The sequence below is a fragment of the Hydrogenophaga aromaticivorans genome, from assembly GCF_013387465.1.
Classification (GTDB): domain Bacteria; phylum Pseudomonadota; class Gammaproteobacteria; order Burkholderiales; family Burkholderiaceae_C; genus Hydrogenophaga; species Hydrogenophaga aromaticivorans.
The window spans coordinates 55007-110332 of sequence record NZ_VYGV01000011.1 but is presented as its reverse complement, the minus strand read 5'-3'; the positions used below and the strand labels follow the sequence as shown (position 1 = coordinate 110332).

The following is a 55326-nucleotide window of genomic DNA, read 5'->3' as shown; positions in this document are numbered from 1 at the left end:
TCCCGACAACAGCTGATCTGAGCCCACTCACCGCGCAAGCGGTGGGAGGCTTCCTACGAGACCCACATGGATCTTGCAGAAAGCCTCAACAGGTGATGCCTTTCATTAACACCCGATCTTCGGGGATAGAAAGGACGAAATGAAAGGCGATAGCAGCAAACAAGAATTGGAGGTGATCGTCGCATTGCGTACTGCGGTCGACAGAGCACCACTGTTGAGCGATGAGCACCTGGCAGCGATCCGTGAGCTGAAGCTGGAGGTCATTCGTCAGGCGCAGTCATCACTGGATGCGGGGCAGCCGCCTGTGTACGTCCACAAGATTGGCATGACAACTGTTCTGTCACCTTCAGCGCAGCGCTGTGGAATGTTCCAGATCACTCGGTTCAACAACACCGGGGTGATTGGTGACAGCCAATACCGCACCGTTGCTGAAGCGGTGGAGGACAACGACCTCGGCTACAGCGATCGCATCTGCGGTGAAGAGGCGGATGCTCATATGCGCAGTCTGCTGGAAGCAGAAGCCCTCTACCAGCATTCGCGCCGATCCTTCGCTTGAAGGTAGCGCAGTCCATCAAGCCCGCTTCGGCGGGCTCTCTACTGGGTCGACCCAGCAGAAAGCCCGTCTGCATGGCGCATTCACCCCCAAACCCAGTTTTGGATGCACAAATCGGAAATCATCGAACGTATCGCTGTGGCCTATGGCCAGAGCAATCCGCTTGAGGTCGCGCTTTCCACCCCCCCATGGATATGGGATGCGAACCAACAGGAAAGAAGGCACGCAAAACCCATGGTCCGGACGAGGGAAACCATATGAAAGGAAGGCTATGGAAAAAAACAAACAACATGAAAAAGAGTTGCTACTGCACATGCTCTTCGGGACCATCATCTTTTTGGTTCTCGCAACTGCAGCTGTTGGTCTGGACCTGGTCGCACAGTGGGCCGTCGGCATCGGCGTCTCACAGTTCACGCACCAGGCGCTGAGCTGGACCGCCCACGCCCTCTTGGTCGTGGACTTGCTACTCTTCGCGTCGTACACTGCGAAGACCTCGTGGCTTCTCATCAAGGAACTGCTCTCATGACAACCAGTGATATCCGCCGAATCTGGCGCGATAGCCTGCGGGTGTTTTTCGCCCCCCTCGTGGGAGCGATCACCGGGGCATTTCGCCAGACCAAGGCTGTGAACAAAGAGGTGCTTGAGCATCGGCATCAGCCGTAACCCAGGTACCACGCCAGACCACCAAAGCCCGCCTCGTGCGGGCTTTCTTCTGCCGCCATGTCATTGGCGATAGAAGAAAGCCCGTCAGCTTGCCGTTTCATCACTACCTCTGCATGAGGGAAGAAAAGGCAATCAAGAACAACAAAACGCAGTTGCGGCCAACGGTCGGGGATCAGCTCGATGTCGCCAGGGACCATAGGAAGCTGCCCGCGAAAAAACGATCCCGCCTAGACCCCTTCCGGGGTCTTGCCACGCAGGAACTGGGTATGCGAAAGCTCCCTGTGACCAAGCGTCATTCGCACGTACCAGCCTTGCTTGGCATCCGAAAATGAACGTCTCCCGAATGGGGTTTCCTTCTGTGGCCACCGGCGACAGAAGAAAGCCTCAAGGCTTGCTCCTTCATCAACACCGCAATTGCGGATAAGGAGAGTTGCGATGGAGCGTTGTTCCTTCCTCAAAGCCGTGGTCAGCCGACACGGATTCAGCATCCGAAAATCTGACCACAGCGTTCGGTTCACGATCACGAGAACTGACCTGATGGCCATTCGAGAAGCCATGACAAGCACCACATCGAATGGAGAGATACCGGTCATTGCCTTGGGTTCTGCAGACTGGCGCGACGGCGATTTGCGCATGTGCCGTGGCGTCCAGGATCAGTGGATGGAGTTGCGAGGTGCCGAGTTGTGGATCGTCGCATCCCTAGGGGGCGACCGCTTCCTGTACTCGTACCCGGTGCTTCTTGATCGGGTTTTCGAATCGCTCGATGTTGCCGTTGCACACGGTGCAGCCGATGCGCAAGCTGGGTATACCCAATGGCTGCTCTGATGCTCACCAAAGAACGGGTCGATTCGATCCAAAAAGGCTACTGGCTGGTGCGTGAGTCGGATAAGCAGCGGTACTTCATTGGCCGAGAAATCTCGGTGCCGGCATTGGAGAGGGTCTGTGAAGTCGTCCTTGGTGAGAAACACGGATGGGACTACTGGATCGACTACTGCTACGGCCGGGATACCGCCGGCCGCACAGCATGGGCGAATGTAGACCTCACCGATTTCTTCTTCTAAAAAGCCTCATCAACTGGACCCGTGACCGGTCCAGCAAAACCACAAGTCCTTCGAAAGAAGGCTTGCCGATGCACGTCGTATTCGACCTTCATCGGCAAGTCCTTTTTCAAACGCCCAGCTTTGGGCAATACAAAGAAAGGACCTCGAAGTGAAAAATTGCTTTTTCAAATGGGCTTGGGACGGAGAAGCGCCCAGACCTGACCCAGCCATGTCACGCCAGAAGGCTGTCGTTCTGCTGAGAGCTTGGCGCAAGAAGGCAGCTGCCGCCAAGGCAGGAAAGGAGGCCTTCGAACTGCGGCGCATCGCACCGGGTACCTTCAGGGCCACGGCAGACAATGGGCAGTCGGGAACGATGTTCGTCTGTCGCCATGAAGGAAGTGGCGTCCATGGCTGATCAACTCATCGACCTGTTTTCGATACCGGAAGCGTCGGGTGAAGCCAGCGCTCCGGTGCCATGCTCAGATCCTGTTGCCAATGCGCACGAATGTATGACGGCAATGCTCCTGGCCGGGCATCCCGTTCAACTGCAGTTCAGTGGTGGCAAGGACTCAAGCTGCTGCGCGAACCTTCTGCTCAACGCAGCCAGGGAGGTTGTGCTCAGTGGGAAGACCTGCCCCAGCATCTACATTTGTTCGGCAGACACCGGGGTCGAAAACCCAGTGGTTCGGACGCTTGCGGATCACGAACTTCAGAAGATGAAGACGTTCGCCTCGGAACACAAAATTCCTGTTGAGGTGCACGTGGGCCGGCCAACGCTGGCCGCCAGCTACGCGCCGAGAGTCATCGGTGGACGGGCGCTACCGCCTTTTCCGGTGGGCAAGCGTGATTGCACGACCGATTGGAAGATCGTGGTCAGTCAGCGCGTGAGTCGAACGATCAGGGCAGCAGCAGGGGGGTTCACAAAGCCTCTCGTGACAGTCATCGGTACTCGGTCATCCGAATCCGCGGCTCGCCTGATCAACACAGCACGTCGCGGTGAGTCGGCCACGAGTCTTTGGTATGGGCCTGATGGGGAAGCTCGGCTGAGCCCGATCCTGAACTGGACGACTGATGACGTCTGGACCTACCTGGGTGAGTGCGCAAGCGGCCTTCGGGTGAGCTATTCGGACTTTGCCGATCTGATCGAGTTCTACTCTGCGGCCGCCGGCGGCGAATGCGTCGTGGTCGCTGACATGCGCCAGAGCCAGTCTGCGGCCTGCGGCGCTCGATCTGGGTGCTGGGTCTGTGGAGCTGTGCAAAACGATAAGAGTGTGGAGAACATGATTGCCAGCCATCCAGCGCGCTACGCGTATCTGGTGCCGCTGCTTCGTTTTCGCAATTTTGTTGTCGATTCGCAGTGGGACTGGAGCTTGAGGAACTACCTCGGGCGCTCAATCGATGCGGATGGCTGCATGGCGGTGAAGGCGGACCAGTTCAGCCCTCAGATGTGCGAACGCCTCCTGCGCTACCTGTTGACGGCGCAGGACCGTGCAAACAGTCTGGGTTCTCCCGTTCCGGTTCGGGCGGTTGGTCTGCGAGAGCTGTTTGCCATCGACTTCTACTGGTCGGTCAGGGCATGGCATCCACCGTTTCATGCGCTGTGGGTGTATTTCGACCACATGAGCGGCAATCACCTTGAGGCACCCATCATCGAAAGCCCTATGCGCCCGAGTCAAGTCCCTGAGATCGGAAAGATCTTTGTCGGACGAGACTGGGACGATGGCTCATCGCCGCTTCAACCAAGTGGACTGAGAGATCCGATGTGGGAGCTTCACAGCGAGAGTTGTGGGCCTTCTCTTCGGACGGGGACCAAGGGCAATGTGTTCCTGGCGCTCGATGAAATGCCTGAGTTCACGGTCGATGAAGAAGGGGCATGCATGTTCCTGGACTTCGAGGCAGAGGAAGCGATCAGGAAGTACCACACGCAGACCATTGACTGGACCATCGCAGCAAGCATCTACCTGCGCTACGGGGTGGTGACATTGGGCCGCGGCCAAAGCAGTGGAATCGACGACATGATGCGTCGGTCGCAATGGCTCCAACGAAATCAACTGCATGGGCTCCAGCAAGCGGAAGACTTGCGCCATCGTTGCGTTGAGTTGTGTGCCACCCAAGAGCACCTGTTCGCGTAAGCGGCCAGGCCTGCCAAACCCCTTCGGGGGTTTTTTCGTGTGCCCTCGACGGGCCCAGGAAAAAGCCTCACGGCAAGTCCTTTTCTCACAACACGGCGAATGCCGGAAAGGACCCGTATGACGATACGAATCGCACACATGAGTGACCTGCACTACTGTGCGGAAAACCTCGCAGAAGCCGATCGCTGCTTTTCCAGGGCGGTCACCGATGCCATCCTCGAAGGTGTCGATTGCGCGATCATCACTGGCGACAGTTCTGATCACGCGCTCGACGCACACACGCCATCGGTTCGCGCTCTTGCTGCCGAGATCAAACGGCTGGCTGATCATTGCCCTGTGCTCATGCTGCAGGGGACTTTCAGCCATGAACCGCCTGGCTTTCTGAAAATGCTGGCCATGGTCGGGGCACGCCATCCCATCACGGTGGCTGACAGGATCTCTTCCTTCGGATTGCTCACCGGGCAAACGCGATATGGCTTCGTGCCATTCAAAGGGGAGGGTGACTTTCAGGTGGTGCTCCATTGCCTGCCAACCTTGAACAAGGCGGATATCGCGTCTCTGGTGGAAGCCAAGGTAGACGAGGCCGCCTCCCAAGCGCGTGAGATCGTGTCGCAGGTACTCCATAGCTGGGGTCCTGTGAACGCGAACTTGCGCGAGCGGGGGATTCCGTCCATGGTCTTGAGTCATGGCACGGTGTTCAACAGCATCAGCGAGCACGGCGTCCCGATGGCCGGCACTGATCACGAGCTTGGGCTTGGTTCCTTGTTTGCAGCTGGTGCCCATGGCGTTGCCCTTGGGCATATCCACAAGCACCAGAGCTGGCATCAAGTCACGCCTGGGTTTCAGCAACTGGTGGCCTACGCCGGCTCCATCGGCCGGTTCCACCACGGTGAACAAGGTGACAAGTTCTGGTTGCTCTGGAGCCTGTCTGCTGAAGGGGCGCACATTCAGACCAACGTCACGCCCGCGCGCACGAACGTCGATCTGGTCTTCGAGGGTCCACCGGACCTGGAGGAGATCAGGCAACGTGCCGACTCGCTGGCTGGCGCTTTCGTGCGCATTCGGTATTGCATCGACGAAGAATTCAGGCAGAATGTGGACCGTGCTGCTATCAGACTTATTCTGGAAAAGGCAGCCGACGTACAGATTGAAGGAAGAACGCTCACGGTGCAGCGCCAACGTGCGCAAGGCATCTCATCTCAGCCGCTGAGTGAGAAGCTGGCAACCTGGGCCAATGTCACCGGTACCGACTGTGTTCTGGAGTTGCAGCAACGGCTGCAGTTGCTTCAGGATGGAGGGGATATCGAAGGCATTGTTGATGACTTTGTGCAGGGGTTGGTAACGCCCCCTGCCGAGTTGATCGCTTCCATGTGACTTCAGGCCCATCGTTTCGACGGTGGGCTTCCCAGTGGACGGGATGATGCTTGCGCATTCCAACTCGCGTCTACTGGAAAGCCGAAAGGCACCTTTCATCAACACCGCGTTTGCGGAACTGAAAGGTAGCCAACATGTACGTCGTGATCGAGCCTCGCTACGAGGACCCCATCGTTCGACAGATCCTTCCGCACGAAATCCTTGACGGTGATGCTTTCGCTGCGTCCTACGCAGCGCAGTGCGGTCAAGAGTTGAGCCACGCCGACGAAGAAATTCCGGACGGCAGTGGTGACTTTCGAATCACGATCAAGGACGAACCACCCACCCCTGGTGGCCGCGATTCAACCCGCATCTGGTTCGGAAAAGACTATCGTTTTGCCTGCGAAGACGACTGATCTCGTTCCCATGAAGTCCCACGTTCATCGTGGGTTTTCTAAAGGCAACCTCCTTCAAGGTCGCAGCCTTCAGAAAGCCCTCGGGCTGACCCTTTCATCAACACCGCAAGACTGCGGAAAACGAAAGGAAAACCGACATGGCACATCATCTGAGCCTCTTTGGCAACAACCAAGCCGAAATGGCCTACGCAGGTGAACGACCCTGGCATGGCCTCGGTCAGCAAGTGAATGCGAATGCCAGCCTCGAAGAGTGGCTGGACCAAGCGCACATGCAGTGGTCTTACAACGAATCCGTTGCCCAGTTCACCAATGGGAGCCTGCACGAGTACCCGGATTTCAAGGTCCTCTACCGCAGCGACAACAATCAGCCGCTTTCCGTGGTGAGCAATCGCTACAAGGTGGTTCAACCCAAGCAGATCGTCGAGTTCTTCCGCTCCCTCGTGGAGAAGGAAGGCTTCAAGATCGAAACCCTGGGATCGCTCAAGGAAGGTCGCCGCATCTGGGCCCTGGCCAACACCAACATCGAGAACGATGTTCTTGGCTCCGATCGTCTGAAGGCCTACTTGCTGCTCATCACGAGCTGCGACGGCTCTTTGGCGACGACGGCCAAGTTCGTCTCGACCCGTGTGGTGTGCTGGAACACCCAGGCCATTGCGCTGAACCACGAAACCGGATCGGCCGTGAAGGTGCGTCACAACACCGTGTTCAACCCGCAAGCGGTGAAGGAAGAAATGGGTTTGATCGGGGCGAAAGCTTTTGATCACTTCCTGGGCAACATGCGATCCTTGACCAAGGTGACCATGACGCAAAACGATGCCAAAGGTATCGTGGCGTCCCTGCTGCCTGTCTCGGCCGGCGGTGAAAAGGATGTCAGCGAGTCCAAGGCCTTCCGCAAGATCATGGGCCTGTTCAATGGCGAAGCCAAAGGCGCACACCTTCCCGGTGTGGCCGGCACTGCCTGGGGCCTCCTGAACGCTGTGACCGAATACACGGACCATCACGTGCGTTCGCGAAGCCAGGAAAATCGCTTTGACAGCTCGATGTTTGGCGTCGGCGCCAACATGAAAGAGGCGGCTGAGAGCACGTTGCTCGCCTTGGCCTGAGGGAGTAGCAGCTGCATTCGGCGTATGCCGATGTAGACAAAACTCCGAACAGCAAGAGGGTGGGATCGCCTGTATCAGGCGTGCACCCATCTGAGGAACAAGACCCGCTTCGGCGGGTTTTCTACTGGGTCAACCCAGCAGAAAGCCCACCGGCTCCTCCTTTTACTTTTCCCCGCATCGGGAATCCACCAAAGGAGAAACCATGAGACCCATCAGACTGACACTGAATGGCTTTACGGGTATTGCATCAGGTCGGTCCAAGAGTTCCTTGACCATCGATCTTGATGCATGCGTACCTGCAGAAGCACAGCTGGTTGCGATTTTCGGGCCCAACGGTTCCGGGAAAACGACCATCATCGACAACCTCCACCCGTACCGGCTGATGCCATCAAGGGCCAATCAGCCTGTTCCAAGCGCGTTCTCCTACTACGACCACCTGGTTGGAGGGGAGGGGGGCAAGGAACTGGTGTGGGAGCACCAAGGCGTGCGATACCTGAGCTCCTTGCGATTCAGGTCCACTGCGAAAACGAAGAAGCAAGAGGCTTTCCTGTTCGTCTACGAAGCCGATGGAAGCACGCAGCCATGGTGCGATCAGGCAACGGGCCTGAAGTCCGATGGCAAGGCCGAGAACTACGACCGCTGCATAGAAGCCGTGGTTGGAAAGCCAGAGGTGTTCTTTGCAGCACAGTTCAGTGCCCAAGGCAGAACGCCGATCGCAGCCATGACCGCAACTGAGGTCAAGAAGCTGTTGGCTGACATGCTGGGCATGGATCGTATTGCTGCCCTGGCTGGAAAGGCCTCGGAAGTTGCGAAGCTGCTCAAGCCTCGGCTGAGCAGCGTGCAAGACCAGGCAATGCGTACCCGGCAATCGGTGCCTGATGTTCGCGTGCTGCAAGGCTCGCTTGATCAGGCCCTGGCCAATCTCGAAGGCATCGAAGCGTGCATGAACCAGACGGCTGCAGAAATCACGCAGGTGACGGTTGATCGAGCCGCCCTGACCAGCTCCATGGAACGCCAGATCTCGATCAGGTCGCAACATGAGGCTGTGGATGAGCAGATCTTGATGGCGACGTCCACAGGTGCCAGTCAGATCGCAGCCATCGTTGCAAAGCAAAAGCAAGGCGCTGATGCAAAGCTCGTTGCATTGCAGGAGGCGAAGAACGCAGTGCAAGTGGCGCTCAACCTCAAGCAGCAACTGCAACAACGTTGCGAGCAGCTTGATCAACTTGTTTCCAGATCGGACCAAATCGGGAGAGCCAGGAAGGCAATGGATCAGCTGATCCAGGATCGAGCCAAGCGGTTGTGCCTCATCGAGGACAGTTCGAAAGACCTGTCGCGCATTGATGAAGTGCGTCGATTGGTTGAATCGCTCAGTGCCTCACTGGCCAAGCTGACGAGCGACGGTGCGCACTTGAAAGCTGCACTGGAGCTGGCTCAATCGACGGCAATGCTTCTGCGGGAGGTTCCTTGTGGTGGCACGGCGATGGCTGGCAGATGCAAGTTGCTGGCTCAGGCGAACGAGGCCGCAGTACGCCTTCCACAACAGGAGATGAAGCTACAGAAAGCGCGTGACCACTACCGAATCCAGAACACAAACTGTAAGGGCAGTACGAACGAGCTTGTTTCACTTCAGGAGAAGGAGGCTGTGGTCAAAGTTGCCCAAAGGGAACTCAATGACATCGAAGCCAAAATCGCTGAGTGCCGGGAAACGCTGGCTTTGCGGGAGACCATCGAAAGCGCGCAGAAGGAACTACCGGGAGTCAGGGCTGAGTTGACGAAGGCGTCGCAAAGCCATTTGCTTGCTCAGGAAACGGTCAGGCGCCGGCAAGAAGAGATCGTCGCAGGCCAACAAGCTGATGAGGCAGAGTTGTCCAAGGCCCAACACCAGGTCGAACAGGGTTTGCTGAGGTTAAGAACCTTCAAGCAGTCTTTGCCAAAACTGTTGGAGGCTTCAACGGGCGAACAGCTTGACCAGCTGCTGCAGGCAGCAAAGCGCCGGCATGAAGAGCAAGCTGGGCGTGCAGAGGAAGTGCGTAGGCGAATCGCTTCGATCAAGGCGTCCATGGAATCTGCAGCGCAGCTGACGACCATTGCCGTCGAGCATGAGGACAGAGCGCAGAAGATCGCAATGGAGATGTCTCGCTGGACCCTGCTGTCAAAAGCACTGGGTACAGATGGCGTCATTGCAATGTCGATCGATGACGCAGGTCCCATGATCGCTTCCTTCGCAAACAGTCTTCTTGAGGACTGCTACGGAGGTCGGTTCGTGCTGGCAATCCAGACGCAGACAGAGACAGCCGCTGGCATGCAAAAGGAGGCATTCAACGTGATGGTGGAAGACACCACTCGCGGTGAAAACAAGTCCCTGGACTTGATGTCAGGTGGTGAGAAGGTCTGGATCAATGAGTGTCTGGTGAGGGCAATTGCCCTGTACATGGCCAGCATCTGCGATATCCGTTACGAGACGATCTTCAGTGATGAAGCCGACGGTGCACTCGACCCTGAGCGCAAGCGTCAGTACATGGCAATGAAGCGTGCAGTGCTACAGCGTGGGGGATATTCACGTGAGTACCTGATCACACAGACCCCAGAGCTCTTGAGCCTGTGTGATGGGGTGATCGATGTGACTACCCTCTGAGGAAAGTGAAAGGCTGCTTGCAGCCTTTCCTGAAAGCTCTCAAGCGAAGAGCTTTCAGGAAAGGTGCCAGTAGGCTGGTATCTCCACTCCAAGCAAGTCGTCATCTATGGCAATGAATGGAGTCCAACATGAAGTCCGAAGTCAGCAAAGTGAAACAGGAGAACCTTGCGAATGATCTGTTCGTGATCATTTTCGCAACCTTGACGTTTGTCGTCATTGCCCCCCTTGTTGTCTTGAAGTTCATCTGGCGTTTCTCAGCTCCAGTGTTCTTCAAATTCGCGAAGGCATCAGGCGCAGGTCTGATCGGAATCTTCAAGAGTTGAAGGAACGAGACGGCTCAACACCGCCTCATCAAAGGCTGCATTTGCAGCCTTTCTTCAGGTACCTGCTGCCAGGTGGCTGAAGAAAGGCTCGCGTGCTTTGCATGCTCCCTACCGCTTCTCAACGCCGATTTTTCGGCACAACTCAGGAGCGTTCAATGTGGAAAACCTTTTCGGTGAAGAAGTAGAGGTCATCAACGGCCGATTGATTGGAAACTCTGCACCCTTCAGTGCAGCGGAGACCGATCAGATCGTGGACGAGGTGATTCATGGTGGCGAGTTGCTCGCTGAACTCGCACACAACCTCAAACGACTGCGCAAGCTGATTGCGTCTGAAACGACCCAGTCCATCAACAAGACGAGACGAGACGCATGGGAAGACCTCCTGTGGGTCTACGACCTCTATGGGTGTCCTACCCACGTGCCGTTTGATCTTGCCTGCGACGTCGTTGGTGTGGACCCTGAGCAAATCAGGGGAGCCATCAGCGGTGAGTTCGCTGGGGAAATCCGGTTGATGGCCAAAGTGATCCTTGAGCGTCTGCCTGACAAACAGGAGCACGTTCAAAGACGGCTGTCGCCATACGTGCAGCTCAGCCTGCACTGATTCAAAAGAGAGGGCACGCCTCATCCTTCGGTGGGTGAGCGTTGCCGTTGCATTCCAGGCGCATTGCGCCTTCAACAGAAAGACTTGTCATGAAAATTTCCATGTCCTTTGGCTACGTTCTCTTCAGTGTGTTGGGCGCTCCAGCAATGGTCCTTGGCCGAATCCTTCACAGCAACACCCTCGCCAACGCGTGGAACAGGGCTGCGACGGCATTCAGTCATTCCTGGGCAGGCACTGTCCAGCAGAAGCAGATGAAGGAAGCCCGTGTCGAAACGGGTGCTTGCGCCTGGACCCAGGTGCAGCATTCCGAATTCTCGGTTGCCATGGCCTGCAAACAAGCGTGGGTAGCCGGCAACCTCATCGACGTCTACCTCATGGCGGATCGAATCGAACGCGTGCTCAAGGTTCCGACAACACCGCTGGCGTGGCAACGCGCCACGGAAGGAACGGCCTTTGCTCGTGTACCACTCAAGGCCCTTAGCTTTGAGGCCATGGAGCGTGCAGGTGTATTGCCAACCCTGGACGGCGCCATAGCGATGACACGCAGTGAAGTCGAGGCGGGTAAGGCGACCCGGGCCTTCAAGAAGCAGGACGACTTGCGTAAGGCTTCGATGGCTGCTACCCAGGATCTCTATGAGAACAAGGGCGAGGCTTTTCCGGAACCTCAAAGCGCTGAGTCGGGAACACCGGTGGAGTCTGCAACCGGGATCGTGACCTATGCCAACAAAAACATGATCCGGCCCAAGAACAAGGCACCCTATGAAACGTTTTCTGTCGTGCTCAAGCAAGACGAGACGGGTCAGGCGGTGACGTTCTCTGGCGTCGACCTGAAAGCGAAGTTTGAAAGCGGCGAGTTCACCCTGGGTGAGCATGTGCGCATCGACAAGTTCAAGGTCGTTTTCTCCTCGGAGATGGGTGGTGTGACACGGGTGAACACCAAGAATGAGTACAAGGTCAGCAAGTTGACCAATGCTCAGTGAAGGGGTGTTTATCGCAGAGCTGGACCTGACCTATCGTCTTCGGACACAACCAAAGCAGCCCTCACGGGCATGAAGAAAAACAGGCCCGCCAAAGCGCGGGCTCTTTGAAAGGCATACATGGCATCCGTCAACAAAGTGATCATCGTCGGCAACTGCGGCCGTGATCCAGAAGTCCGCTACCTGCCCTCGGGTCAGGCGGTGGCCAACGTGAGCGTGGCAACGACCAGTCGTCGCAAGGACCGCAACAGCGGCGAGACGATCGAAGACACGCAGTGGCATCGCATCGTCTTCTACGACAAGCTGGCCGAGGTCGCTGGTGAGTACGTCAAGAAGGGGCGTCCGATCTATGTGGAAGGCCGCTTGAAGTACGGCACCTACGCGGACAAGAACGGGGTGGAGAAGAACACCCTGGACATCATCGCGACTGAGCTGCAATTGCTCGGTGGTCGTGATGGTGCTGCGGGTGGCGGTGAAGGCGGGGGAAGTGGTTATGGCCGTTCACCGGCCGCGCCGCGTCAATCTGCTCCAGCTCCACGCCCCGAACAGCGTTCGGCACCGGCGCAACCACCGGCCCAGGCTAACAGCGGAGGCTTTGAAGATATGGACGACGACATTCCGTTTCGGAATGTACTTAAGAGCCGGGCATTCTGCCTGGCGATCTGAAAAAGGAGGTGCCAGCATTCGTGTTGCCACCTCCTGCAAGCTCCTAACAGGGCTTGCTTGTGCTGATGCCTACGCGGCGTGACCACAAGCAAGCGTTGTCGCTGGTGATTCTCTGTAACCCCTTTTTTGGGAAGGAATCACATATGTCACGACTCAAGATTGATGATATCGATTGGCACACGGTCATGCCTCGGCTTGGCATCCCATTCGACTACATCGAGAAACCGAACCGGCACAGTCCGTGCCCCATCGAGCCAGGAGATGGCTGGAAGCGTTTTCGCATGGATAACCGCGGTGGCCGTGGAACCTGGATCTGCAGTCACTGTGGTTCCGGCGATGGTGTGCGATTGGTGGCACTGGTCAACGGTGTCAACGATGCGGAGGCCCTGCGCATGATCAAGGATGTCCTTCAGGACACTGGTCAAGCCATGGTTTCCCAGGCAGCAAACCATCCGTGTAAGCCCATCGAAAAATCACAAGCTGAACTGGACAAGGCTCGCGATTCTTTGCGCAAGGTCTGGGGCAAGTCGATAGGTCTGACGAAGACCCCATCGCTGCTCTACCTGCAAAATCGTGTTTACGGCCTTGATCCCGCATGGCTGGCGCCATCCCTGCGTCATGGCAGAGCACTGTTTCACTACGACGAAGACACGACAAAGAAGTCCATGCGGCCCGCTTTGCTCGCCCTGGTCTCGGATGCGAGCGTTGAGCATGGCTTTGCAGTCACGCTGCACCGCACCTACATCGATCAGGCGGGCATGAAGGCCGCGGTGAGCCCTGGACAGGAAAAGAAGCTCATGAGTTCGTGTGTGCAAAAGATCGATGGTGAATCGATCCTGCTCAACACGGCCGTGTCTGAGTACTGCATCGTGACCGAGGGGATCGAGAACGGTCTGGCTTGGGTCGCAGCGACTCGTAATCGGTATCGAGTGTTCGCAGCCGTCAACTGCAACAACATGGCCAAGTTCAAATGGCCGCGCGATACCAAGGGATTGCTGATCGCAGGCGATCATGACGCAGTGAATCCGCGCACTGGCTTGCGCCCCGGGTACCACAACGCCATGCTCCTCAAAGAGCGTGCACTGAGTGCCGGGGTCCCTGCATTCTTGAAGATTCCAAAGCACCAGGGGGTGGACTGGGATGACCTGTGGAATGCCGAGCAGCTGGACCAGTTCAGCTTTTCGTCTTCCAAGGACACCCTGTACGCCTGAACCCTATCCACCAACCACTCCGGGCTTTAGTCCGGGGTGGTCCTCTCAAGACCATGCCCATTCGCGTGTTCTTGAGAGGACCTTCAACTTTCATAAACAGCTGTTTCTACAGCAGGAAAGGAGTCCTATGGGATGGTCATACGCGTGTGACCGGCACTACGACAAGCAGTGCCTGATTGAAGACCTCACCAAGCCTGGCGTGCTCTCGCCCGGCTACACATTTCTGGAGCACAGGGTTGTTGGGAATCACCTCTGGTACCTGTACCAGCAGCCTGACGGGATCAAGACAATCGGCCTCTTCATGATGGCCAGCGGTGGTCGTGAAATGGGCTGGGGACACAAGGGAATCAGCGAGTCCATGGGGCCGTATGAGACCGATTGCCCTCTCAGCTTGCTCAACATGGCCGGTGACGTGGCGCCCAATGAGTCCGCTGCTCAATGGCGTGAACGGGTGCGGCAGCATCATGCCGTCTCGAAGACAGTCAGCAAGTCCTGGGCAACGCTCAGCCATGGCGGGTTGATCGAACTCGATGGCGTGAAGTACGAGGTGCTTGCTGGACCTCAGAATGGGCGAACCAAAGCTCTGATCAAGCGTTTGTCCGACGGGAAGAACTTCAGCCTTACCCGCAAGGTGTTCAAGAGCTGCAAGTTGATTGCACCTGAGAGACAGGCCAGTGCCGAACCGCCGGTGACGACGGATTCGGCAAAGGCCTCAAATGCCCGGCAGGAAGATCTGTTCGACATGGCGGCATTGCCGCACTGATCCAGCTTTCTGTTCTGTGCCACTGCTACATCCCTCGTGGATGTGGCAGCCGTGGACGTGCTGCCCTGCGCAGCGCGTCGACGACTGCCAGCTCCTTTTCGTCAAGTCCCCGTTTTGGGGAAGACACTTTAGAAGGAGTCATTCATGACCATCAAAACCACCATGGGCCAGCTCAAGCAGGCCATCAAAGCAACGCTGGTCGCTGTCAATTCGAAGCGCTGTGACCTGCATATCAAGGACGGCCAGGTGTACGTGCAGGCGACAAGCCACAGCGGCTTTTGTCGTGTGATTGTTTCAACCGAGGGCTCCAGCAGTGACATCGCGGTCGGCTCGATCTCGGTGCATGCAGCCAATGTGATCTTCGGGTCGGTGGCCGCAGACATGGAAGTCACGTTCAAGCCTCAAGCGAAGGGAATCCGACTGCGCTTCGGTGGCTCCAACCTCACTCTGGTCCACACTGACGCGGGAGAGGCCGTCAACGATCTGTTCGAGGTCACCACACACTGCACTGGCAAGACTTTGCTGGCCAGTGCAACCGGTGCTCAGCTGGCAAAGGCTTTTGACACGGTGCAGTATTTCGCTGCAAAAGGGGATGTTCGCCAGTACCTGTGCGGCGTCCTGATCGAGAAAGAGAATGAGCTGTTGAAGCTCACGGCGACGAATGGGTTCAGCCTCAACAGTGTGACCTCCGATGTCGAAATCAAGAAGGAAGGCGAGTTTCAAGCGATCCTGCCTTCGGACGCGGCGCAGGCCTTCGACATGGTGTTCAAGCCTGATGACGAGGTGGACATCTTTCAGCTGGGCACCGGCGACACACGGCGCATGGTTTGGAAGACGAAGAACATCTGTTGGCTCACGACCTTGGTGGCCGGTGCCTTCCCTGGCTATCGCTCGATCCTGGCCGGGGAGACTTCGCCCTTGTCCAAGACCTGGAACGTGGCACGCAAGCCGCTTGCAGCTGCCATCTCGCGGGTGCACGCGATGAGTGGGTGCGCATTCCACTGATGGCGGACAGTGATTCCATTCCCATCGCGGACAGCGTTCCAGGCGATGGCGGACACGCCGCGCGGGTGTCCTGAGTGACGAGCAAATCGTAGCCGAAGTGTCCGCCATCAGCGTGGAACCGGTGGCCAGGCGGTGTCCTTCAAGCGGCCCTGGCGACCTTTCTCATGGACTCGCCTTTGAGGGCCATTTTGTGCGAGCCGTGGACGATGCGGTCAAGGATGGCGTCGGCCAGCGTGGGCTCGTCCAGCCAGGCGTGCCAGGCGGTCATCGGCAGTTGGCTAGTGATGAGCGTTGAGCGCGTGCCCACACGGTCGTCCAGCAGCTCCAGCAAGTCATTGCGTTCGTGTGCAGCAATCGGGGCAATGCCGAAGTCGTCCAGGATGAGTAAATCCAGCTTGGCCAGTTGCGCCAGACGTTTGCCAAAGCTTCCGTCGCCATGGGCCACATGCAGTTCCTCCAGCAGTCGCGGTGCGCGGGTGTAGAGCACCGAGAAGCCCAGGCGAGCGGCCTGCTGGCCCAGCGCACACGCCAGCCACGTCTTGCCGCAGCCTGTGGCACCGGTGAGCAGGACGTTGTGGCCATGGCGCAGCCAGTCCCCGCCGGCCAGGCTGCCGATGACTTCCCGACTCAAACCTCGGCTGCACCGCCAGTCGATGTTCTCCAGGCAAGCGCTGGAGACCTTTAGCCGGGCGGTCTTCAAGAGGCGCTCCAGGCGTTTGCTGTCGCGCCAGTCCACCTCTCGCTGCACCAGCAGCGCCAGGCGTTGCTCGAAGGGCAGTTCACTGACCGCGATGTGGGTGGCGGCGTCATTGAGGGCCGCCACCATGCCGTCCAGGCGAAGGATGCGGAGTTGGTTGAGGGTCTGTTCGTTGAGCATGTTCGTTCTTTCGGTATGGGCGTGTTGAGGTGGTGGCTGACGGTCGTCTTCAGTGGTCATCAGTGGTAGTAGCCCGGCCCCCGCACGTTCTCGTGCAGCGGCAGGCTCGCCTGTGTGGGAATGGGCGCATCAAGCGCTCGCTGGTCCAGGCCGCAGCTCAGGATGGAGGCGATGCTCTTGTAGGAGGGTGAGCGAATCGACTGCGCCCGGGCGCAGGCCGCCTCCAGGCGCTGCGCTCCGTACTCACGCCCCAGACGCATCAGGCCCAGGCAGGAGCGGTAACCCTGCTCGGGGTGGGCGCGGTGTTCCATCTGCCAGCGCACCACGGCCGCGGTGGCCACTCCCACCCGCTCGCCCCAGGCGATGAGCTTGGCCGGTGTCCACTGCAGGTGCGCCCGGTGCGAGGCCGGCATGTGCTCTGGTGTGGTGGTGTGTGCACCCTTGCGAGGATTCAAGGCATGGGCTGCCACGCGTTTGTTGCCATGCAGGACTTCGACCGTGCCCGCCGTGATGCGCAACTCCACCACCTCGCCCACCAGGGCGTGGGGCACCGAGTAGTAGTGGCCGTCGAGTTCGACGTGGTAATCGATGTTGACGCGGGCAGGCTTGAAGCGGGCTATTGGCATGCGCGTGGGCGGCAGTGGGCGCAACAGCGGTGCATCGAGTTCGGCAAATGCGCTGGCCCGGTTGCCGGGCAGCTTCTTGAACGCTCTCTGGTTCAAATCCACCAGCAATGTGGCAATGGCACGGTTCAGGGCGGCAATACTGAAGAAGGTCTGGTGGCGCAAGCGGGCCAGAATCCAGCGCTCAACCACCTGCACCCCCACTTCGACCTTGGGCTTGTCACGTGGTTTGGCCGGGCGCGCCGGCATGACCGCCAGGCTGTAATGCACCGAAAGCTCTTCCAGCAAACGGTGTGAGGTGGGCTCGTAGCGGTCAGGGCGCGCCATGAGGGCGCGTGGCTGGTCAGGCACCAGCAGGCGGGGTACGCCACCGATGAACTCCAGTGTGGCGATGATGCTGGCCACCCAGTCGACCGCCTTCTGGCTGGGGGTGGCGCAGGCGTAGGTGTAGTTCGATGCCCCCAGCACGGCCACAAATATCTGGGCCTGGTTTATCTCGCCGGTGCTGGCATCCACGACGGGCACCGTCTGGCCAGCGTAGTCCACGAAGAGCTTGTCGCCGGCCTCGTGGGTCTGGCGCATGGAGCGCTGCAGGCTGCGGGCCCAGGCCTTGTACTTCTCGCAGAAGGCGCTGTATTTGTAGGCTTGGCCGGCGTGTTGATGCTGGTACTCCTCCCACAGCAGTTGCAGCGTGACACCGGGGCGGCGCAGCTCTTGGTGGATGTGAGCGTGGTCAGGCTCCAGGTGGCGGGACTCTCGCGCCACTGGGGGCCGGTACAGCCGCGCTTGCAGCTCTTCGTCGCTCAAGGTCTGGGCCAAGACCCAGTCCACGCCAGCCACGCGTGCGTAGCTGGCTATCTCGCTGACGGTGGATTTGGAGATGCCGAGAGCGGCACCGATTTGGCGGGTGCTCAATGCCCCGGCGTGCAGCAGCTGCAGTGTGTGTCGTATTTTGCTCATGGTGACCCTGGGTGTGGGCATTGCTGGTTCCGGTCGAAAAACCGGTCAGCGTATGCCGCGTTTGGGTCACTCAGAACACCCGCAGGTGTCCGCCATCAAAATGGAATGCTGTCCGCCATCACCGTGGAACGGTGTCCGCCATGGTGGTGGAACACTGTCCGCCATCAGCCTGGAATCGTGTCCGCCATCGCGTGGAATACGCAAGTGGGGACCGCTACCTCAAGTTCATCCTGAGCAACGAGTCGATCACCGTCCAGTCGCCCGATCAGTTGCAACGCGAAGTGGTTGAGCTCGATCAGAAGCTGGATGACATTGTTCCGTTTGAATGTACCGCCAGCTTCGCAGGAGAAATGCTCTTGGACTGCATGGACCAGGTTCCTTCCGAGGTGGTCGCCTTCAAAAAGGAGGCCAACCCGACATCGAAGCTCTACCTGCGGCCTGTCGCAGATGGTGCCGAAGTGCAGGAGTGGATCGCACTCATTCAGCCGGCGAGCATCTAACCCTTACCCGAGGTACATCATGGACGATTGCATCGAACACTCGGTCGTGCAACACGTGCTGGAGGCCTATGCAGGGGGTATCTCGATCATCGACGGGACAAGCGCGAAAGCGGGGTTCTCTGTCGAGGCTTCGGGCTGGCGCATCAAACTCACTGAGGCCCTTCTGAAGGACATTGAAGAGGCATTGGGAGAGGTTTTGATCGTGGTGCCGGATCTGGTCGCGAGTGCCTGGCCGCTATCTCTGGCAGTCCCGCGGTTGCGTGCCGCGTGGAAGCATGCTGTGATCAAGGACACTACCGTTCTTGGGTTGCAGCAGTGGTGCGAGGTGGAGTCGATCGAACGCAGTGTGAGTGCTTTACAGAAAAGAGCTTGATCGGAAACGATGCGGCTCTCAGAAAATAGAAAAACCCCGGCTGCTTATGGCATGCCGGGGTTTTTTTTTGGCCGCTTGAAAACGGGGCCGCGGCGTCCCTCTAGTTGGACCAGCTGGTGTCCACCAAAGCGCCGTTGATGCGTGCCTTTGGCTCAACGCTGACCGTTTGACCATATTGGGCCTGACCACGGAATTTGCTCGAATCGGCAAGCACCAGCGACTTGCGTGCATGAACCTCACCGCTCACGGCGCCCTCGATGAGAATGTCGTCGGCTTCGATGGACTTGGCAGTCACGGTAGCCGTCGCGGAGATGATCACGGTGCCGCCGGACAGCATGCTGATCGTGCCATCGAAGACCCCGTCCAGGATCAGGACGATCGGCTCTTCGGTGAGGACTTCGCCGTTCATGGTGCTGCCCAAGGGGACGAGGCAGTGGCCGGATTGGTAGCGTGAGGTGATGTCGCTTTTGATCATTTCAGTTGTTCCCGGTGTTTTTGAGTTGGGCATTCACTTTGGCGCCACGGTCCACGACAAGCTCGTCGTACTCCAGTTCAACGGCGCACTTTGCAGTACTCGCGAATTGGACACAACCTTCGCTGCACACCACCTTTCCATTCAAAACACCGGCAATCACCGCGTTTTTGGCGACAACATTGCCCTGGTATTCGGCGCCATCGCTGATGATCAGGTCCTGATCGGTGATGGTGATATCGCCCTTGAAGCTGCCGTGAATGTCGTAACGATTGCGGCCAACCACCGTGCCGTTGAACTCGACCCCCTTAGGGATCGTGCCGTTGGGCCGATCGGTAGGGGGGAGGGCAGGGGCGACAAGGGCAGTGGTTGCGTGGACTTGATGGAGGTTTGCCTGGGCGAAATGGCTGTCAGCAATGGGTTCGGCGTAGTCGACCTCATCATTCAAATCAGGCTCGGTTGCAGTCTCACTGACCTCAAGATATTGACTCACGGTATTTGCTCCTTAAAAAGGGAATGAAAAAATTATTGCCAAAGTTGGCGCTGAAACGCGGGGGAAACTTCCTCGGAATTGCACGTCAATACGTCGATTGGTTTTGATTTGAGCTTTGTTTGAGTTGAAAGAAGTTGCTGATCTTCGATGGAAAGCTCGCCAGCCATACCGCTCCTATTGAACAACGCCCGGCCGCACTCTCGCTCCAGAACCTCAAGGGTCTGGGCAAGTCGAAGGTAGAGCACGGACCCTTGTTGTTCCTTGGGGATCATGAGAATCAGTTTGGCAATGATTTCGCGAGAGTCAAGCATTTGAAGCTCAAGAGGGCTGATGGCAGTCTGATCCTTGAGGCTAATGCGAAGAATCGTCTGATATGAGCGAGCCCGCCAATGGTCGCGAAACCGTGACAGCTTTCTTTTGATTGGATTAACGACCAAGTTCAATGCTCTGCCTCGCGACAGGGCCCATCCAAGAAGGCCAAGCATGATCGCAATCGTTGCCATCATGTAGCCGGCCAAGTCCCGTTCAGGTTCATCTGCTTGCACATCGACGGAGCTGCTCGTCATCGAGGTGATATCGGACGATGGCGAAGAGAGGCTTGGTGATGGCGCATCCATGGCCGGCGAGTTTGGCTGATCCGTCACGGTCGAAACTTCATTGGATACAATTTTTTCTTCCTGGACTATCATGTTCTCGTTAGCTTGAGTGGGGCCGTTGACTGAGCATTCGTTGGAAAGCGAGCATCCCTTTTCAATGGATTCGTGCAGAGCTTTGATACGTGAAAAGCTACTTGCAAAACTCCCGCTCGGATCAATGGTGAGGGCTTGATCGAGATTAGTCATAGCAAATGAATACTTTTTAAGCCGCTCTGCAGCGATGGCCACCCTATACCGGGCAATGGCGGTAGCGGCCGCTGGATTCGTCTCAGATGCGTTGGCATAGAGATCCAGTACGCGCTGATATTGACCCTTCGCCAATGCAACACGAGCTGTCGATTCAAGGGAGCTTTGAGCCATGGTGCTGCTGCAGGTCAAGGCAGCTAGGGCCAAGCACATGAGTTTGCCGGTCAAGCTCAAAACGGAACCCCTTTGTAAAGGTTGAGGTTGCCCCTTGATTCCCGTTCCTTTTCGGCAAAGCGCTCGAAGGGATCTTCATCGTTCATGTGAAGCCGCGCATTGATGATCGAACCTCTTGCTTGTTCAAGTCCACCCGGTGGGACATGAATAGAACCGGCCGAAATCTGTGCAGCGGGACCCATCCTCAAAAGATTGGTCGTTATGACCGCGGTGCTTGATCCACTGATGATCTTTCCGCCGAGTATGAGTTCTCTGCAGGCCAGTTTGTCCTTCAATATCAGCATCCCGCCGCTTGGTATTTGGACAATGCCGCTCCATGCGATATCGCCGGAAAATGAGCCGAGCACAACCGCGCGCTCGTCGGCTTCGCAGCTGCTGTCCACCATGCCGCTGAGTTCGACATTTTGCGCAACGTAAAGCGTGGTTTTTTCTGGAACGATGTGATTGCTGTTATCGGTCATGGAGGCCTGCTGATTGTTGAGTTGATGCATCACGGTTGCATTGCGTGTTTCTGGATTTAATCCATTTTTCCAGGCTTGCAATATGCTCATCGATTGTGTATTGGCTAGACAGTTCGACAATCGTGTTGGCGATTGCATCAATTTCGTCTCTTTTGAGAAGGTGAAAGTTGCCGGTTTTCTTCGATCTGAAGCGGCTCATTCGTGCGAGATAGGGTAAATCGTTGAACCCAACAACATGGCTTGTGCATTTGGGGTCGATTTGAAGCGCCTGATTGGTGGGCACAACATAGTTTTTGACCCGAACGCCAGGCAGCTGGGAAGATAAATAGCGAGTCTTGAAACCGCCTTGTGCGATTGGATCGCGAATCGGTTGTGAAACTGAGCCTTGTATGAGGAACCACTGGCTCTTCCCTTCCGGGTAATGCTTGCAGACAAGACGGTCAGCATTCCACCCTTTTGATTCGAAGATGATGATCCCAGCTGAACAGATGACGATCACGTCATATTCACTGGTGGGGGGGCCTTGTTCTTGCCCGGTCGGGAGAACGATGTTGTTCAAGATTCGGGAATGCCCATAGACGTTCTCGAAGACCTCTCTGATCGCTTCGAGAGCTTTGGCTTCGGACGCCATCGAGTGGGACTTGCGGTTGAGATCGGGTGACATGCTCCGGTGTCTTGTAGCTGCACGATGCATCGATCATGGCCCTTGATCGAGCCCGCGCAACTTCAAATGCTGACCAAAACGGGCCACATTCGGGTTGCGAGGGCCTTTCACGTTGAATGACCCCCTGAAGCTGCATCGTTTCGCCTTCTTCATGTTCAGAGGCCACATGAAGATAGGTGAATGCTCAGTCCGGTACGTCTCCAAGAAGTCATTTCGAAGTCGCTTGCTCCCATTCAAGCGATCATGGAAGACCGTGCCGTCACCGAAATCATGGTTACAGCCGATGGGCGTGTCTGGGTGGAAAAGCACGGGCGCATCGAGCGGTCATCCATCGTGTTGCCAGAGGTTGACCGGCAGCTGGCCCTGGCAGCAGTTGCCAAGCACGCCGGTGCGGAGGGCGGATCGCATGGAAGGGACCTGCGCAGCGGAACGGCTGACGCGGTTGTCTCCACAGGGGTGGGTGGACTGCGCTTTGCCGGCGCCTTGAAGGGCGTTGATGCGCGAGGAACCACGCTTGCGATTCGCAAGCATTTGGAGCCCGAGGATCGGCCCACCTTGAACCAGCTGGTTGAGTGGCAGATGTTGTCGGAAGAGCTGGCAGAAAAGCTCGTCGACCTGATCATCCATCAGCGTCTGAATTGTGTCTTTGCTGGCCCAACCTCTGGCGGCAAGACCACATTGGCCAACGCCATCCTGATGCACCTGCCGGCCAACGAGCGCATCGGCTTGATCGAGGACGCGCGGGAAATGGCCCTCAAGGTGGAGCACAAGAACTGCTACCTGGCCGCACCCCAGTCAGGTCTCACTGCCAAGGTCTTGGTGCAGCACGCCATGCGTGAGCGATATGACCGCCTCATTCTTTCTGAAACCCGCGGTGATGACACCTACGACCTTCTGCGTGCGCTCTCGTCGGGCCACAACGGTTCAGTTACGACCCTGCACGCCTCTTCAGCCGCGGGGGCCTTGAGCACGCTGGAACTGCTCTTTCAGATGTCCCTTCCTGAGGGCGTCCAGATGTCCCCCCAATCGGCACAGCGATACATCGCTGCCTGCATCAACTTGGTGGTTTTTTGTTCTCGCTCATACGTCAGACAGGACGATGGCACGGACAAAAGCTACCGAAGAGTTTCTGAAACCGCAATTGTCAAAGGAGTTAGCAATGGTGAATACAACCTGGAGCACGTTCATGTCCAAATTTAATATCGAAGTCGCTTTTCGGGCAGCTTTGATGCTGTCAGCCGTACTGCTGGCAACCTATATGCCGAGCGCGATGGCACAGCAGACGGGTGCTGATGGTCTGTGCCAATTCGCCGGCTGGCTCAAACAGATCGCGACGGTTGCCGCGATCATCGCGTTGATTCTGTTCGTGATCAACAGCATGTTCATCAAGTCCTCCGTGGTCGGTGACATCATCATGTACGTGATCATTGGCTGCGTCATCATGGTTGCCGGCCCATACATCATTGGCCTCACCGGTTTGGTCACGAATTGCACGCTCTGATGGACGAGAACGCATCATCAGCGGGCCTCATCGCCGACTACCCTGCACTGAGGCGACCTCGCCTCAATGCGGGTGTTGGCACCAAGACCGCAACCATGATCTGGGCAATCACAGCCCTGGTGGCGGTGGTCATTGGGTTGCCATGGGGATTGCTCGCAATTCCATTTGCTGCCGTGATTCACGCCGGACTCTCGTGGTTCTTCAAAAAGGATCACCAGATCATGGCTCTCTACCTTGTTCATGAGGTTGTGCCTAACAACCTCTACGCGGGAAATCCCAGCCACGGGGAAACATGGGTGTCCCGCCCGAATGGTTATGCAAACCAAATACCTTTGAGTTGAGCTTGTGATGGCGTTGTCCACGATCACGGGCCTCCGTGCCCGAAACCCCAATAAAAGCGAGGACAGCAGCCTGTCTGAGCATCTGCCGTGGATGGTCCACGTCACGCCCTCCCTTGTGCTGTGCAAGGACGGCGGCCTTCTTGCTGCATACGAATTCATTGGTGTTGATGTCGATGAAGACAACGTGCAGCGACACGAGCAAGCCATTGTCGAAATGCAGTCTTCAATGGACAAACTCGATGAGCGCTACTACATGTGGTTCGTCACTGACAAACGGCTCAAAACCGAGCCGGAACAGTGGGATTCCATGGAAAGCAATCCTGTCACGGCGATATTGGAGGAGCAACTACGCGCAACCTACAGGTCCAAACAGGTCTACACGCTCAAGACCCATTTGTTTGTCCTCTTCGTCGGAGAGACTGGCGTTTACGCCTTTATGGAGAACGTGCGCCGCAAGATGAGCGATGAGGGACAGACCTTCTTCGCATCCATCGTGACGAGTCTGAATCCAGCCAACAACGTGCGATCAGCGGTCCTGCATGACGCGAGGCAACTCGACGGCAACGTCGCCATCATGGAAGAGACGCTGGCAAGCTACGTGGCAACCCATTCTGTTGCGCACTTTGGTCGCCTCACAGGATGGGAGCTCGATAACGCGCTGCATCTGATGGCTTCACCCACGCTGGATCACAACGCATCGATCAGCCCGGCTCCGTCCTCCATGCTAGATGCCACACTGGCCAGCGCAGATACCAGGTTCGGCCGCGAAATCTTCGCTGTGAATGGGTCCAACCGCTCTATGTACGGGACCATCATTTCGATGAATGGCTACCCAGGACAGATGGCTGCGTTCAACAAGCTGCTTTCGGTGCCAGCAGAGTTTCGCCTCACCCATGTCCTCCGGTGCATGTCATACGACCAGGCGCGTGCAACCGTTGACGAGCACGCACGCTACTACCGGATGTCGCAAAGCACACTGGGCCAACGTGTTGCTGCTTTCCTGCAGCAAAGAGATCCAGAAGTTGATCCGGGCAAGGCGGACCTCTATGGTGAGTGCGTGGAGGCCATGCGCAGGCAAGCGGCGGAATCGCTTGGCTTCTCAATGCACTCGACATCGCTGACCGTCTACGCTGAGAGCGCACAGGCGGTGCAGACCTTGATGGCCCGCGTCGTCCGGGACGTGGGGGGCCTCCCTCACATCCGCGAACGCTTGGGCATGAAGGCAGCATTTCTTTCCGCCTTGCCGGGTGTCTGGGCTCACAACAAGCGGTTGATGCTCGCCAACAACGAGATCATCAGCAATGCCCTCCCGACAACGACTGTGCTCCCAGGGTCTGCACAGTCGGACCACCTCTCCGAGATCTACTCGCGGCCGATGCCTTCACTGGCTACCTTCACTTCGAAGTTCGGCACCGAAGTTCACTTCGACCCCTTCGTCAAGCAGGTTGGGCATGCCTTGCTGGTGATGCCCACCGGTGGGGGCAAAACAACTTTCGTGAACTACTGCCTGGCTGCCTTCGCAAGGTACCCGGATGCCCAGGTGATCATTTTCGACAGGGATCACTCCTGCCGAATCCTCACGCACCTTGTTGGCGGCACCCACGTCGATCTGCGCCAGGGACTCAGCTTCAATCCGATGAAGCACATACGCGAGAGTGACATCGATCGTGTGCAGGCTCGTGAGTTCATCATTCGCCGCATTGAGGAGGGTGGTGAGACGCTTTCGTCCCAAGATCGGGCCGATATCTACGACACGATCAAGTCCATCGCAATGGCTCCAACCCAAGAAGCGAGCCTCAACACGATCTGGTCGCTGTTGCCTTCGAAGATTCAAACCAAATTGCATGAATGGGTTGAGTCAGGCCCGTTTGGCTATTTTGGTTCCAAAGAAGATCAGTTGACGTTTGCCAGTTGGACCTGCATTGAAATGCGAGAAATCATGCGGGTAGACCGATTGGGGCGCGCATTTCTGGATCATGCGTTCAATACGATCTCGCGCTCGCTCGATGGGCGACCAACATTCATATATGTCGAAGAGGCCAGTTTTGCCCTGAACAACCCGGCCTTCTTGGCGGGCATTGACGAATGGCTCAAAACATTTCGAAAGAAGAATGCCTTCGTTTGGCTGACTGTGCAATCTCCTGAGTCAGTGAGCGGTGTTGACAGCGAGGCGATAAGAGCAACGCTCACAGACAACATTCCAAACATCCTGCTGGGCTACAACAGGAAATTGGAGAGCCACAGGGAGCTTTACCGAAAGATGTTCGGCCTCACTGATGATCAAGTCTCAATGATCGGAAAGCTCAGGCCCCAGCGTGACTACCTGAGAATCGCTGGAAACACGACCCGGATACTCGGGACGAATTTCAGCAAAGAGATTCTTGCTCTGGTCAGGTCCGAAGCGAAATTTCAGCAGATGCTTGATGAGCATCTTCAATCGGGATCGCGCACATGGCGTGATGACTATCTCAAAGCAGCAATAAGGAGCTGAGCATGAAGCGCAGAGTTTTGGTGTCGGCGATGTTGTTGGCGTTTTCGTTCGGAAAGCCCAGCTTTGCCACTGGCATTCCGGTGATTGACGTTTCCAATCTTTCGCAAAACCTGATTACGGCGATTGAACAAACAACCAATACGATCACGTCGGGAAAGCAGCTCATCGAAGATATGAAGCAAACGCTGAATACCTTTCCGATCATTGAGCAGATCAGCAAGTCAGAAGAACTCGCCCAGTTGATCAAGCTGGTCCAGGCCGCACAGGGTTTGCAGGGGGCGTTGACCTCCAGTAAGAACGTCTTCGATAACTTTGGCAGTGCATTCTCGGTCAGCCAGTACACCTCTTTCGAAGAGTTTGTGAATTCGGTCGCTCGCCGAAAAGAGCAGGGCGATAAGTCGGCGAAGTCCCTCTATGACTCCGCAAAGCTTGCCGAAGATCAGATTGCCAAGGCTTTCGAGGCGCATTTGGGGATCATGACTGGCATGCCAATGATCGAAGGCGTGACGCAAGCTGCCCAGGCAACAACCAATTCTGTCGGTGTCGTCATTCAGCAGCAACAAGCCATGTTGGCAATGATGTCTGCAACAACCCGTGATTCTGGTGTTGAGAGACAGAGGCAATATGACGAGCGTGCAAAGCTGGAGGAAGCGTATCGCAAATATTGGGAAGATCGTAAAGCGAACAACAAGAGCGACGCCACCATTCTGAAATCCCTCGCTCAATAAAAAAATGAATGCGAAGCGCAGTGTCAGCAGGCTAGGTCTTGCATTGATGATTCTCTTGTTTCCTGTATTGGCGTTTGCCCAGGGAGCCGGAGAACCAACATTGCTTGAAAATCTTGCCTTGGTATTCAAGAACGTTGTGAATGCAGTGATCGGCAATGATTTTGTTGATCGGGTCATCAATGCGGCAAAGGGACTGGCGGGTAGTCTCAAATCTGTTGCGATGGCGCTTGCTGGGGTGCTTGCGCTGATTCAGCTGATTTGGAATGCCATGTTGGCAATGTTGGAGAAAAAGCCTGTGATACCGGCTGTTTTGGAGACAGTCCTTTTCTCCTTGATCGCGGCTGCTTTGCTCACGAATTATTCAGTCGTAGTTGACACCGTCTATGGGATTGCAAAGTCCGTACTGTCGGCTGTTGGTTTGGACATTGGCCAAACATTCATGGACTTCATCAAAAGTCTCTACGACCCCGTGGCGCGCTTGTTTGTCAATATTGGGAAGTCGTTTGGTGAGGCATGGGGGACGTGGAAGATCGTTGATGTTGTTGCGGAAATTGTCCTCACCGTACTGGTCTTGGTTGTGGCAATCTATTTCATCGTGGTGTCGTTGGTGAGCCTGCTGGGGGTGTTCATCATGGGGCCAATCTTCCTGGGTGTAGGGATTGTTATCGGCCCTCTGATGGTTGCCACCATTGTGAGCAGATACACCAGAGCGTGGTTCGGGCAATGGCTCAATTATCTGGTCAGTTCGGCATTTCTCACAGTCGTTGCAGTGATCGTGCTAAAGCTCCTTTCAACCATCTTTGCAAGCTCATTTGAGAAGTTTGGTGAGGGTAAATCAGCGGCGACAGCTCTTGGAATAGCAATGATTGCTGCAGGCATGACAAAACTATTCGAGAGTATTCCGAGCATTACGGATGCCATATTCCCAGGGCGGACCGGAGCCGCCGGTGCAATTAACTCGAATGCTATTGCACAAGCTGCCAATCCTATTAATTCGGGGAGAAATGCAGTAGCCGGCGGTAAATTTGCCGCCTCAAAGGTTCAGGCTGGATATCAGGGTGGCAAGGCAATGGCTTCGAAGGTGAACTCTTGGTTCTCCAAGCCACCAACCCCCACCGCAAATCCGTGACTGCATTAGTTCAACTCAACGGATCAGATTTTTTCTCATATGAGGTATCAACCATGAAGAAAACAGTGTTTGCAATATTTCTGCTTTCCTGCGCTCAGTTCGCGAATGCGCAATCCAAGGTGCAGTGCATAAGGGGCGCCGACGGAAAGTTGCAGGCGGCATTGGTATGGCAGAACACATTGGGCGTTCAGCGTGCCAACATGATCTGCTTCACCTCCTCCATCGACTCTCAGCCCGCGCGAAACGAACAACCACCATCAGTGGGACAAAGGTTCGATTCCGAGTTGTACGAGCGTGCTGCTGGGCAGCCGGGGAAGGGAGCCAAGCCACGGTTGAATGCTGAAGTCCAAGTCCCGTCCTCCCCACATGACATCCCAGCTGGCTTTGTCCAGATGTGGGATTGAGGACGAACAGTCGAATGCGGCCCTGAACGGACTGTCATTCACTGCTTCAGACGTCAGATTCGGGCAAAGAATATTCCCATGCGAAAACTCAAGAAAGCACCTGACCACGTACCGGGACCTGCCGAAGAAGCCGCGCTTCGGGTCTACTTCGAACGTGGTTCGAAGTCCGCCATCGAAGCCAGCTGGTGGAAGATTCTGGGTGTCGTATCCATGGCCGTCGTGGCGCTGCAGAGTGCCGGATTGATCTACATGATCACCACCAAAGAAGTGCATGTGATCCAGGTTACGAAGAACGACTCTGGTGAACTGCAAGCCAGTGGAGTGGCCAGTAAATTCACTCCTGATGAAGATTCGCAAATGGCATGGGCCTCCAGCTTCGCCAGTGACCTGACCGAAATCACTCCAGCAATCTGGCAACGCAACGTTGAAAGAGTTCAACGACGGGCCGTTGGCACATCAATCGATCAGGTGAAGAGCTATCTTCAAAAGCCGGAGAACAACCCTCCCCAACAGCTTGCGAGGTATCCAACATATGTGCGTGAGTATGTCCGCCGATCAGTGAATAAGGTGGCTGACATGACCTATCTGATTCGTTACGAGCTTGTTTCCAGGTCTGCTCCGAGCGTACCTCCGCAAACGAAGTCATATGCCATGACAGTTACGTTAGCCGTCATTGGGCACAAAACTCAGGACGATGTATTCCGCAATCCTGAAGGCCTGGCGGTCACCAATTTCAGTATTTCAGAGGACTTTCGATGATGTTCAAAATTGCAAAAATCGCTTTCGTTTGCGCCGTGGCTTTGTCCGCAAGTGCATGGGCGCAGACCACCAGTGACATTTCGGTGGCAACGCCCGGGAATTTGGACAGTCGAATCGTCACTTTCGCATTCACCCCGGATGTTGTCTATAAGCTTCCCGTGACCATTGGCATGCACACGCACATTGCCCTTGCTCAGGATGAAGAGTTGATCGAAGTTCCACGAATCGGTGACAAGGTGCGGTGGCGCATCGAGGGCAACGAAAAGAACCTCTACATCAAGGCAACTGTTCCCAACACGGTCACTTCACTCAGCCTTGTGACGGATCGCAGAACCTATCAGTTCGAGTTGATCGCAACGACCAAGCCGACTGAACGTATTCAGAAGGCGGTTTTCTCCTATCCCGACCAAGAGGAGGATTTCCGTATTCGTCGCGATGCCTCGGTCAAAGCGGTTCTGGCCCAAGCCACTGAATCGCATGCCGCACTGGTCTCCCAGAACCTCGCAGATGAGACGCTTGACCCGTCGGAACTGGTCTTCCTCAAGGTCGAGTCACAGGACCCTGACCTTGTGCGCCTCCATGCGTACACCGATGGCGTGAAGACCTGGATACGGATGCCTCCGGGTATCCAGGATCTCCCGGCCGTCTTCATGGTAGAGGCCAACGAGCGGGGCAAAGAGAGCCTCATGCCGGTCAATTACACCGTGGCAGATCGCAAGAGCATTCGTGACCGCGATGTGATCGTGATTGACCGGACAGCGCCCGTGTGGATGCTGCAGATCGGGAAGCGGCATCAGGCACGCATCACCAAGGATTGAACATGAAGGCCAATCCGAATATTCCAAAGGCGAGGACCAACCCCCTTGCTTCGCATCCATCTCAAGATCGTGATGCAAAGGCTGGTGGGCTCGGGCACGAGTTCGGCGATGTCGTGGAAGATGTCGAGATTCAATCGGGCATGCCTGCGCGGAACCTGCGCACCATCGGTATGGGCATTGCGGTAGTGGGATTGACGGGATTTCTGCTGTGGCCAGGGAAGACCGAGTTCAAGGGAAAAGAGCAGGCTCCCCCTGTTCAGGCGCCCCTTGTCACAGACTTGATCAAGGATTTGAATGAAGCGCCGGCCCCGGTGACCTTGCCCGAATTTCCGCAGCCTCCTTCGTTGACCCAGAAGAATGATGAGCCGAAGGTTGATGAACGCCTTGAGATGGCGTTGATCGCTTCGATGGCCGCATCCGAGGTCGACTTGAGGGGCCGCGGCGTTGGCGATGCTGGCGCACAACGTGCCTCAAAGCAAGTCACGTCAACGCCTGCAAATGGCGCACGCGCAGACATCGAGCGGTTGTTGGCCCAAAGTCAGGGGTCCATGGAAAAGCTGCGGCAAAAGCAGGTTGAGCTTGCCCAGGGGGACTTGCCGCAGCAGGGCTCTTCTGGTGCAGGTCTCTTCGGGCAAGACGTGAACGGCGGCGGCGGACTTGTGAACGTTTCGGACTCGAATTCCCGGTTCATGGGTCAATTCGCAAACCAGGCTGGGATAGGTTCATCAACAAAGCTGCAAGCTGCTCGCGCAGCGCCAACCCTCTATGAGGGAACGCTGATCAGGACGGTGCTCACACGCGGTCTGAATTCCAGCCTTCCAGGCACCTTCACGGCAAAGGTATCGAGCGATCTCTACGACTCGGTGACGCAACGGATTCTGTTGGTCCCTCGTGGGTCAGAGGTCACCTGCACCTACAACTCAGACCTGCTGGTGGGCCAGGAGGCGATTCTGGCAGCCTGTACACGACTGCGACTGCCCAATGGCCGCTCTTTCTCGCTGTCAGGTGCATCGGCATCGACTGACGAAGGTATCAGCGGCATGCCCGCAGATATCAACAACCATTTCTTCAAGATGTTTGGGAATGCGCTGGTTGTTGGTGCTGCTTCCTATCTGATGCCCAGATCGGATCGCACTGTGAGCATTGTTGGAGGCGGCACCAGCGACACAACACAGACGGCTGGATCCATCATGGGGCAAGCGCTTTCACAAGTGGTGCAGGCGACGATTGGACGAAACCTGCGGATTCCTCCGACAGGGACGGTTGACATTGGTACTTCATTCACACTGACGTTGACCAAGGATGTCGAGATGGAGCCGTATCTCCATTCGCAGAGGTGATAGCTATGCAACTCAATCGATACACGATTACATCGGCCTGTCTTCTTGTACTGGCCATGGTGTCCGGATGCGCTACCCCGGTTGGGTATGAGGGTGCCAGATTCTTGTCGCCTCCAAATGACATATCCAGTGCGTGGATTGCTGAAGGTGGTGCGATATTCATCGTCCCGGAAAAGGGCGTGGTCATTGACGCAGTGGTGTCCCAGGATGGTCGCCCCGTTCAAATGCGGGCCGACGGTGCGTACTACGTGATCCCTGCCAATCAGCTTTCTGGTGTCACCGAAATCCGCTTCATGGTTGAGCAGCGTTGGCGCCGTTTGCCGATCAGCCAGAAGACAGACGCCAAAGGTTAGCCGCAGTGAAATTGGTGGAGAGTGCTAGCGCCGAGCAGTTGCTTTGTCTGGAGCGCCGCAGCTTTCTGAAGATCGCTACTGCCGCCATCGTCCCGGCTGTGTTCATGCCGCCTGCATTTGCGGGGGGGCAAACTGACTTCTGGTCGAAGCCACGTCGGGTATGGCTCCAGCGCCGTGTAGCCGGCCGAATCGAAGAAGTCAACGAGGTCTACTTCGCAGATGGGCAGCTCCTGCGTGATCCCTATATCCGAGCCTGCAGGCTGTTGCGGGATGTGCGAGCGGGCGAGGCCGTCCAGATGTCGCCCGTCCTCCTGGATATTTTGTGCGGTATTCAGGGTGTCGCGATCGCGCACGGGATCGACAGGCCATTGATCACCAATTCTGGCTACAGATCGCCGAAGACCAACAGTGCAACAGAGGGCGCTGCAAAGAACAGTCTGCACATGCAAGGTCGGGCCTGGGATGGACGTATGCCCGACTACCCTGCAAAGATGCTTGCCCAGATCGCGCAGTACTTGCAGGGTGGCGGCGTTGGGTTGTATGTCGCGAGCAACTTTTGCCACGTCGATGACGGTCGTCTGAGGACCTGGCGAGGAGCTTGAGTCGGCAAAAATGGACCCATTGGGTCCATTCTTCTTTTGGTTATCAAGAGGTCGGTCAAAGAGCGATTCAGGCATATAAGAAAACGCGCCATCTCTCTAACACATTGATGGATGGTTGGAATGGTGAAAGCTCGCCATAAAGCACGTTTTTCACCTCTTGTCTTTCCGAAGAAAATCGAGCAACATCACGCGCAATGCCGTCAAAAGCCGCGCTTGCGGGAGAAGGCATTTCGTCCAGTGCGCATGGCGTTACCTGACAGCGAGGTTGCGCCGTTCCGTGGGTTTTGCGTGTGCCTCTTGGCCACGCGCACAAGCTCTCTGAGGGCACTGGTCAGTCCGGGCTGAAGGCACCAAAAACGCCTTCGCCGTGTCCCAGGGCTGGCCACGGCAAATTCCAACTTATCCAATTTCATCCCTAGCGTCGAACTCGGGTCGTCGCCGACTTGCGTCTCAGCACGACGGGCCACTGCGCAATCCATTTGTCCAAGATGACTTTGCAAAGCGGTTGCGCTTTGCAAAGGCACTCTCGCTCCGGTTTCAACAATCGCCCACTCTGGGGTAACGAAAGGAACCAACCCATGGCCAACAAGGAATGTTTTGTATTGCGTGAAGCAGGCGCTGCGCCGCAGATCATCGATATCGTCAACAGCATGACCGGCGCAGGAATGTTCAGCGGTGAAACGCTGGAGCAAGTCTGCCAGCGTCATCCAGGTGTCGAGAAGGAAGCACTGGACGTCATCGTCATGGAGCAGGAGGATGCGTACCGCACGCACCCTCAGCCGATCTCGCAAGACGCGTGGATGAAGGCTCTTGAAGTCCTGCCACCCGAGAACTGGATCAGGCAAGGAAACACCGAATCCTTCAAGTTTGTGGAGCGGTACAGCGGCCGCATCACGAGCATCTTTGCGCGGATCGGTAGCGACTGCTTCACGTTCAAGGATGTGTACACCTTGTCGCACGCAGACATCATGGACCGCATCGCCAAGTGCTGTGAAGTTCAGACCAGTGGAGAGGCGTGATGTTTGAGACCTTGCGGCTGAGCCGAATTGGCGCATCAGGTCTTCATCTGGAACCGACACAAGGGTCAGAGGCGAACAAGGTTTGCGGACCACTCGTCTCGCCGGTCCCACTCCCGCTTGGTGAGGTGTCTGTCACGGCACTGGATCACCTGGATGGGCTGCCCAGAGACATCGACAGCGATCAACTGCAGATCACGGTCTATGGCCCGAAGCAGGATGTCCTCTTGGTGAGAACAGCAAAGGGGAGGGCCGGCCTGAACGACCTCTATGAAGATGTTGTGGGCTACCGCCCCGATGATGATGATGTGTTGGACTCTCACAGCCTCTTGTGCCTTGTGGTCGAAACGATCTATCGAGACACCTGCGGCGACATGAACTGACCATTTCAAAGCCACTTGCATCACGCGGTGGCTTCCTCAAACAGTTCGCTTGGACTGCTTGAGAAAGCCTCACGGCGGTTCCTTTCTAAACACGGCAAATGCCGGAAAGGACACCAATGAAAATCACGAAGAAAGCACTCTTGGCCGAGCTGGTCAAGGGGCAGGTCCAGGTCACCATGATCGGTGGTCTTGCCGCCGAAGATTGGCCTGCACACCTTGAGAGCATCAAGCAACAGTACCCCGATGCCGTCGAGTCGAAAGACCGCATTGAGTTTGGCGCCGTTCCGGGTCAGATTCGCTTCACCATCAAGCCCAAGCTCACCCGTGTGCGGTGCGGTCGATTCAGCCACGGGAGCACCCGTTACGACTTCACCTGGGGGGACCAATGCAGCAGCGGTGGGCTCAGCGACTTGTACATCGGAGAGACAGGCCAACTGGAGCTCAAGATGTTCAACGGGGCGGTTTTGCGCTACGAGGTATTGACGACACCCTCCACCATCACCATGGCAGCAGCTGAGGTGGCTTGTGCAGGCGCGTAGCCACGAACAAGCAATGCTCTGGCCAGAGCTTCAGGCCAATGAGGAAATCGATGAGATTCATGATGAAAACGTCGATCTCAGCGTCTACGACCGATTCCTTGTCTTCTTCTCGGGTGGTAAAGACTCTTTGGCATGCCTGCTTCATCTGCTGGAGATGGGTGTGCAGGCAGAGAAGATCGAACTGCACCACCACTTGGTTGATGGCAGGGAGGGGTCGACCCTCATGGACTGGCCAGTGACCGAGGCCTACTGCGAGGCGGTTGCAAAGCACTTTGGTGTGAAGCTCACTCTCAGCTGGCGTCGCGGAGGATTCGAGGCCGAGATGAATCGAAAGGATGCTGCCACAGCGCCTGTGTGCATTCCTGACGGCACTGGTGGTTTCGTAGCGGTGGGGGGCAATGGCCCACTGGGCACACGCCTGAAGTTCCCCCAGGTGTCCGCGAATCTTTCTGTTCGCTGGTGCAGCAGCAGTTTGAAGATCGACACCGGGGCCCGGTACCTGACGAACGATGAAGTCTTCACCAGGGGCAAGACACTCGTGCTCACGGGCGAGCGAGCTCAGGAGAGCAAGGCACGCTCGAAGTACCGTCAGTTCGAGGCGCACCGTTGCGATCTGCGCACTGGCCGGTCCTACCAGAGGCACATCGACCATTGGCGGCCGATCCACCAGTGGGATGAAGCCGCGGTGTGGGAAATCATCAAGCGCTGGGGCATCCTGGCGCATCCGGCCTACCACCTGGGATGGGGACGCACCTCATGTCGTCAGTGCATTTTCGGAAGCAAGAACCAGTGGGCAACCGTGCGAGCGATTGCCCCAGAGGCCTTCCAGAAGATCGCCGTGTATGAGCGCGAATTTGGCGTGACGATCCATCGCAGTGAATCGGTCGTCCAAAGGGCGGACGCTGGTGTTCCTTATGCGCTGGACCACCGCTGGATCGCCATAGCCAACTCCAAAACGCTGGATATCCCAGTCCATGTAGCAGACCGATGGGAGATGCCACTTGGAGCGTTTGGGGAGAGCTGCGGCCCTACCTGAATGCCGCTTCAACGGTGGCTCGTACTCAGGCCATCCAAAAGAAAGATGAGGCCCGCACAGCACTAGCTTGCGGGCCTCTCTCTTTCGTCGTCGGAGTCATTCGTGTGGACACATCCTCCAGACGAATGCCGCTTGCGGCTCTTGCTTTCGCAACAACCCCAGTTTTGGGAAAGGAAGCAAGCAAATGAAATTCAAGTACGACAGTCGCCAGGCCTCCCTGTTCGACGATGAAGAAGTGATCGAAGTGCCGCTGGAAATCCCGGTGGAGGTCTCCGCCAAAACCGAGATCCAAGAGGCTGTGACGCAAGTGGTCATGCCGGCCTTCAAGCCGCGTGATCTGTTCGTCCTCAAGGATGAAATGCTCGAAGCGTTGAACACCGAAAGCAGCAAGGTCAAGGCCAACATCCTGGCCGTCGAAACGCTCAAGCGGATCACGGCACCAGGTACGCCATTGCCCTCGCCAGAAGACAAAGCCGCACTGGCTGCGTTTTCAGGTTGGGGGGGGTTGTCCGAGGTGTTTGCGGCGCAGTCGCGGTACGAATGGGCACAGAACAAGCTGAAGGAACTCCTGACGCCAGGTGAATACGCAAGCGCTGAGGAATCGGTGCTGACCGCGTACTACACCGAGCCGACGGTCATTCGCAGTATCTGGAAGATGGTGCGCAGCCTCGGCTTTGAAGGTGGTCGCATTCTGGAGCCGTCCTGCGGCGTTGGTCACTTCATTGGGGCCATGCCAGAGGACCTGCGCCAGATCTCGCGTGTGGTGATGGTCGACATCGATCCGCTGACCTCCGAGATTGCTGCGCAGTTGTATGCAGACCGGCAGACGATGGTTCATCCGGTGGGGATTGAGAAGATGGGCTACACAGACGCCTTTGATCTGGTGATCGGGAACGTGCCGTTTGGCAACTACCGTGTCAGTGACAAGCGCCTGGATCGGCTCAAGCTGAACATCCACAACTACTTCGTTGCCAAGTCCATCGACATGGTTCGCCCCGGCGGACTCGTGGCGGTGATCACGTCGACGGCAACCCTGGAGAACGGGACGGAAGCGTTTCTGAAATACGTTCACGCCCGGGCCGAACTCAAGATGGCCGTGAGACTGCCAACGGGTGCCTTTGGGCGCCTCGGTGGAACGGATGTGGTTGCGGACATTCTGATACTGCAACGCCGGCACCGTGTGCTTGATGAAGAGGTGATGGACCCGGAATCGGGCATCTGGCGCAAGTCGGGCCCGAAGCGTGAAGCATGCGAAAACGGCTTTCCGTACTGGATTCCTGGCGGCGCTGTCAACGCGCACTTCGTCGAGCACCCCGAGCGGGTGTTGGGCAAGTTCGACAGGAAGTGCAATCGCTGGGGGACGCAGCTGTCGGTGACACCGCATGGTGACTGGGTCAAGCGCCTGGATGCACTTGCAACGACCGGAATGCCTGCGCCGTGCTTCGATGCTGAACTCAACGTGGAGGCATCCCAAAACGGAGATCCACGCCGCGATCCGTCTGGAACCAAGAGCTTCGTTGCCCAAGGGTTCTTCTTCGACGAGGACGGTGAGCTGTTGCAAATGGACGAGAGCGCGAAAGTGCAATCGCTCCAGAACCTGCCAGCGGCGAGCGTCAAGCGCATGGAGGGCATGACACGCATCCGTGACTGTGCCCTCAAGCTGCTTGAAGCGGATGCCAGCAAGGCAAGCCACGCCCAGGCCCTGCGAGCGCAGCTCAACGGCCTCTACGATGGGTTCGTGCAGCAGTACGGACACCTGATGAGCGCTGTCAACAGGCGCCTCTACCGAGCCGATAGCCATGCGCCACTGCTTTGGTCACTGGAGATCTACGACGACGAGCAGGAAACTGCTGTGAAGTCCGACATCTTCAAGGCCAGCACCGTTTCACACGCGGTGTTGGCTGACCGTGCACAGTCGTTGGATGACGCGATTGTTCTGTCCTACAACCGGTTTGGGCGACTGAACCTGGGTTGGATGGCAGGTGCGATGGAGACCGCCTATGAAGAGGTGGTGGATGAACTGGTGGCGAACGATCGGATTTACCTGGAGCCCAACTCAGGGCAATGGGTCGACTCGCTCGAATACCTCAGTGGCCCGGTGAGACAGAAGTACCAGGAAGCAGTCGCTGCGGCGAAGGGCGATAGCGTCTACGCGCGAAATGTCCAAGCCCTCGCGGGTGTTGTGCCGCCAACTGTTGCGCTGAATGAAGTGGCTATCCGTCTGGGTGTGCCATGGATCGATGCGCGATACGTCGAGCAATGGCTGGTCGAGCAGTTCAGGATCGGTGCAAAGGACGACCTGCAAGGGGATAGCTTTGCCTACTGCTCCGTCTCGGTGACCCACCTGGCGGAGAGCGCGTCTTGGATCGTCAATTTCAACAACCCCAAGCATCAGCTGTTCAAGACTGAGTGGGGAACCAACAGAAAGGACTTTTGGGAAATCCTCTCGGCGCTGCTCAACCAGCAAACGCCCGAGGTCTACGACACCATTGAACTTGAAGGTGGCAAGGAAAAGCGGGTCATCAACCGTGATGAAACGCTTGCTGCACAGGAAAAAGCCAAGAAGATTCAGGACGCTTTCGAGCGCTGGATTTTCGCGAGTGAGCAGCGTATCGGTGAGCTGGAGCAGCACTACAACATGGTCTTCAATGGGCGCATCAACCGCACCTATGACGGATCGCACTTGGTAGTGCCGGGCCTCAACCCACAGGTCAATTTGCGCGCTGCGCAGAAGGACTCCATCTGGCGCGGAATCGTCAACGGCAACACGCTCTACGCGCTGGCTGTCGGAGGCGGAAAGACGCTGATCCAGATCTGTGTGGCCCAGGAGTCCAAACGACTGGGAATTGCGGCCAAACCGGTACTGGTGGTACCAAATCACATGCTTCACGCATTTGCTGGCGAGTACCTGCGAGCCTTCCCCCGGGCTAAGGTTCTTGCAGCGAGCAAGGAAGACCTCCAAGGGGACCGCCGGCGTTCCATGCTGATGCGGATGGCAACAAACGATTGGGACTGCATCATCGTCACCCATTCGACATTCGGTCGGATCGGTTTGGCTGATGAGATCGTCAAAGACTTCATCGACGAGGTGAAGCTGCAGGCCCGAATGTCGGTGATGGGGGTGAGCGATAAGAACGTGGTGCGCGAAGCCAGTCGTGCAGCCAAGCAGGTGGAAACGAAGCTCACAAGCTTGCTCAACGGGGATCAGGACAAGGGACTGCCTGGATTCGAGTCATTGGGCGTGGACCTGATCTTGGTCGATGAGGCGGACTTGTTCAAAAACTTGTTTTTCTTCACCAAGAAGAAGCGCATACCGGGGATCGCCAGCAGCTGCTCATCGCGTGCGCTGGACCTGTTCATCAAGAGCAGGGTGATCTTCAAAAAGCGTGGAAATGACGGCCATGGGCTGCACTTCTCAACGGCTACCCCGATCAGCAACACGATCGGGGAGATGTTCATCATGCAGACCTACCTCCAGGAGGAAAGACTGCGAGAACTGGACATCAACAGCTTTGATGCATGGGCGGCAAACTTTGCGCGTGAGGTCACGTGTGTGGAGGTCAAGCCCGAAGGGTCTGGCTACCGCATGCACACCCGCTTTGCGTCGTTTGTCAACGTGCCCGAACTGATGCTGATCTTCCGAGAGGTTGCAGAAATCAGGACCAAGAAGCAACTGGGTTTGCCAGAGCCGAAACTGGTTGGGGGTGCGCACCGAGTGGTCGCTGTGCCAGCAAGCGAGCGTCAGAAGGCCTATGTGCAAGAGCTTGTCAAACGAGCTGAGAAGATTCGCAACGGGGGAGTGACGCCCGATGAGGACAACATGCTGTGTGTCACCAGTGACGGCCGCAAGGCTGCGTTGGACATGCGCATCGTTGATCCGACACTGGCTGATGAACCTGAGAGCAAGGTCAACGCATGCATCCGGGAGACCTTCCGGCTGTGGGATGAGGGGAGGGCACAACGCCTGACCCAGTTGATCTTCAGTGACCTGAGCGTTCCTGGCGGCTTCTTTTCGGTGTACCGGCACATCAAGGACACCTTGATGAGGATGGGTGTGCCGGGCGATGAGATCGCGTTTGCCCAGGACTACAAGACAGACAAGCAGAAGGCCCAACTGCACCGTGAGGTGCGATGCGGGAAGAAGCGGGTGCTGCTTGGCTCGACAGAGCTGATGGGGTTCGGGACAAACGTGCAGGACCGCTTGCTTGCGAAGCATGACCTGGATGCGCCGTGGAGGCCTCGTGACGTGGAACAGCGTGATGGTCGGATCATTCGACAGGGCAACCTCAACGAGGAAGTTCACATCATTCGCTACGTGACGGAAGGCACATTCGATGCGTACTCCTGGCAAACGCTGGAGCGAAAGGCCGGATTCATCGCGCAAGTGATGGAGAACAACGGTACGGCACGCACGGTGGAGGACGTCACGATGCAAGCACTGTCCTTCGCAGAGGTCAAGGCGCTTGCGTCAGGCAACCCGATGGTGATCGAAAAAGCTGGGGTCGACGCTGAAGTGGCCCGACTCGAAGCGCTCAAAAGCGTGCACGAGAAGGACCAGCGAAAACGCGCAAGCCTGATGCGAAATGCGAAGGGTGATTTGGAGTACACCAGCCGGCAGTTGCAGGCTGTCAAAGCCTGGAACGAGAAGCTGAGGATCGATCTGACGTCCTTCAATGTCTGGGGTGCTCGCTTCAACAGTGCTTCGAGTGCTGCAGAGGGCATCATGAAGCGCATGGCTGCCGTTCGTGAGGCGGGTAAGGGCCTCAAGCGTTCAGAAATCAGTGACAACGAATGGACGCTGTTCCAAACGGGCAACCTCACGGTCAAGCTCGTGACGAACTGGAGCGGGTCGAATCTTCGCGCATGCGTGGAGGGCGAAGACCTCAGTGTCACGTTGAAGAAAGTGCCGTATGGTGCCGATCGCATAGCCGACTATCTGATCGAAGGTGGGATCGTTCAAGAGGTTCACGACCACTTGAAGTACCTGCAGGATTCGATTCGTGAAACGGAAAGCGAGATCAGTACCCTTCAGAACGCGCTGCAAAGCCGGTTTGAGCACGAAGAGAAGTACACAAAGGCCCTTCAGAGGCAAGCCGAAATCGATGAAGCGTTGGAAATCGACGTGGATGACAAATCGGCCATGGCCTTGGAAGAAGAGGCCTGAACCTTGTAGACCCATCACCTCCTTGCGGGGTGGTGGGTCAACTTTTTTTCCCTGCTCAGATGAGCCAATGAATCGCGACGTTTTGTGTATGGCGCAGGTCATACACAAGCCGTTGATCACGGCCCGCTCCACCAACACCGCATTTGCGGACCTTTATAGGAGCGTTTATGAAACATCAGGTTATCGAAATCGGCTTTGCGCCGTCCGAAGAGGACTGTGCACAGGTCGGTGCAGAAGACTACCGGGAGCGTTCTCGCAAGGAGATGAAGGCCTTTCGGTCCCAGATCCTTCGCCACTACCCGATTCCACATGAGTTGCAGGAACAAGGTAAGGCAGGCATTCAAACCAGCAGCGTGTCTCACGATTTCGGGAGCTATCGCGAACTGGTTCTGTCGTTCGACGGCACCTGTGAAGAGGCCTGGAAGTGGGCGATGCTTGTCGAGGAAGATCCTGAGTGCGCCATGCTCACGTGGGATCATGAGGCGCAGCGTGAGCTCGGGTTGTGTGCTCTTGTCGAGGAGGTGTGAGATGCGAATTTACAAACGCTCTTCGCACGTCCCCAGCGTGAAGCGCCAGCGCTTGTATCTGGCGCTGTCAGCGAACTGCAGGGCCGGTGGTACCCGCCGTTTCTGCATGAAGATGCTTGCCGAGAAGGTGGGCGTTTTCCGAGACCTCCCGACCTTGGAGAGCGACTTGCTCTTCTACGCAGCCGACCTGCACGATCCATCGACCGTCACCCGGCTTCTGAAATGGTCGTTGCATGTCGCAAAGGCCAATGAACCTCTGAGCCTTCCGATCTGCATTCCTCAACAACAACTTGCCCTCGCGGCCTAGTCTCATGGAAATCCTCACTTCAATCTTTGTGGCTCTTTTTGGCTTCTACGGTGCATTTGCTGGTGTTCCTTCTGTTGGGCAGACTGGACACTCGGCAACGGCTTTGTATGGGCGTGTGATCGGCGTCTCCGACGGCGACACGATCGATGTTCTGCTGCCTGGAAACAAGACTGTTCGAGTTCGCCTGAGCGAAATTGATGCCCCAGAGTCGTCGCAGGCATTTGGTCGTCGTGCCAAGCTGGAGTTGTCCAAGCTGTGCTTTGGAAGGCAGGCCACGCTTGCCGTTCAGAACAAGGACCGCTATGACCGTCTGGTTGCAAGGGTTGCATGCAACGACACCGATGCGCAGTCACACATGGTGGGCAGTGGGTATGCCTGGGTGTATGAGTTCTACGCCAAGGATCGAAGTCTCTCGGGCCTCCAAAATCAAGCGCGCAGCGATCGAAAAGGGCTGTGGCGTGATGATGAACCAGTGCCTCCTTGGCTCTTTCGCAAGGAGGCCTCCAAGAAGAAGTAGTTGAAAGCCAAGGTGTCCGCGTTCGCGCGGGCACCTTCACCCTCGTGTGTGGCTTCCTGCAGAAGAAGACTTCTGCGAGAATCCATACCAGCATCTCCTTTACAACAACCGCTGTGTGCGGGAAAAGGAATGTGATGAAACTGTTCAATGTGGCTACGAGCCTGAACTACACCCATGGGATGAGCGTCGGCGTAATGGCTGAAGATCACATGGAGGCGATTGCCAAGACCGCGACAGCGTTCAAGATGGGCACGCTTTGGGACAACACACCCAAGATGCCGTTGCTCTTCGATTCCTACGATTCTGAGAAGTCCAGCCAGCCTCGGTTCGTTGTCTGCGAAGTCAGCGAGTTCACGGTTGACCCCAGCGTCCAGCGTTCGAAGAGCGTTCGAATGGGGCGCCGCACCGAGGTTGCGCTTCGCAGCCTGGTAGCGTTGCTCTCCAGCGATAACGGTTCTTCGTTGATCGACTCGGTTTCTGCGGACTACGATGCCAAGCTCATGCAAGCGCTCTCCCAGGCGCGAGCGGTGGTCAAGGACCTCGATAGCTGGAATCCCCTGCGCTTGCAGGTCGTAGCGGCCGTTGGTGGAGAGCTGTGATGATCGCTGACCTGAGCATCAAAACAGTTCTCGGTGCCGAGCGTGCCTATGCATGCATTGAGCACGGGTACATCCGACTTGACGTGCCGCTTGCCGGCGGACGCAGCGCTGCAAATGCGCTTCGGCAGTGGGCAGTCGTGCAATTGGAGCAAGCCGCAAAGCAGCAAGGTCGAGCCTTGATCGCCATCGCAGCTGCCAACTCGCTGGAGAAGGAAGGTACTGCGGCCATGAAAGCGCAAGCTTCCGCGGTCAGCGTGATCGATCCGGTGGAGTTGTTGGAGCGATTGGCCGGCTTTGCCAGCCATTTCGCACCCGAAGCTGCCCTTCGCGCTGGCGGTGCCGAACTGGTTGCACAAGCAATCGGCTTGGCCGCTCTGTGCCGCGGACAACAGACCTGCACGAGCGGACCACAAGAAGAAGGTGCAGCATGATCCTCGCGTGTTCCCCATGAGAGGTGGGAACGACCGTGGTATCAGCGGCCTTTTGAATCGATGTCTGCTGATCAGGATTGCAAAAGAAGATGCCCTCACGGGCTGATAGCTCATTTGACCCAGGTGCCTCTCCTTCAGGAGTGGCATCTGGTTCAACCCGGACTATCCAGAAAGTCCTCTGCGGAGAGTTTGGTGAGCTTGAAAGTGCCTGTGCTCTTGCCCGTCTGCATGTCACCAAGCACATCACCGAAGCCTCGGAGCTGCAGGTCTCGTTCTGCCAGAGCGAAGCCGTCAAGGTGATCCCTCACGGCATGGAGACGTTGTAGGGTGGGGCGGGCTGGTTGACGATCCAGCATCATCACGAAGTCACCGCTTCCACCATTGCGTACAAGTCGACCTCGAAGCTGGTGAAGCTGGGAGACGCCAAAGCGGTCTGCACCACTGACGATCATCAGGCCAACATCTGGAACATCCATACCCACTTCAACAGCAGTGGATGCCACTGCAATTGGACAAGAACCATCGGCAAACTGGCTGATGGCCAACTGCTTGTGCTTGTTGGAGAGCTTGCCGTGAATGATGGCAACCTTGCCGGGGAATCTTTCGCTCAGTGCCTGCCCACGGGCTTTGACCGAAGCGTTTTCGCCGGAAACTTTGGGGTAGAGGAAGATCACTCGCTTGCCTCGCTGGAGGTGCGTTTGTACGAGCTGCACCGCGGTGTCGCGGTCGCTGCCCTCAATCAGCACATGACTGGAAATGTCTTTCTCCACGGGGCATCGCTCGATGCGTGCCTGGACCCACCCAGAGAACAGGGCCAATGCGAGTGACCTGGGAATGGGCGTGGCGCTGGCCTCGATGACGTGCGTTCTTGGTCCCACCAGGGCGCTGCGCTGATCCACGGAGAACTTGTGCTGTTCATCGACGACGAGCGCGGTGAGTTGGCCGACATCCTTGCGTGCCAAGAGCGCTTGCGTGCCAATGAGAATCCTGGCGTTGACCGGGATATCGCTTGAATCAGCGCATACCAGTGCAGGCCTGAGGTCTGGGAATCGGCTGGAGGCCTGCGCGTGGATCTGGCGGGCAACAAGGTCGCTGGGAACCATCACGGCCACACGCGAGCTGGTATCCGAACTGCGAACCACTGCAGCAAGTGACAGCAGGAACACCAGCGTCTTGCCTGATCCAACGTCTCCGTTGAGCAGGATTCTGGCAGCGCCACTGGCGTTGATGGCCTTTCGGATGATGTTGAGTGCTTGGCGTTGATCTGGACTCAAGACCTCTCGCTGCTGGCCGACGGCCTCAATCAGTGCCTTGTCGATGTTGGTGGCTACGCTCGCGTCAGCCGCAGGCATGGAAGCTCGACGCGCTGCGGCCCGAACTTCGGCAATCGTGCAACGCTTGACGAAGGTCAGGGCATTGGCTGCCTGGACAAGGCTCGCTGGTCTGTGGAGCGAATACAGCAGTGCGCTGGCTGAGCGGCCGACAACTTGAAGTCGGCGGCTGATCACTGTGCTGGCCATGACTTCCTCTGCAGCCTGTTCAATCAGGCTAGGCCGTCCCAGCGCTGCCTCGATGGCCTCCTGTACACGCTCACCCGATACCTTCCCTCCAATGCCGTTGTACAGGGGATCAATCCTCCCGGTGGGCTTTTGCAGCCTGGCTCCGCGCAGATACCGGTTGGTGCCCATCTGAACTGCCATTGCTTCGATGGTGGTCCATCGTCCTTCAAGCGCCTGTGCGGTGGCTAAGGACAGGCCAAAAAATCGCGTGGTGATGGGCGAGCCTTCCTCAAAGGAAAGTTTCACCTCGATGCTTGCGGGATAGGGACTGCCGGTGGCATTGCCCTGACTGTCGAGTCCAGCGTAGCCCTCAAAACGAACTCGCAGAAGACTCTCGCGATGCAGTGGCGCTGCGTGCAGGTCGGTGTACACACTGCCTCGATCAACATGGCCTTTCGGGATGCAAAGAAGCACCTGCGCATGGCTATCACAGTCCAGGGCTTTGAGCGTTGATTCGAGGGTCTTCTGATCCATGTTTTCAGCGTAGCAGTGCCACACGAAAACTCAATTTCAAAAGCTGACCGAGAGGCCATGGACGCGTGCACAGCAATAGTTGTGTGCGTCTCTATGGCGGGTTCTCTTCTCTACCCAGCCAGTTGTCTTCTGATGCCGCGAATGTGGCAATGAAGGCCCGATGAAATCTCTCATCGGACAAACAGAACAAGCGGGAAGCTGCTTGAAAGGAGAATGAAGATGGGTAAATCGTTTTTGTCTGAGCGCATCGCTCAACGTGATGTGCAGTTCAGTGTCGGCGGAAAGATCCGGGTTGGCACCAAAGCCATCAGCAAGAAGGCCGCAGGCGACCCAAAAGCTGCTGCACTCTTCAAGAAGGCACAGCAAGGGCTCATCAGCTTTCGTGAAGCTGAGAAAGAGATCTACAGGCAGTGCGAGATGGCCAACCCGTTCTATCCGCGAAACACACAGGAGTTCCATGCCCATCCGTGGGATATGAACACTGGGGGTGCCGCGACGACACGGCGTTTGCTCGAACTCTACGGCGAATCCCGCGGATCTGACGTGTCACCGAAGCTCTACCGGTTCCCGGTGGTCTTCCCGGACGTCATGGACCATGACCTGGACACCCTCGTCGGAGGCGGCCTTGCTGTTCAGGGCGGTGGTGCAGAAACCATTCGCTACCGCTCGCGCTATGAGCCCGATGGAACACGGAACTGCGTCTATTTGCCACCGGTCACCAGGACCGAGCAGACCAAGCGCAAGATCGTGCAGCATGTGCCCAGGCAACCAGTGGTGCGTGGAGCCTGTGTTCCTGAGGAATGTGAAGAGTACGCCTTTGGCATGTGCAAGTTCGGCGGCAAGCTGCGCTTCTTTGTGCCAGGGATTGCGGGTGCTGGCGTCTTTGAGCTGCACACCGGCAGCACTGAGGCCGCTTCGCAGATCTACCTGCGCTTGTCGCAGGCAATGAACACCTGCAACGGGCGCTTGCCGAACTTCACGCCCGATGGAAGACCGGTCTTCTGGTTGTCCAAAGAGCGGGCGGTTCGTCAGTATTTTGATGAGACAGGGATGCCGAAGATGGGTGAGCAGTGGGTTCCTACCCTGGATATGGAAATCGAACTCCCGAAGGTGATGTGGCTCAAGCAGCAAGAGGCCATGCTTCTTCCGCACGTGGCCAAGACTTCACACAGTACGAGCGGCGTCACGCCGGCCGTGCCGTTGGCGTGGTCCACAGCAGAAGACGCTGGCATCGCCATCGACGTGCAGGCTTCCAACGATGCAAAGGCGCGCGGGACGGAGCGGCATGCCGGGGATTCGGTGGGACAACAACAGGGGCCTCGGGATGGCGCTGAAGCCGCATCGAAAGGCTCTGGAGCCACAGATCGCGGTCAGGGAGGATCGAGCGATCCAGCGATGAGCACTGAACACCGGGATGAAGAAGTCGATCCGATGTCCCTGATTTCGGATCACGCAGAAGCCGGTGGGTATGCCGATCAGTTTGTCCGATGGGCTGAACTCCGCTGGGGAGACGCGTGGCAGGACAAGCCTCTTGAGGTGTTCGACGCTTGGAAGAAGATGGTGGACCGCTTCGGCGAGATGACCAAGGACTACCTGTGCTTTGTCACCGAGATCCACACGATGAATCTGCAACAAGACCTGGTGGTCAAGTACATGCAGTTCAAGTTCGGCAACCTGTCCAACGGGCAGCGGTTGGGAGAGTTCCGAAAGGAATTGGCTCGCCTCTGTGAAGATGGTGCCAGCGTGGCGACTGAACTGATGGCCTCGGCGCTTGAAGAAGGCAACAAGTAAGCTGGCCTTTGATCTTGAGCAAGACCTGTGCAGCCTGTGGGTTCTGCAGGTCGGGCCCGAGCGAAGCGCCATTTCAAGGAAAACCTCCAAGTCCCGCAAGGGGCCTGGAGGTTTTTTTTCGTCTATCGAAAGGCGATGGAGAGCACGTCCCGGGCGATATCCTCGATGTGGCCGGCTGCGGAAACTTTCACCACACGGCTTGCATGCTCCTGTAGCAGGAAGGGGAGCTGATGGTCCCGAAGGCCGGGGCCCATGTCGGGGTTCCAGCGACGCGCAGAGGTTTGGGTCCGAAACTCCAAGCGCTCCAGACGCACGTTCTCTGGCACTTCTAGGCACACCAGCTTTGCTCCTGAGGGCAGCTTCGTGACATGGTACGGCTCGCTTGGGAAGCCATCCACGATCACAGGGGCACGCTCCCGAAGAACTTGTACTTGATTGAGCAAGGCGTCAATGACTTGAGGGCGAAGTCGTTCACCCGGAATCTGGCCAGCAAGGGAGGCCATCAATCTCAAACTCAAGTACGGGTGTGGTTTGCGCATTCTGGCCATGCGCCCGAGGTCACCAAGGCTCAAGTGTGCCCAGCCGTGGCTATGGTTCAGTTCCATTCCGACCGTCGTCTTGCCGCACCCATGCAGTCCGACGAGGAATACGCATGGATGAAGTGCAGGGTTGCTCACGCCAGCGTCCGTCCTGAAATGCTCCCGCTGGCCAGCGTGGAGGATGCGTGTTGCAGAGCGAACTGAACTGATTGGCGCAGGACAACACAGTGGGTGTGTTGCTCCAGGATATCAGCGGCCCGCTTGAGGTGAACGCGCGCAGCGGTGATGTGCGGTTGTCGTTTTGCTCGTAGAGCGCTGTCCATGAGTTCGTCGAGGTAGTCGGCCATGTGATCAGCATGCCTTTTTCGCGCACATATTCAACATTGAATGGAAACCCTGAGTGGCTGCTTTCACCGGGTGGGGAGCCGGCGTTTTGAAAACGCACCTTGTAAACGACTCATTTGGGTTCTTTCGCGCCTGACGGGGTCACAAAATGGTGCAAACCAGTGGTTCGCTCGTGACCCTCTGGTTAAAGGCCGCGCTGCCCGGTTGGCAGTATCTGGGCTCATACGGAGATCGAGATCAGGCACGTCCCAGTGCATTCGGTGCCTCGGCATCAGGTGCATCGCCTCTCAGCTGCTGCTGGGTACTCGAATAATTTGATGGTGAAAACTTCCAATGATGCTGCGGCCGCGATCAGCGCCGACACTGAGCTGGTGGCGGCAGAAGCTGCCATCGAAGAGGCGAGCACCTTCGCCGATGCGGCGGTGAGCGCTGGTGAGGTTGGCCAAGGGGCCAAACACATCGACCGGAAAGAACTGACCGCCGAACAAAGGGGGCAGTTGTCTCGTGAGATGGCCCGTCGCCAGCGAAAGCTCGGTCAGTACGAGCTCGAACGCTTCTACGAGAGCGCCATCGTGGTTCCGATGGACATCAAGCTGAACAACCCGCACATCGCATCCTCAGCCACGCGGTTTCTGGGTCTGACCGATCGCACGCTGTATCTGGTCAACCGCTTCGGTGCGCGCTTCATGTCCGAGGCCGACATTGATGCGACACGCGAGGCCGTGAACAAGAAGATCCAGCGCTATGAAGAAGAAGCGGCGCAAGCGCTGAGCCAGGGTCTTGCCCTCACCAGTGAAGCCAAGAAGGAGAATCCCGACTGGCTCAGCCCGGTCTACACATCAGCCGCACTGGACACCGGCTTCCAGGTGAAAACACGCGATACGGTTCGACTGATCAAGGCGCTGCGTGTCTGGGATCAAGCCATCCTCGAATTCGCGACGCTCGAATTCAACGACAGTGCCACCATCAACCAGCTGGAGACGATGCGGGTGCGTGAGCGTTCGATGTTTCTGGACATCAACACGCAGTGCATTCGCACGATTCGTGCCTTCTACAAAAGGCGTAACGAAGCGGCCAACAAGCGTTCCAAGGCCGCTGCGGCGGAAGAACAGTCTTCCACCCCTGCATGAGTGTGGCGCTCGTCGCGAAACAGGTGAGGGCGCTGAAAATTGCTTGAAAGTCAGATTGCATCCCTGAACGAGGAGCAGCGGCAAGTGGCAACGTGCGAGACGCACTGCCTGGCGATCGCCGCTCCGGGTTCCGGGAAAACGAAGACCCTGGCGGTAAAGGCGGCACTGAATCTCTCGCGCGGGCGCACTGTCACGGCAGTCACCTTCACGAGGGATGCGGCGACTGAGTTGCGGGACCGCATCATCGCCATCGCAGGAAAGGAACACTTGCCCAACCTGCTGGTGGGCACCTTTCACTCCATCGACATGCTCATGGCCTTTCCTCAGATGGCGCGATCGGGCATGGGCCGAGCCATCCTCCAAAAGGGTAGGTCCAAACTCAGGAACAAGTGGGAGATCATCCGGGAGGGTCCCCGACGCTCCTATGTCACGCGGAGTATTGAAGAGTCCGGACTTGAGCTTGATATCGAGAAGGCCACGGCCATCATCGAAGCCCTCAAGAGCGAGTTTAGATTGCCAGAAACCGAAAATGAGGCCCGTTTGGTCAAGACCTACCAAGGGCTGCTCAAGAGACATGGGGTGATCGATTTTCAGGACATTCTCATTGAGACGAACCGGGCGCTCGATGCAGGGTTGATTACGCCGCTGGCGACCGATCAGCTGATGATCGATGAATTCCAGGACACCGATGCGCTGCAGTACGCCTGGGCGATGCACCATGCAAGAGCGGGTGCTGTGGTCACGGCCGTTGGCGATGATGACCAGTCCATCTACGGTTTTCGGAGAGCATTGGGATACGCAGGCATGTCCCAGTTCAAGGAAGAGCTGCAGGCCACACGCGTTGTGCTGGGGACGAACTACCGGTCGCACCGTGAGGTTTTGGAGCCGGCCGAACGACTCATTGCCTGCAATACGGAGCGCATGCCAAAACTACTTGTGTCTCAAAAGGGAAGTGGAGGCAGCGCAATGTGGGATACGCATGGATCACGAGCTGAAGAGGCAGAAGCCTGCGTTGAATGGGTGGCAAAGGCACTTGAAGATCAATCGACTGTGGGTGTGCTGTCGAGAACCAATCGCCGGCTCGACGAAATCGAAGTCATGTGCCTGAAAAAGAAAGTTCCCTACGTTCGCTCCGATGGTGGCTCGATTCTCAACACACAGGAGATGAGCGTGGTCATGGCCGCTGTCGGTGTGCTCGTAGAGGACAGCGCACTCGATCTCGATCATCTCCTTGGCTGGGCCGGATGTTCAGAAGAAGAGCTCGAATCACTGCGCAAGCAACTCGGTGCCAACGGACCTTCATCTCTGACCAAGGCGATGTTGGACAAGGCCAGTCTGAGTGCGTCTTCCAAGAAGCTCATCAGCGAACTCGCCCGACTCATTGCCGCCTGGATCGTCATTCTGGACACTGGGGGCATCGCATTTGTGGCTACGGCCATCCAAGATTTCCTCGTCTCCTGTGCACCCAATACCCGTGCGAAGCATTTCTTGCCGGTCGTGGTTCAGGCATTTGCCAAGCCACTCCCCAAAAAGGGGGCCGTTGATCTGATGAGACAAAGGCTCCAGGATTTGCGTTCGAGGCGGGATCAGAGCAAGGACGATCTGCAGCTGAGCGCATCGGTGGCCTTGCTCACTGCGCATGGCTCCAAAGGGTTGGAGTGGGATTGCGTCTGGATGGTCGGGTGCGAGGATGGCACTTTTCCCGATGAAAGCGCTTCTCTTCAGGAGGAGCGGCGCCTGTTCTTTGTCGCGATGACACGAGCCAGAAAGTCCTTGGTGGTCAGCGCTGCCGGAGCAAAGCCGTCATCACCGTTCATTCCTGAGGCGGGTTTGGCGCGAGTACCAAAAAATGAAATGGTTGCGCAGCCAGGCATGGGTTGAGCGCCCTCCCTAGCAAGAGACTGAGTTCAACTCAAGACCTCGGTGAATTGGGTGCTCTTGAGCATTCGTCTACCGTAGCGCTTGCTCACCAATCTGCGGTCGAGTACCAGGATGTCACCGCTGTCCCCTTCGCGCCTCATGAGGCGCCCACACACTTGTGCGAGTTTGAGGCCAGCCTTCGGCAGCGTGAGAAGCCCGAATGCATCCAGGCCTTTCTCGGTCAGGTGCTCTCCGTGTGTGGCGATCACGGGGTCATCGGGTGATGGGAAGGGCAGGCGGGTTATCACGACCCTGGTGCAATAGGCGCCAGGCAGGTCTACACCCTCGCCCATACTGTCCAGCCCGAAAATGATGGAGCGCAGCCCGGCATCAATTCGCCGGCGGTGCTCTACCAGCAGGGCGGATGGTTGCCATTGTCCTTGCAGCAGCACGCTGGTTCTCTCGTCGGGTGCGATTGCGTCGAATACGTCCATCATCAATCTGCGGCTGGTGAAGTAGACCAGGACCCCCACGTGCTCCATGGCACGCATGGCCTTGTCCATGACGAAAGCCTTGACCAATCTGGGGTGTAGCTTCTCTCCCGCCTCGACCGCGGACTTGGGAACGACCAATCGGACCCGGCTCATGTCGAACGGTGAAGACAGCTTGAGACATGGCGTGTCCTTGGGCAGGCCAAGTTCACGAAGGACCGGATCGAAGGCGCCGAGTGAGGTGATCGTCGCTGATGTCAGCAAGGCGCACTTGACGATGGGCCATAGGTGTTGCCGTGCCTTCACAGCAGCATCGAATGGGCAGGCGCACAACATCACACCCTCGGAAGAGCGCTTGAGCCAGCGTGCCATGGTCTCGTCGCCAGCGAACTCCGTGACCGTCTCATGTGCTTGCCTCAACTCGCCCAGAGCCTGACCTATCCTTGTTTGAGCCACTTGAAGAAGGATGTCCTGTGCGCCTCCTCTACGGGAGCCTTTGAACGAGCTTTGAATGGCGTCCTTGCCTTCCTGCAGCGCGTCGATCAGCATGAGCAGTGCGCCACCAAGGTCCAGGCAAAGCTGTTTCAGCACTGGTTCGGCGGTCCCCATGGGAAACCGGAACTGGTGTTCCTCACCCAGCAGAGTCGCGACGGCATGTTCAGTGCTGCTCCACTGCCCGATCAGGATCTGCAGACCGGACTCAAGCTTTGCGCGCTGGGCACTGCAGAACGGCAGAATGCCCTTGATCAATTCCAGTGGGAGCTTGGCGAATTCGATCTTGCGGGCAAAGGCCGATGTGAGCTTGGCGTTCAGGTGGTGGGCTTCATCGAACACGTAGATCGCTTCGGGGTCACCCAGGATGCTCTGCGGTCGACGAGCCAGCGTGGTCAACAAGTAGTCGTGGTTCGTGATGATCACGTCTGCCTGCTTCAAGCGCTCTTGCGCCATGTAGTACGGGCAACCCTCCACCTCGGGGCAACTTTTGCCGGAGCAGCTGGCCGAGGTATTTGAAACACGGGCCCATTGGGTATTCGAGACAGGATCGACAAGATCATCCCGGAGGCCGGACCACTTCCCCGCGTCGAACGCGATGGCCATGCTTTCGAGCTGCCTGTCTTCATCCTGCTCGAACATGTCGTTTGTGCCGGTCAAAGCCTGCAGCTTGATAGGGCAGACGTGCCGCTCCCGCCCTTTGGCCATGGCGCAACTGATCTGGCTGTATCCGCAGGCTTCGAAGGCTTGCAACAGCCATGGGAGGTCGATGTTGGCCAGCTGGTCCTGCAACGATGCGGTGGCCGTGGACACAATCAGCTTGCGCTGCTCGCTGAGCGCTGTGATCAGGCCCGGTAGGAGATAGCCCAGGCTCTTGCCCGTCCCGGTGGGGGCCTCGACGATGCCCACGCGCCGCGCTTCGAACAACGACAGCGCTCGTCCCATCATTTGGCGCTGCTGAGGCCGTACACGAAGCTCACGATCTGAGATGGCGAGCTGGTCATGTACGCGCACGAGCATGGTTTTCTTATCGGACAGACTCATGATCGAGTTGGGCTCCTTGTTGAGTCCATGTTTTCAGACAAAACCCGGCCGTCAAGTCTGATTTCATCGCCAAAAATGGACCCATTGGGTCCATTCCTGTTTTCGACCCTTTCTGGGTGTCTCTATATTCCATGTGGATATATAGAAATTTCGACCACCAAAGGGGTCAGAAACGCACCCGGCTGCCTTCTCGCTCAACTGCTTCTGCTGGGCGCATGAGCGTTCGATGGGCCGGTACACCCCTCGGGGCATTTGGAAAGCTCACCCACAAGGCTGTCATTCGCCTCTTCGCTGAGCGGCGGCATGTGTCCAATCATGGACATGCTCGCCAAAGTGCTGTTCAGTGCCTCCTTTTCGCTGATGACGTCAGTCTCAGTGGCGCAGCAGCACGCGCAAATGGCGCGCGTTTTTGTCTGCGACGGTCCCACCATGAAGTCCCAACTGGTCTCCGCAGATCAGTCCGCGGACCTTACCCGGCTGGTCCAGTCCGGCTTGGCCGTCTGGGAGCCGAATGTCCTGGACATCCACACCGCTACAGCGATCGCTGAGGGGCGGGGGTTTTGGCAGGCTTCCAGCCAGACCACACTTTTCCAAGCTGTGCGCACCAAAACCCCGCCTGAATATCTGGCCAGCGTCGCGCTGCAAGAGTCAGGGCGGGGGGATCGCTACTGGCCCTGGGTGATCAATTGGCAGGGGCAGGGCTACTTTTTTGCGGACAAGAAAGCCGCCATCGATGGAGCCAAGCGGCTGATCGAGCACGGCCACCAATCCTTCGACATCGGACTGATGCAGGTGAACTGGAAATGGAACGGTTCCAGATTCGAATCCTTGGAGAGTGCGTTTGACCCAAGGATCAATGTGCAGGTGGCAGACCAAATCATCCAAGAGCATCTTGCCGCCACAGGCCAGATGGCAGAGGCCATTGGCCGCTATCACTCGAAGACCCCCAGCAAAAAGACGCGCTACGTTGCCGCTGTCTCACGGCAATTCGAAAAATCCTTCACCAGACCTCAACTTCCAGGAACCAATCCATGTTCAAACACATAGTCGCTCTCGCGATGGTCGGAGCGGTCTGCGCAAGTCATGCGCAGTCCAATATCGTTTCGCTCACCTCCAAAGGTGCCACCCCTGCTGCATCCAGCAACACCTTGATTCAGTCGGATCTGATTGGTGCCGCCCGAATGATTGTTCCGCCGGACTGGAAGGGGTTCGTCAAGGCTGGAATTGATCTGAAGAGGGCGAGCGTTGCCGATATCCAAACTGGTGAGGCATGGCAGACAGCTTTTGACCGGTGGCTCGGCCGGGAAGGCTTGCAAGCAACCATGGACTGGGAGAAGAAGTACTTCTACCTGGAAGCGGCCCAAAAGGTGAATGCGGTCCTCACCAGTCAACCGGCCATCGCCATACCTGTTGCCGTCAAGGCGCAACAGGCACCTCAAGTTGCACCGGCAGTTTCGTCCAACACCTGGGATGTCTCGCCGTCGGATGGCAATTTGTCGACCGCTTTGATTCGGTGGGCGCGCGAGGCGAAACAGGAACTGATGTACGAGGCGCCAGAGGATTTGCCGGCGATCAAGGCGTCCTATCCCGGTGATTTCTTCGCCGCATTGGATCAGGTTCTCAGTGACACGGCCAATGGCCCATATCCCCTCTTTGGATGTCGATATGACAACGTCGTTCGCATCCTGCACACCAGCCAGGCCTGTGATCGCTAATCCCGGAGCAACTACATGAAAACGAAATTCGATTTCTTCCGTCTCACCGCTGTCGGCGCTTCGGTATTCGCGATCAGCGGCTGCGCCGTGACCACTGTGGGTGTCAGCCAGGAAGCGAGTGCCCGCAAGGCTGAAATCAAGGCAATCGAAGCTTCGACGCCGACTGTCACCTTGCCGCGGCCGGGACTCAAGGTGGTGAAGGGGAATTTCCTCGGCGCTCGCCCGACCCCCACTTCCACTGCAACACGTCTTCCAGCCCACTTGCGCAACGTCACTCTCAGTTTTGGGGGTGGTGGTGGACACATCCACAACGTGGCCGCAAATATCACCAAAGTGACGGGGGTGCCCGTGCGAATTGCACCCGAGGTCGCTGTGCCCCAGGGAATCTACAGTGAATCTGGCCTCGATAAAGTCACAGACCCGAAGATATACACAGGTACAGCTGAGATGCCTTTGCCCTTTCCAATGGGCGCTGGTGTATCAAGCCAATCAATGGCACGTGTTTCGACGGGCCCACTACCGCTCTCCTTCAAGGGGGACCTTGCCGACTACCTCAACCTCATCGCAGCGAACACCGAAGCGCATTGGACGTATGAAAACGGGGAGATCCAGTTCTTCCGTCTGGTCACACGTCGTTTTCAGATCGCGATGGCCCCCGGGTCGTTCTCCTACCGAGATGAAGTGGGCTCCGGTGGTGCAGGTGGGTCGGGCGAATCCGCCGGTGCGCAGTTTGGCTCGTCGGCGATGGCGACTGTGGACGCTCAACTCACACCTTGGCCGGCGATTGAGCAGGCAATCAAGACCATGCTCACAGCCGAGGGCAAAGTGCATGTGAGCCAGATGACTGGCGTGGTGATTGTGTCTGACATCAAGAGCAGCGTTGACAGGATCGGGAAGTACATTGAATCGGAGAACGACGTCCTCACGCGACAAGTCCGTGTCGATGTCAGAGAGATCC

General features: G+C 57.1%; 59 protein-coding genes (1 of these 59 running past the window's edge). 47 read left to right on the top strand and 12 right to left on the bottom strand.

Translation table 11 applies throughout. The annotated features are described in order from the left end of the window. Positions 1-139: 139 nt before the first annotated feature. From F3K02_RS13005 to F3K02_RS12995, 3 genes are all read left to right on the top strand, one after another. Entirely contained in the window at positions 140-556 is a 417-nt protein-coding gene (locus F3K02_RS13005) for a hypothetical protein (RefSeq protein WP_177136056.1), read from the top strand. Between the two features lie 268 nt (positions 557-824). Continuing rightward, complete coding sequence (locus tag F3K02_RS13000; RefSeq protein ID WP_177136055.1) at positions 825-1079, top strand: hypothetical protein; 255 nt, start codon at positions 825-827, stop codon at positions 1077-1079. After that, positions 1076-1216 (top strand): hypothetical protein, encoded by a 141-nt coding sequence (locus F3K02_RS12995; RefSeq protein ID WP_177136054.1) that lies wholly within the window; start codon positions 1076-1078, stop codon positions 1214-1216. The genes F3K02_RS13000 and F3K02_RS12995 overlap by 4 nt, the downstream gene beginning before the upstream one ends. Here F3K02_RS12995 and F3K02_RS12990 read toward each other — a convergent pair. After that, entirely contained in the window at positions 1207-1413 is a 207-nt protein-coding gene (locus F3K02_RS12990; protein ID WP_177136053.1) for a hypothetical protein, read from the bottom strand. The genes F3K02_RS12995 and F3K02_RS12990 overlap by 10 nt on opposite strands. A 238-nt stretch (positions 1414-1651) precedes the next feature. Here F3K02_RS12990 and F3K02_RS12985 point away from each other — a divergent pair, with 238 nt between their 5' ends. The 14 genes from F3K02_RS12985 (at position 1652) to F3K02_RS12920 (ending at position 15444) form a co-directional block, all read left to right on the top strand. Next, positions 1652-2041 (top strand): hypothetical protein, encoded by a 390-nt coding sequence (locus tag F3K02_RS12985; protein WP_177136052.1) that lies wholly within the window; start codon positions 1652-1654, stop codon positions 2039-2041. Next, the gene (locus F3K02_RS12980; RefSeq protein WP_177136051.1) at positions 2041-2277 is read left to right on the top strand and encodes a hypothetical protein; all 237 of its coding nucleotides are present in this window, start codon (positions 2041-2043) and stop codon (positions 2275-2277) included. Before F3K02_RS12985 ends, F3K02_RS12980 begins: the two co-directional genes overlap by 1 nt. Positions 2278-2663: 386 nt before the next feature. After that, a complete protein-coding gene (locus tag F3K02_RS12975; RefSeq protein WP_177136050.1) occupies positions 2664-4388 on the top strand; it encodes a phosphoadenosine phosphosulfate reductase domain-containing protein in 1725 nt (574 codons plus the stop codon). A gap of 138 nt (positions 4389-4526) precedes the next feature. Then, positions 4527-5762, top strand: a complete 1236-nt coding sequence (locus F3K02_RS12970; RefSeq protein WP_177136049.1) for a metallophosphoesterase family protein — start codon at positions 4527-4529, stop codon at positions 5760-5762. Positions 5763-5896: 134 nt separating this feature from the next. Then, complete coding sequence (locus F3K02_RS12965) at positions 5897-6157, top strand: hypothetical protein (protein ID WP_177136048.1); 261 nt, start codon at positions 5897-5899, stop codon at positions 6155-6157. A 137-nt stretch (positions 6158-6294) separates the two neighbouring features. Then, positions 6295-7260 carry a DUF932 domain-containing protein gene (locus tag F3K02_RS12960; protein ID WP_246309436.1) on the top strand — a complete coding sequence of 322 codons (966 nt, stop codon included), beginning with the start codon at positions 6295-6297 and terminating at the stop codon, positions 7258-7260. A gap of 202 nt (positions 7261-7462) precedes the next feature. Next, positions 7463-9898: an AAA family ATPase gene (locus F3K02_RS12955; protein ID WP_343067083.1), complete on the top strand. Its 2436-nt coding sequence runs from the start codon at positions 7463-7465 to the stop codon at positions 9896-9898. Positions 9899-10026: 128 nt separating this feature from the next. After that, entirely contained in the window at positions 10027-10221 is a 195-nt protein-coding gene (locus F3K02_RS12950; protein WP_177136046.1) for a hypothetical protein, read from the top strand. A gap of 157 nt (positions 10222-10378) precedes the next feature. Then, positions 10379-10822 (top strand): hypothetical protein, encoded by a 444-nt coding sequence (locus tag F3K02_RS12945; RefSeq protein ID WP_177136045.1) that lies wholly within the window; start codon positions 10379-10381, stop codon positions 10820-10822. A gap of 89 nt (positions 10823-10911) precedes the next feature. Further along, on the top strand, positions 10912-11802 hold the full coding sequence (locus F3K02_RS12940) for a hypothetical protein (RefSeq protein WP_177136044.1): 891 nt from the start codon (positions 10912-10914) through the stop codon (positions 11800-11802). A gap of 117 nt (positions 11803-11919) precedes the next feature. Next, the gene (gene ssb, locus F3K02_RS12935; protein ID WP_177136043.1) at positions 11920-12465 is read left to right on the top strand and encodes a single-stranded DNA-binding protein; all 546 of its coding nucleotides are present in this window, start codon (positions 11920-11922) and stop codon (positions 12463-12465) included. A 143-nt stretch (positions 12466-12608) separates the two neighbouring features. Next, complete coding sequence (locus F3K02_RS12930; RefSeq protein ID WP_177136042.1) at positions 12609-13676, top strand: DUF7146 domain-containing protein; 1068 nt, start codon at positions 12609-12611, stop codon at positions 13674-13676. A 127-nt stretch (positions 13677-13803) separates the two neighbouring features. Next, the gene (locus F3K02_RS12925) at positions 13804-14439 is read left to right on the top strand and encodes a hypothetical protein (protein WP_177136041.1); all 636 of its coding nucleotides are present in this window, start codon (positions 13804-13806) and stop codon (positions 14437-14439) included. A gap of 144 nt (positions 14440-14583) precedes the next feature. Beyond that, on the top strand, positions 14584-15444 hold the full coding sequence (locus F3K02_RS12920; RefSeq protein ID WP_177136040.1) for a DNA polymerase III subunit beta family protein: 861 nt from the start codon (positions 14584-14586) through the stop codon (positions 15442-15444). Positions 15445-15583: 139 nt separating this feature from the next. On the opposite strand, the gene istB is transcribed toward F3K02_RS12920, so the two are convergent. Both istB and istA read right to left on the bottom strand, forming a co-directional pair. After that, positions 15584-16321 (bottom strand): IS21-like element helper ATPase IstB, encoded by a 738-nt coding sequence (gene istB, locus F3K02_RS12915; protein ID WP_177136039.1) that lies wholly within the window; start codon positions 16319-16321, stop codon positions 15584-15586. Between the two features lie 59 nt (positions 16322-16380). Beyond that, positions 16381-17925 carry an IS21 family transposase gene (istA, locus tag F3K02_RS12910; protein ID WP_177136038.1) on the bottom strand — a complete coding sequence of 515 codons (1545 nt, stop codon included), beginning with the start codon at positions 17923-17925 and terminating at the stop codon, positions 16381-16383. Positions 17926-18044: 119 nt separating this feature from the next. On the opposite strand from istA, the gene F3K02_RS12905 reads away from it, so the two are divergent. Then, on the top strand, positions 18045-18404 hold the full coding sequence (locus tag F3K02_RS12905; RefSeq protein ID WP_177136037.1) for a hypothetical protein: 360 nt from the start codon (positions 18045-18047) through the stop codon (positions 18402-18404). A gap of 19 nt (positions 18405-18423) precedes the next feature. Next, positions 18424-18777: a hypothetical protein gene (locus F3K02_RS12900; RefSeq protein WP_177136036.1), complete on the top strand. Its 354-nt coding sequence runs from the start codon at positions 18424-18426 to the stop codon at positions 18775-18777. A 100-nt stretch (positions 18778-18877) separates the two neighbouring features. Here the strand turns inward: F3K02_RS12900 and F3K02_RS12895 are convergent, their stop codons facing one another. From F3K02_RS12895 to F3K02_RS12875, 5 genes are read right to left on the bottom strand one after another with little or no spacing between them, the layout of a single operon-like run. After that, a complete protein-coding gene (locus tag F3K02_RS12895) occupies positions 18878-19252 on the bottom strand; it encodes a bactofilin family protein (RefSeq protein ID WP_177136035.1) in 375 nt (124 codons plus the stop codon). A 1-nt stretch (position 19253) separates the two neighbouring features. Next, entirely contained in the window at positions 19254-19742 is a 489-nt protein-coding gene (locus F3K02_RS12890; RefSeq protein ID WP_177136034.1) for a polymer-forming cytoskeletal protein, read from the bottom strand. Between the two features lie 32 nt (positions 19743-19774). After that, positions 19775-20758 carry a hypothetical protein gene (locus F3K02_RS12885; RefSeq protein ID WP_177136033.1) on the bottom strand — a complete coding sequence of 328 codons (984 nt, stop codon included), beginning with the start codon at positions 20756-20758 and terminating at the stop codon, positions 19775-19777. 56 nt (positions 20759-20814) lie between these two features. Continuing rightward, positions 20815-21279, bottom strand: coding sequence for a hypothetical protein (locus F3K02_RS12880; RefSeq protein ID WP_177136032.1), 465 nt, complete (start codon positions 21277-21279; stop codon positions 20815-20817). Continuing rightward, a complete protein-coding gene (locus tag F3K02_RS12875; protein WP_177136031.1) occupies positions 21269-21943 on the bottom strand; it encodes a nuclease-related domain-containing protein in 675 nt (224 codons plus the stop codon). The genes F3K02_RS12880 and F3K02_RS12875 overlap by 11 nt, the downstream gene beginning before the upstream one ends. A 180-nt stretch (positions 21944-22123) precedes the next feature. On the opposite strand from F3K02_RS12875, the gene F3K02_RS12870 reads away from it, so the two are divergent. The 22 genes from F3K02_RS12870 to F3K02_RS12765 all read left to right on the top strand — a co-directional run bounded on the left by F3K02_RS12870 (position 22124) and on the right by F3K02_RS12765 (position 42928). Next, positions 22124-23143, top strand: coding sequence for an ATPase, T2SS/T4P/T4SS family (locus F3K02_RS12870; RefSeq protein WP_177136030.1), 1020 nt, complete (start codon positions 22124-22126; stop codon positions 23141-23143). Next, the gene (locus F3K02_RS12865; protein ID WP_177136029.1) at positions 23130-23444 is read left to right on the top strand and encodes a hypothetical protein; all 315 of its coding nucleotides are present in this window, start codon (positions 23130-23132) and stop codon (positions 23442-23444) included. Before F3K02_RS12870 ends, F3K02_RS12865 begins: the two co-directional genes overlap by 14 nt. After that, positions 23444-23785, top strand: a complete 342-nt coding sequence (locus F3K02_RS12860; protein WP_177136028.1) for a VirB3 family type IV secretion system protein — start codon at positions 23444-23446, stop codon at positions 23783-23785. Before F3K02_RS12865 ends, F3K02_RS12860 begins: the two co-directional genes overlap by 1 nt. 7 nt (positions 23786-23792) lie before the next feature. Continuing rightward, positions 23793-26276: a VirB4 family type IV secretion system protein gene (locus F3K02_RS12855; protein ID WP_177136027.1), complete on the top strand. Its 2484-nt coding sequence runs from the start codon at positions 23793-23795 to the stop codon at positions 26274-26276. 2 nt (positions 26277-26278) lie between these two features. After that, complete coding sequence (locus F3K02_RS12850) at positions 26279-27004, top strand: hypothetical protein (protein WP_177136026.1); 726 nt, start codon at positions 26279-26281, stop codon at positions 27002-27004. Positions 27005-27008: 4 nt separating this feature from the next. After that, positions 27009-28133 (top strand): type IV secretion system protein, encoded by a 1125-nt coding sequence (locus tag F3K02_RS12845; RefSeq protein WP_177136025.1) that lies wholly within the window; start codon positions 27009-27011, stop codon positions 28131-28133. Positions 28134-28186: 53 nt separating this feature from the next. Further along, positions 28187-28537: a hypothetical protein gene (locus F3K02_RS12840; protein WP_177136024.1), complete on the top strand. Its 351-nt coding sequence runs from the start codon at positions 28187-28189 to the stop codon at positions 28535-28537. Between the two features lie 78 nt (positions 28538-28615). Continuing rightward, a complete protein-coding gene (locus F3K02_RS12835) occupies positions 28616-29296 on the top strand; it encodes a VirB8 family type IV secretion system protein (protein WP_177136023.1) in 681 nt (226 codons plus the stop codon). After that, complete coding sequence (locus F3K02_RS12830) at positions 29293-30114, top strand: TrbG/VirB9 family P-type conjugative transfer protein (protein WP_246309434.1); 822 nt, start codon at positions 29293-29295, stop codon at positions 30112-30114. Before F3K02_RS12835 ends, F3K02_RS12830 begins: the two co-directional genes overlap by 4 nt. Positions 30115-30116: 2 nt before the next feature. Continuing rightward, positions 30117-31454, top strand: a complete 1338-nt coding sequence (locus F3K02_RS12825; protein ID WP_177136022.1) for a TraB/TrbI/VirB10 family type IV secretion system protein — start codon at positions 30117-30119, stop codon at positions 31452-31454. A 5-nt stretch (positions 31455-31459) separates the two neighbouring features. Continuing rightward, positions 31460-31807 (top strand): hypothetical protein, encoded by a 348-nt coding sequence (locus F3K02_RS12820; RefSeq protein WP_177136021.1) that lies wholly within the window; start codon positions 31460-31462, stop codon positions 31805-31807. A gap of 5 nt (positions 31808-31812) precedes the next feature. Continuing rightward, positions 31813-32409, top strand: coding sequence for a YcbK family protein (locus F3K02_RS12815; protein WP_343067082.1), 597 nt, complete (start codon positions 31813-31815; stop codon positions 32407-32409). Positions 32410-32987: 578 nt separating this feature from the next. Further along, positions 32988-33428: a hypothetical protein gene (locus F3K02_RS12810; RefSeq protein WP_177136020.1), complete on the top strand. Its 441-nt coding sequence runs from the start codon at positions 32988-32990 to the stop codon at positions 33426-33428. Further along, entirely contained in the window at positions 33428-33808 is a 381-nt protein-coding gene (locus tag F3K02_RS12805; RefSeq protein WP_177136019.1) for a hypothetical protein, read from the top strand. The genes F3K02_RS12810 and F3K02_RS12805 overlap by 1 nt, the downstream gene beginning before the upstream one ends. Positions 33809-33924: 116 nt before the next feature. Then, complete coding sequence (locus F3K02_RS12800) at positions 33925-34347, top strand: hypothetical protein (RefSeq protein ID WP_177136018.1); 423 nt, start codon at positions 33925-33927, stop codon at positions 34345-34347. A 13-nt stretch (positions 34348-34360) separates the two neighbouring features. Next, on the top strand, positions 34361-35383 hold the full coding sequence (locus tag F3K02_RS12795; protein ID WP_177136017.1) for a phosphoadenosine phosphosulfate reductase family protein: 1023 nt from the start codon (positions 34361-34363) through the stop codon (positions 35381-35383). A 184-nt stretch (positions 35384-35567) separates the two neighbouring features. Beyond that, the gene (locus F3K02_RS12790) at positions 35568-40547 is read left to right on the top strand and encodes a DEAD/DEAH box helicase (protein WP_177136016.1); all 4980 of its coding nucleotides are present in this window, start codon (positions 35568-35570) and stop codon (positions 40545-40547) included. Between the two features lie 167 nt (positions 40548-40714). Continuing rightward, the gene (locus tag F3K02_RS12785) at positions 40715-41074 is read left to right on the top strand and encodes a hypothetical protein (protein WP_177136015.1); all 360 of its coding nucleotides are present in this window, start codon (positions 40715-40717) and stop codon (positions 41072-41074) included. 1 nt (position 41075) lies between these two features. Then, positions 41076-41381 carry a hypothetical protein gene (locus F3K02_RS12780; RefSeq protein WP_177136014.1) on the top strand — a complete coding sequence of 102 codons (306 nt, stop codon included), beginning with the start codon at positions 41076-41078 and terminating at the stop codon, positions 41379-41381. A gap of 4 nt (positions 41382-41385) precedes the next feature. Beyond that, a complete protein-coding gene (locus F3K02_RS12775) occupies positions 41386-41898 on the top strand; it encodes a thermonuclease family protein (RefSeq protein ID WP_177136013.1) in 513 nt (170 codons plus the stop codon). A gap of 134 nt (positions 41899-42032) precedes the next feature. Further along, entirely contained in the window at positions 42033-42497 is a 465-nt protein-coding gene (locus F3K02_RS12770; protein WP_177136012.1) for a hypothetical protein, read from the top strand. Then, a complete protein-coding gene (locus tag F3K02_RS12765; protein ID WP_177136011.1) occupies positions 42497-42928 on the top strand; it encodes a hypothetical protein in 432 nt (143 codons plus the stop codon). Before F3K02_RS12770 ends, F3K02_RS12765 begins: the two co-directional genes overlap by 1 nt. 152 nt (positions 42929-43080) lie before the next feature. On the opposite strand, the gene F3K02_RS12760 is transcribed toward F3K02_RS12765, so the two are convergent. After that, positions 43081-44961, bottom strand: coding sequence for a helicase-related protein (locus F3K02_RS12760; RefSeq protein ID WP_177136010.1), 1881 nt, complete (start codon positions 44959-44961; stop codon positions 43081-43083). Between the two features lie 219 nt (positions 44962-45180). Here F3K02_RS12760 and F3K02_RS12755 point away from each other — a divergent pair, with 219 nt between their 5' ends. Next, positions 45181-46752 carry a recombination directionality factor gene (locus tag F3K02_RS12755; protein WP_177136009.1) on the top strand — a complete coding sequence of 524 codons (1572 nt, stop codon included), beginning with the start codon at positions 45181-45183 and terminating at the stop codon, positions 46750-46752. A 122-nt stretch (positions 46753-46874) separates the two neighbouring features. Here the strand turns inward: F3K02_RS12755 and F3K02_RS12750 are convergent, their stop codons facing one another. Together F3K02_RS12750 and F3K02_RS12745 are read right to left on the bottom strand one after the other, a co-directional pair. Further along, the gene (locus F3K02_RS12750; protein WP_177136008.1) at positions 46875-47429 is read right to left on the bottom strand and encodes an AAA family ATPase; all 555 of its coding nucleotides are present in this window, start codon (positions 47427-47429) and stop codon (positions 46875-46877) included. Further along, complete coding sequence (locus tag F3K02_RS12745; RefSeq protein ID WP_177136007.1) at positions 47426-47638, bottom strand: hypothetical protein; 213 nt, start codon at positions 47636-47638, stop codon at positions 47426-47428. Before F3K02_RS12745 ends, F3K02_RS12750 begins: the two co-directional genes overlap by 4 nt. Positions 47639-47953: 315 nt before the next feature. Between F3K02_RS12745 and F3K02_RS12740 the strand changes: the two genes are divergently transcribed. After that, positions 47954-48766 (top strand): hypothetical protein, encoded by an 813-nt coding sequence (locus tag F3K02_RS12740; protein WP_177136006.1) that lies wholly within the window; start codon positions 47954-47956, stop codon positions 48764-48766. Positions 48767-48805: 39 nt separating this feature from the next. Beyond that, the gene (locus tag F3K02_RS12735; protein WP_218179455.1) at positions 48806-50647 is read left to right on the top strand and encodes an ATP-dependent helicase; all 1842 of its coding nucleotides are present in this window, start codon (positions 48806-48808) and stop codon (positions 50645-50647) included. A 26-nt stretch (positions 50648-50673) separates the two neighbouring features. Here the strand turns inward: F3K02_RS12735 and F3K02_RS12730 are convergent, their stop codons facing one another. Beyond that, positions 50674-52653 (bottom strand): helicase C-terminal domain-containing protein, encoded by a 1980-nt coding sequence (locus F3K02_RS12730; protein ID WP_177136005.1) that lies wholly within the window; start codon positions 52651-52653, stop codon positions 50674-50676. Between the two features lie 315 nt (positions 52654-52968). On the opposite strand from F3K02_RS12730, the gene F3K02_RS12725 reads away from it, so the two are divergent. The 3 genes in view from F3K02_RS12725 to F3K02_RS12715 are tightly spaced (at most 15 nt apart) and all read left to right on the top strand, a layout consistent with a single transcriptional unit that may run on beyond the window. Then, on the top strand, positions 52969-53700 hold the full coding sequence (locus F3K02_RS12725; protein ID WP_177136004.1) for a lytic transglycosylase domain-containing protein: 732 nt from the start codon (positions 52969-52971) through the stop codon (positions 53698-53700). Next, positions 53685-54368: a TcpQ domain-containing protein gene (locus tag F3K02_RS12720; protein ID WP_177136003.1), complete on the top strand. Its 684-nt coding sequence runs from the start codon at positions 53685-53687 to the stop codon at positions 54366-54368. The genes F3K02_RS12725 and F3K02_RS12720 overlap by 16 nt, the downstream gene beginning before the upstream one ends. Positions 54369-54383: 15 nt before the next feature. After that, on the top strand, positions 54384-55326 hold the 5' portion of the coding sequence (locus tag F3K02_RS12715; protein ID WP_177136002.1) for a hypothetical protein. The gene runs 740 nt beyond the window's last position; 943 of the gene's 1683 nt are visible here — the first part of the coding sequence; the start codon lies at positions 54384-54386; its stop codon lies beyond the right edge, outside the window.

What these genes read in the sequence shown, in the direction of transcription:
- F3K02_RS13005 (WP_177136056.1), top strand. Translation starts at nt 140, where the DNA reads ATGAAAGGCGATAGCAGCAAACAAGAATTGGAGGTGATCGTCGCATTG.
- F3K02_RS13000 (WP_177136055.1), top strand. Translation starts at nt 825, where the DNA reads ATGGAAAAAAACAAACAACATGAAAAAGAGTTGCTACTGCACATGCTC.
- F3K02_RS12995 (WP_177136054.1), top strand. Translation starts at nt 1,076, where the DNA reads ATGACAACCAGTGATATCCGCCGAATCTGGCGCGATAGCCTGCGGGTG.
- F3K02_RS12990 (WP_177136053.1), bottom strand. Translation starts at nt 1,413, where the DNA reads ATGGTCCCTGGCGACATCGAGCTGATCCCCGACCGTTGGCCGCAACTG.
- F3K02_RS12985 (WP_177136052.1), top strand. Translation starts at nt 1,652, where the DNA reads ATGGAGCGTTGTTCCTTCCTCAAAGCCGTGGTCAGCCGACACGGATTC.
- F3K02_RS12980 (WP_177136051.1), top strand. Translation starts at nt 2,041, where the DNA reads ATGCTCACCAAAGAACGGGTCGATTCGATCCAAAAAGGCTACTGGCTG.
- F3K02_RS12975 (WP_177136050.1), top strand. Translation starts at nt 2,664, where the DNA reads ATGGCTGATCAACTCATCGACCTGTTTTCGATACCGGAAGCGTCGGGT.
- F3K02_RS12970 (WP_177136049.1), top strand. Translation starts at nt 4,527, where the DNA reads ATGAGTGACCTGCACTACTGTGCGGAAAACCTCGCAGAAGCCGATCGC.
- F3K02_RS12965 (WP_177136048.1), top strand. Translation starts at nt 5,897, where the DNA reads ATGTACGTCGTGATCGAGCCTCGCTACGAGGACCCCATCGTTCGACAG.
- F3K02_RS12960 (WP_246309436.1), top strand. Translation starts at nt 6,295, where the DNA reads ATGGCACATCATCTGAGCCTCTTTGGCAACAACCAAGCCGAAATGGCC.
- F3K02_RS12955 (WP_343067083.1), top strand. Translation starts at nt 7,463, where the DNA reads ATGAGACCCATCAGACTGACACTGAATGGCTTTACGGGTATTGCATCA.
- F3K02_RS12950 (WP_177136046.1), top strand. Translation starts at nt 10,027, where the DNA reads ATGAAGTCCGAAGTCAGCAAAGTGAAACAGGAGAACCTTGCGAATGAT.
- F3K02_RS12940 (WP_177136044.1), top strand. Translation starts at nt 10,912, where the DNA reads ATGAAAATTTCCATGTCCTTTGGCTACGTTCTCTTCAGTGTGTTGGGC.
- ssb (WP_177136043.1), top strand. Translation starts at nt 11,920, where the DNA reads ATGGCATCCGTCAACAAAGTGATCATCGTCGGCAACTGCGGCCGTGAT.
- F3K02_RS12930 (WP_177136042.1), top strand. Translation starts at nt 12,609, where the DNA reads ATGTCACGACTCAAGATTGATGATATCGATTGGCACACGGTCATGCCT.
- F3K02_RS12925 (WP_177136041.1), top strand. Translation starts at nt 13,804, where the DNA reads ATGGGATGGTCATACGCGTGTGACCGGCACTACGACAAGCAGTGCCTG.
- F3K02_RS12920 (WP_177136040.1), top strand. Translation starts at nt 14,584, where the DNA reads ATGACCATCAAAACCACCATGGGCCAGCTCAAGCAGGCCATCAAAGCA.
- istB (WP_177136039.1), bottom strand. Translation starts at nt 16,321, where the DNA reads ATGCTCAACGAACAGACCCTCAACCAACTCCGCATCCTTCGCCTGGAC.
- istA (WP_177136038.1), bottom strand. Translation starts at nt 17,925, where the DNA reads ATGCCCACACCCAGGGTCACCATGAGCAAAATACGACACACACTGCAG.
- F3K02_RS12905 (WP_177136037.1), top strand. Translation starts at nt 18,045, where the DNA reads ATGGTGGTGGAACACTGTCCGCCATCAGCCTGGAATCGTGTCCGCCAT.
- F3K02_RS12900 (WP_177136036.1), top strand. Translation starts at nt 18,424, where the DNA reads ATGGACGATTGCATCGAACACTCGGTCGTGCAACACGTGCTGGAGGCC.
- F3K02_RS12895 (WP_177136035.1), bottom strand. Translation starts at nt 19,252, where the DNA reads ATGATCAAAAGCGACATCACCTCACGCTACCAATCCGGCCACTGCCTC.
- F3K02_RS12885 (WP_177136033.1), bottom strand. Translation starts at nt 20,758, where the DNA reads ATGGCTCAAAGCTCCCTTGAATCGACAGCTCGTGTTGCATTGGCGAAG.
- F3K02_RS12880 (WP_177136032.1), bottom strand. Translation starts at nt 21,279, where the DNA reads ATGACCGATAACAGCAATCACATCGTTCCAGAAAAAACCACGCTTTAC.
- F3K02_RS12875 (WP_177136031.1), bottom strand. Translation starts at nt 21,943, where the DNA reads ATGTCACCCGATCTCAACCGCAAGTCCCACTCGATGGCGTCCGAAGCC.
- F3K02_RS12870 (WP_177136030.1), top strand. Translation starts at nt 22,124, where the DNA reads ATGCTCAGTCCGGTACGTCTCCAAGAAGTCATTTCGAAGTCGCTTGCT.
- F3K02_RS12865 (WP_177136029.1), top strand. Translation starts at nt 23,130, where the DNA reads ATGTCCAAATTTAATATCGAAGTCGCTTTTCGGGCAGCTTTGATGCTG.
- F3K02_RS12860 (WP_177136028.1), top strand. Translation starts at nt 23,444, where the DNA reads ATGGACGAGAACGCATCATCAGCGGGCCTCATCGCCGACTACCCTGCA.
- F3K02_RS12855 (WP_177136027.1), top strand. Translation starts at nt 23,793, where the DNA reads ATGGCGTTGTCCACGATCACGGGCCTCCGTGCCCGAAACCCCAATAAA.
- F3K02_RS12850 (WP_177136026.1), top strand. Translation starts at nt 26,279, where the DNA reads ATGAAGCGCAGAGTTTTGGTGTCGGCGATGTTGTTGGCGTTTTCGTTC.
- F3K02_RS12845 (WP_177136025.1), top strand. Translation starts at nt 27,009, where the DNA reads ATGAATGCGAAGCGCAGTGTCAGCAGGCTAGGTCTTGCATTGATGATT.
- F3K02_RS12840 (WP_177136024.1), top strand. Translation starts at nt 28,187, where the DNA reads ATGAAGAAAACAGTGTTTGCAATATTTCTGCTTTCCTGCGCTCAGTTC.
- F3K02_RS12835 (WP_177136023.1), top strand. Translation starts at nt 28,616, where the DNA reads ATGCGAAAACTCAAGAAAGCACCTGACCACGTACCGGGACCTGCCGAA.
- F3K02_RS12830 (WP_246309434.1), top strand. Translation starts at nt 29,293, where the DNA reads ATGATGTTCAAAATTGCAAAAATCGCTTTCGTTTGCGCCGTGGCTTTG.
- F3K02_RS12825 (WP_177136022.1), top strand. Translation starts at nt 30,117, where the DNA reads ATGAAGGCCAATCCGAATATTCCAAAGGCGAGGACCAACCCCCTTGCT.
- F3K02_RS12820 (WP_177136021.1), top strand. Translation starts at nt 31,460, where the DNA reads ATGCAACTCAATCGATACACGATTACATCGGCCTGTCTTCTTGTACTG.
- F3K02_RS12810 (WP_177136020.1), top strand. Translation starts at nt 32,988, where the DNA reads ATGGCCAACAAGGAATGTTTTGTATTGCGTGAAGCAGGCGCTGCGCCG.
- F3K02_RS12805 (WP_177136019.1), top strand. Translation starts at nt 33,428, where the DNA reads ATGTTTGAGACCTTGCGGCTGAGCCGAATTGGCGCATCAGGTCTTCAT.
- F3K02_RS12800 (WP_177136018.1), top strand. Translation starts at nt 33,925, where the DNA reads ATGAAAATCACGAAGAAAGCACTCTTGGCCGAGCTGGTCAAGGGGCAG.
- F3K02_RS12795 (WP_177136017.1), top strand. Translation starts at nt 34,361, where the DNA reads ATGCTCTGGCCAGAGCTTCAGGCCAATGAGGAAATCGATGAGATTCAT.
- F3K02_RS12790 (WP_177136016.1), top strand. Translation starts at nt 35,568, where the DNA reads ATGAAATTCAAGTACGACAGTCGCCAGGCCTCCCTGTTCGACGATGAA.
- F3K02_RS12785 (WP_177136015.1), top strand. Translation starts at nt 40,715, where the DNA reads ATGAAACATCAGGTTATCGAAATCGGCTTTGCGCCGTCCGAAGAGGAC.
- F3K02_RS12780 (WP_177136014.1), top strand. Translation starts at nt 41,076, where the DNA reads ATGCGAATTTACAAACGCTCTTCGCACGTCCCCAGCGTGAAGCGCCAG.
- F3K02_RS12775 (WP_177136013.1), top strand. Translation starts at nt 41,386, where the DNA reads ATGGAAATCCTCACTTCAATCTTTGTGGCTCTTTTTGGCTTCTACGGT.
- F3K02_RS12770 (WP_177136012.1), top strand. Translation starts at nt 42,033, where the DNA reads ATGAAACTGTTCAATGTGGCTACGAGCCTGAACTACACCCATGGGATG.
- F3K02_RS12765 (WP_177136011.1), top strand. Translation starts at nt 42,497, where the DNA reads ATGATCGCTGACCTGAGCATCAAAACAGTTCTCGGTGCCGAGCGTGCC.
- F3K02_RS12760 (WP_177136010.1), bottom strand. Translation starts at nt 44,961, where the DNA reads ATGGATCAGAAGACCCTCGAATCAACGCTCAAAGCCCTGGACTGTGAT.
- F3K02_RS12755 (WP_177136009.1), top strand. Translation starts at nt 45,181, where the DNA reads ATGGGTAAATCGTTTTTGTCTGAGCGCATCGCTCAACGTGATGTGCAG.
- F3K02_RS12745 (WP_177136007.1), bottom strand. Translation starts at nt 47,638, where the DNA reads ATGGCCGACTACCTCGACGAACTCATGGACAGCGCTCTACGAGCAAAA.
- F3K02_RS12740 (WP_177136006.1), top strand. Translation starts at nt 47,954, where the DNA reads ATGGTGAAAACTTCCAATGATGCTGCGGCCGCGATCAGCGCCGACACT.
- F3K02_RS12730 (WP_177136005.1), bottom strand. Translation starts at nt 52,653, where the DNA reads ATGAGTCTGTCCGATAAGAAAACCATGCTCGTGCGCGTACATGACCAG.
- F3K02_RS12725 (WP_177136004.1), top strand. Translation starts at nt 52,969, where the DNA reads ATGGACATGCTCGCCAAAGTGCTGTTCAGTGCCTCCTTTTCGCTGATG.
- F3K02_RS12720 (WP_177136003.1), top strand. Translation starts at nt 53,685, where the DNA reads ATGTTCAAACACATAGTCGCTCTCGCGATGGTCGGAGCGGTCTGCGCA.